The sequence below is a fragment of the Enterobacter cloacae complex sp. 385G4 genome (genome assembly GCF_057320665.1).
Map to the genome: position 1 here is coordinate 226,127 of NZ_JBXWDD010000004.1, position 56,504 is coordinate 282,630.

Here is a 56,504-nt window from a genome sequence, read left to right on the forward strand (position 1 = left end):
AGATTTTCGATCACCAGGCGCGTTTGCATTCGTTTGACCTGGCGATGCAGGTGAAAGAAGAATTGGTGGGGTAGTTTTTTGCCGGATGGCGGCTTCGCCTTATCCGGCCTACGCGATCCCTGTAGGCCCGGTAAGCGTAGCGCCACCGGGCAATGTGTTTACTGGTACACAGGCAACAGGTTAAAGCTCGACAGCACGTGAACCAGCGCGTTACCCACCCCAAATACCAGGATCAGCGCAATCATCGGTTTACCGCCCCAGACGCGGAATTTCGGGCTGCCGAAGCGTTTACGTGATTTACGTGCCAGCAGCGCCGGCACAATCGCCGCCCAGATGGTGGCCGCCAGCCCTGCATAGCCGATGGCGTACAGGAAACCGTTCGGCCACAGCAGACCGCCGACAATCGGCGGCAGGAAGGTCAGCAGCGCCGTCTTGAAACGCCCCATCGCAGAATCGTCAAAGCCAAACAGATCCGCCAGGTAGTCAAACAGGCCCAGCGTCACACCGAGGAATGAACTCGCCACCGCAAAGTTGGAGAAGACCACCAGCAGCAGATCCAGACTGCGGCTGTTCAGTACGCCGCTCAGCGCCTGCACCAGCACGTCAATGTTACCGCCCTTTTGCGCAATGCCGATAAACTCCGGGCGCGGGATGTTGCCCATTGTCCCCAGCAGCCAAATCACATACAGCCCAAGCGCCAGCAGCGTGCCGTAGACCAGGCACTTCACGATGGTGCGCGGATCCTTGCCGTAGTACTTCATCAGGCTCGGCACGTTGCCGTGGTAGCCGAACGACGCCAGACAGAACGGCAGGGTCATTAGCAGATACGGCGTGTAGGAGGTATTAACTTCCGCAACGTTAAACAGCGTGGCGGGCGTAACGTGGCCCAGCAGGCTGCCGAAGGTCAGGAAGAAGGTGATGACCTTCGCGCCCAGCACAATCGCCGTCATGCGGCTCACCGCTTTGGTGCTCATCCAGACGATAAACGCCACGCCCAGCGCAAAGCAAAGCCCGGCCAGACGCGCCGGAACGTTCAGCGACATCTCCGAAAAGGTGTGATGCAGAATCGAGCCGCTTGCTGAGATGTACGCGTAGGTCAGGATGTAGAGCACAAATGCGATGGAAAGGCCGTTCACCAGGTTCCAGCCTTTGCCCAGCAGATCTTTGGTGATGGTGTCGAAGCTGGAGCCAATGCGGTAGTTCAGGTTCGCTTCAAGGATCATCAGGCCGGAATGCAGCATGCAGAACCAGGTGAACACCAGCGCGGCCAGCGACCAGAAGAACCACGCACCGGACATGACCACGGGCAGGGAAAACATCCCGGCACCTATAATGGTTCCGCCGATGATCACTACGCCGCCAAGCAGCGAAGGTGACGTTTGGGTGGTGGTTAGTGTCGCCATACAGCCTTTTCTCCAGTTAATTATGCGGTTCTGCAGTTTAGTGCGATGCACTGTACCAGTACAAGAGTACAAAGGGAATAAAAAAAGCCCCGATAGCATGTATCGGGGCTGTATATTTTACTTTACGTCAGAAGCGAAAGGCTTACGCGTCACCAAAACGACGACGGCTGGTGCCTTCTTCACGACGTGGGCCACGGCTTTCGCGGCGCTCGCCGGAGAAACGACGACCTTCACCACCGCGACCTTCACTGCGACCGCCTTCACGACGCTCGCCGCCGAAACCGCGACCACCGCCACGACGTTCGCCACCGCGGTCAGGACGTGGCTGTGCATCGCCCAGCAGCTGCATGTTCATCGGCTTGTTCAGGATGCGGGTGCGAGTAAAGTGCTGCAGTACTTCGCCCGGCATGCCTTTTGGCAGTTCGATGGTAGAGTGGGATGCGAACAGCTTGATGTTACCAATGTAACGGCTGCTGATGTCGCCTTCGTTAGCAATCGCGCCAACGATGTGACGAACTTCAACACCATCATCACGGCCCACTTCAATGCGGTACAGTTCCATGTCGCCAGCGTCACGACGCTCACGACGTGGACGGTCTTCACCACCACGCTCTGGACGGTCGCCGCGTGGACCACGGTCGTTACGGTCGCCACGACGTTCGAAACGATCGTCACGGTCACGGAACTCACGCTTAGGACGCATCGGTGCATCTGGTGGCACGATCAGGCTACGTTCGCCCTGAGCCATTTTCAGCAGTGCTGCAGCCAGAGTTTCCATGTCCAGCTCTTCGCCTTCAGCGACAGGCTGGATCTGCGACAGCAGCGCGCGGTACTGATCCAGATCGCTGCTTTCCAGCTGCTGCTGTACTTTCGCGGCGAATTTTTCCAGACGGCGTTTGCCCAGCAGATCTGCGTTTGGCAGGTCAGCTTCTGGAATGGTCAGCTTCATGGTGCGTTCAATGTTACGCAGCAGACGACGCTCGCGGTTCTCAACGAACAGCAGCGCACGGCCCGCACGACCCGCACGACCGGTACGACCGATACGGTGAACGTAAGACTCAGAATCCATTGGGATGTCGTAGTTTACAACCAGGCTGATACGCTCAACGTCCAGACCACGTGCTGCCACGTCGGTTGCAATCAGGATATCCAGGCGACCATCTTTCAGACGCTCCAGAGTCTGCTCACGCAGGGCCTGGTTCATGTCGCCGTTCAGCGCTGCGCTGTTGTAGCCGTTACGCTCCAGCGCTTCAGCCACTTCCAGGGTCGCATTTTTGGTACGCACGAAGATAATCGCCGCATCAAAATCTTCCGCTTCCAGGAAACGGACCAGCGCTTCGTTTTTGCGCATGCCGTACACGGACCAGTAGCTCTGGCTGATGTCCGGGCGAGTGGTCACGCTGGACTGAATACGCACTTCCTGCGGCTCTTTCATGAAGCGGCGGGTAATGCGACGGATCGCTTCTGGCATGGTTGCAGAGAACAGGGCGGTCTGATGACCTTCCGGGATCTGCGCCATGATGGTTTCTACGTCTTCGATGAAGCCCATACGCAGCATTTCATCTGCTTCATCCAGTACCAGGCCGCTCAGTTTAGAGAGGTCCAGAGTACCGCGCTTCAGGTGATCCAGCAGACGGCCCGGCGTACCGACGACAATCTGTGGGCCCTGGCGCAGGGCGCGTAACTGCACGTCATAACGCTGGCCGCCGTAAAGGGCTACCACGTTTACGCCGCGCATATGTTTAGAGAATTCCGTCATTGCTTCAGCAACCTGAACAGCCAGTTCACGAGTTGGAGCCAGGACGAGGATCTGCGGTGCACGCAGGTCCGGATCGATGTTGTTCAGCAGCGGCAGCGAGAACGCTGCAGTTTTACCGCTACCAGTCTGGGCCATGCCCAGCACGTCACGACCTGAAAGCAGATGCGGGATACATTCTGCCTGGATCGGAGATGGTTTTTCGTAACCCAGATCGTTAAGGGCTTCAAGGATAGGAGCCTTCAGGCCCAGATCTGCAAAAGTGGTTTCGAATTCAGCCATGTAGTACGAGTGCCTCAATGTCAATGGCGGCCAGTCTACTTAGCTCATCGTGAAAATGATTAGCAATTTTCATTGAAAAGTGTGAACCGGCTCAAAGTAGGTGTATTGACGAACAACAACGCCCTCACCAGTGAAGGTGATGGCAATCAAAAGATTACGGGCTGATGTTTATGTCGTCAGCTATTGCTGGTCCGATTCTGCCAGGTCGTCTTGCTCCTGGCCCAAGAGCGATAATTCCAACAATGCATAACGGTGCTCAACGAAGTTATGTACGTTGTTAGCAACCGCTAATTTGAACAGTGCCGTAGCGCTGTCCATATCCCCCAGACTTAGGTAGTACTTACCTAAATAGAAGTTGGTTTCACTGAGATGCTCAGCGAGCGAGGTGTTATCCGTTGCGTCCGCCTTGAGGCGTTCCATCAGCGTTGCTTCGCTAATGTTGCCCAGGTAGAACTCGACAATGTTCCATCCCCACTGTTCCTTATCCGATTTCTCGAAGCGCTGTTGTAGTGCTTCTTTTGCCTGCTTCTCATCGAGCTTCCGCTCAACAATGTAAAGCCACAGGCTACGGAAAGGATCATTAGGATCGTCTTGATAAAACGCCAGCAGATCATCTTGCGCTAACTTATCACGACCGCCGTAATACAATGCGATACCGCGATTCAAGTGCGCGTAGTTGTAAGTTGGATCAAGCTCAAGTACAGAATCAAACGCTTCATAGGCAGCGTCAAAATTGCCTGCCTGCGTTAAATAAATGCCTAAGTAATTGAATACTTCAGGCATATCAGGTCGGATAGCCAGCGCTTGTGAAAAATCATTTCGCGCTAATGCCCTCAGACCGAGACTATCATACAACACTCCGCGCTCATATAAAAGCTGTGCGCGTTCGTCATCGGTTAAAGCCCGACTGGCAAGTATTTGTTCCATGCGTGCCAGAATCACTTCCTGCTGCAAAGTCGGTTGCAATGGCACTGCGAGGACTTCGCTCTTACGCCAGGCAGAGTTGCTGCATCCTGCCAGCGTTAAAGCTGTCGCAACGAAACACCAGCGCAAAAAAGGCTTCATTTCCCACTCCCGAAGACAACTATTGGATGAACGTCCTGTCCCCCGGCGGCTTAACAAGGCGTCCTGCCTGATAACAGGCCCTCCGCAAAGCGGAGGGCAAATGGCAACTTACTCGCCTTGCTGTTCAGCAGCCGGAGCTTCCGGTGCCGCAGCAGGTTGAGACTGCTCGGTTGCTTCTTTAATGCTCAGACGGATACGGCCCTGACGGTCAACTTCCAGAACCTTAACCGGCACTTCCTGACCCATCTGCAGGTAATCGGTCACTTTCTCAACGCGCTTGTCAGCGATCTGAGAGATGTGAACCAGACCTTCTTTACCGCCACCGATGGCAACGAACGCACCAAAGTCAACGATACGGGTCACTTTACCCGCGTAGACGCGGCCCACTTCGATTTCAGCAGTGATTTCTTCGATGCGACGGATAGCGAATTTCGCTTTCTCGCCGTCGGTTGCTGCGATCTTCACAGTACCGTCATCTTCGATTTCGATGGTGGTGCCAGTCTCTTCGGTCAGCGCGCGGATAACAGAACCGCCCTTACCGATAACATCTTTGATCTTGTCTGGATTGATCTTGATGGTGTGAATACGCGGAGCGAATTCAGAGATATCACCGCGTGGCGCGTTGATAGCCTGTTCCATCACGCCCAGGATGTGCAGACGCGCACCTTTAGCCTGGTTCAGAGCAACCTGCATGATCTCTTTGGTGATACCTTCAATTTTGATATCCATCTGCAGGGCAGAGATACCGTCGCGGGAACCCGCTACTTTGAAGTCCATATCGCCCAGGTGGTCTTCGTCACCCAGAATGTCAGACAGAACAACGAAGTTGTCGCCTTCTTTCACCAGACCCATTGCGATACCCGCAACGGCGGCTTTGATCGGCACGCCCGCATCCATCAGCGCCAGAGAGGCACCACATACGGAAGCCATGGAAGAAGAACCGTTAGATTCGGTGATTTCAGAAACCACACGAACGGTGTACGGGAATTTGTCAGCTTCCGGCATCACTGCCAGCACGCCGCGCTTCGCCAGACGACCGTGACCAATTTCACGACGCTTCGGTGAGCCAACCATACCGGTTTCGCCCACAGAGTACGGAGGGAAGTTGTAGTGGAACAGGAAGTTGTCAGTACGCTCGCCCATCAGTTCATCGATGATCTGCGCGTCACGTGCGGTACCCAGGGTTGCGGTAACCAGCGCCTGCGTTTCACCACGGGTGAACAGCGCAGAACCGTGAGTACGCGGCAGTACGCCAGTGCGTACGTCCAGACCACGAATCATGTCTTTTTCACGGCCATCGATACGCGGCTCGCCTGCCAGTACGCGGCTACGAACAACGTTTTTCTCGATAGCGTGCAGAATTTCGCCAATTTCGTTAGCGTCCAGCGTTTCGTCTTCGGCAACCAGGGTCGCGGTTACTTCAGATTTGATCGCGTCAACCTGAGCGTAACGCTCCTGTTTGTCGGTGATGCGGTAAGCGTCGCTCAGACGAGATTCTGCCAGTGCCGCAACGCGTGCGTTCAGCGCGTCGTTTGCTGCTTCTGGCTGCCAGTCCCAACGTGGCTTACCGGCTTCTTTCACCAGGTCGTTGATGTTCTGGATAACAATCTGCTGCTGCTCGTGACCGAACACCACAGCGCCCAGCATCTGGTCTTCGCTCAGCAGTTCAGCTTCGGATTCAACCATCAGCACAGCCGCTTCAGTACCGGCAACAACCAGGTCCAGCTTACTTTCTTTCAGCTCTTCCTGAGTTGGGTTCAGCACGTACTGGTCGTTGATGTAACCGACGCGCGCGGCACCGATTGGGCCATTGAATGGAATACCAGACAGTGACAGGGCAGCGGAGGCACCGATCATCGCAACGATGTCCGGGTTAACCTGTGGGTTAACGGAAACAACGGTCGCAATAACCTGCACTTCGTTAACGAAGCCTTCCGGGAACAGCGGACGAACCGGGCGGTCAATCAGACGCGCGATCAGGGTTTCGCCTTCGCTTGGACGGCCTTCACGACGGAAGAAGCCACCCGGGATTTTACCGGCAGCGTAGGTACGCTCCTGGTAGTTAACGGTCAGCGGGAAGAAGTCCTGACCTGGTTTAGCTTTTTTCTGGCCCACAACGGTAACGAATACCGCGGTGTCATCCATGCTTACCATAACGGCAGCAGTCGCCTGGCGTGCCATCATGCCGGTTTCCAGCGTGACGGTATGTTGACCATACTGGAATTTACGAACGATCGGATTCAGCAAAATTCTATCCTTTCTTAAATGTATGACAGCACACCGCCGGCGTGCTGTCGATTTAACCCGACCTTCTTCGCATCCTCGCGACTAATGACAACCGACACCCCCATGGGTGAAGCCTCTCATTAGCCGCGCGAACCTCTGCAATGAAGATCATTTATAGCAACAATACAATAGTTTCCATTGAATTGCTGCCGTCTGGTTGAAAAAAGGGGCCATCAGGCCCCCTTTTCTGAAACTCGCAAGACTTAGCGACGCAGACCCAGACGCTCGATCAGCGCGGTGTAGCGTGCAACATCTTTACGCTTCAGGTAGTCGAGCAGTTTACGACGCTGAGAAACCATGCGCAGCAGACCACGACGGCTGTGGTGATCTTTTTTGTGCTCTGCAAAGTGACCCTGCAGGTGGTTAATCTGTGCAGTCAGCAGTGCAACCTGAACTTCGGTAGAACCGCTGTCGTTAGTACCACGACCAAACTCAGAAACGATTTTAGCTTTAGCTTCAACGCTTAGAGACATTTTCAAACTCCAAAGTATAAAAAATGTAAGGGTGCCGATCTCTAATTCAGCGACCCCATGTACGCCCCGCAGATTGTTAAACAATTTACCGGGCGTTAAGCGGCGATATTCTACTCGTCTCCCCTGCTTATCGCAAGGTGAGGCGTAATCACCGTCACGCGTCGACCGGATATTCGACGACCAGACGACGCGGCGCAACGCGCCCTTCACCGTCCATTTCGCCCATACCGATGAATTTCCCTTCGTCACCTTCCGTCACGCGTACCAGTCCATCCAGCGGCGCATCCGCCGTACGAACCGGGTTTCCGTTCTTAAAGTAAACGGACGATGTTAAAGGAAGATTAACGATCGGGAAGTCCGCTGCCGGACTGTCCATTGGCATCAGCAGTGGATCCAGCAAATCTGCTGGTTCCACTCCCTGCGCTTGTGCCTGCTCAGCCAGCGCGCGCAGCTGCTCAAGCGTCACCATGCGTTCCACCGGATATTTACTGACCGCCAGACGACGCAGATAAATCACATGCGCGCCGCAGCCCAGCTTTTCACCCAGGTCGTCGATGATGGTGCGAATATAGGTCCCTTTCGAACAGTGGACTTCCAGCTCCAGTTCGTCACCTTCGTGGCGAATGAACAGCAGCTCATACACGGTTATCGGACGGGCTTCACGCGGGACCTCAATTCCCTGGCGCGCATATTCATAGAGCTTCTTGCCCTGATATTTCAGCGCCGAATACATCGACGGCACCTGCATCGTGTCCCCGCGGAAGCTCTCCAGGGCCGCATCAAGCTGTTCGGCGCTGAAGGTCACCGGGCGCTCTTCCACCACCTGACCATCCGCGTCGGAGGTATCCGTACGCTGGCCCAGCTTAGCGATAACGCGGTAGCGTTTATCGGAATCGAGCAGGTACTGGGAAAACTTTGTCGCTTCACCCAGGCAAATCGGCAGCATGCCGGTCGCCAGCGGATCCAGCGCGCCGGTGTGGCCCGCACGGTTAGCGTTATAAATACGCTTCACTTTTTGCAGCACGTCGTTGCTGGATGCACCCTGCGGTTTATCCAGCAGCAGCACGCCATGCACGTCGCGACCGCGACGACGAGGACGACTCATCAGTCCTCCTTGCTGTCGTCCGTCGGGTTAACACGACGTTCGTCGTCATGTTTCACCACGCTGGTCACCAGGTTGGACATGCGCATACCTTCGACCAGCGAGTTGTCGTAGAAGAAGGTCAGCTCGGGAACAATACGCAGGCGCATCGCTTTGCCGAGCAGAGAGCGGATGAAACCAGAGGCTTCCTGCAGTGCTTTAATGCCGTTCTTCACCGCCGCTTCGTCCTGATCGTTCAGGAAGGTCACGAACACTTTGGCATAGGCCAGGTCACGAGACATTTCCACGCCAGAGACGGTGGTCATCATACCGATACGCGGGTCTTTGATTTCGCGTTGCAGGATGAGAGCGATCTCTTTCTGCATCTCCTGCGCCACGCGCTGTGGGCGACCAAATTCTTTCGCCATAATAAATTCTCCAGACAAAAAAGGGGCTAAAAGCCCCTTTTAAAATTATTGCCGGGTGGCACGAGGCGATCCCGGCCTACATATGGACTTATCCCTAAGGATTAGTCGATGCTGCGTTGGATCTCGATGATTTCGAACACTTCGATCATATCGCCAACGCGAACGTCGTTGTAGTTCTTAACGCCGATACCACATTCCATGCCGTTACGGACTTCGTTAACGTCATCTTTGAAGCGGCGCAGGGATTCCAGCTCGCCTTCGTAGATAACCACGTTGTCACGCAGTACGCGGATTGGGTTGTGACGCTTGATGGTACCTTCGGTAACCATACAGCCCGCGATCGCACCGAATTTCGGTGATTTGAACACGTCACGCACTTCAGCCAGACCGATGATCTGCTGTTTCAGCTCAGGAGACAGCATACCGCTCATCGCGGCTTTCACTTCGTCGATCAGGTTATAGATGACGGAGTAGTAGCGCAGATCCAGGCTTTCCGCTTCGATCACGCGGCGAGCAGATGCATCAGCACGCACGTTGAAGCCAACCAGGATAGCGTTGGATGCCGCAGCCAGGGTTGCGTCGGTTTCGGTGATACCACCTACGCCAGAACCGATGATCTTCACTTTCACTTCGTCGGTAGACAGTTTCAGCAAGGAGTCGGAGATCGCTTCCACAGAACCCTGAACGTCCGCTTTCAGAACGACGTTCACTTCGTGAACTTCGCCTTCAGCCATGTTCGCAAACATGTTCTCAAGTTTAGATTTCTGCTGACGCGCCAGCTTAACTTCACGGAATTTGCCCTGACGATACAGTGCCACTTCACGCGCTTTCTTCTCGTCACGCACAACGGTCACTTCATCACCGGCAGCCGGAACACCGGACAGACCCAGGATTTCCACTGGAATGGACGGACCTGCTTCCAGCACTTCCTGACCCAGTTCGTTACGCATCGCACGAACGCGACCGTATTCGAAGCCACACAGAACGATGTCGCCCTTGTTCAGCGTACCTTCGCGAACCAGAACCGTTGCAACCGGACCACGACCTTTATCCAGGAAGGATTCGATTACCGCACCGCTCGCCATACCTTTACGAACGGCTTTCAGCTCCAGAACTTCGGCCTGAAGCAGGATAGCGTTCAGCAGGTCGTCGATACCAGTGCCCGCTTTTGCAGATACAGGGATGAACTGGGCTTCGCCGCCCCACTCTTCCGGCATAACGCCGTACTGAGACAGTTCGTTCTTCACGCGGTCCAGATCGGCTTCTGGCTTATCGATTTTGTTGACCGCAACAACCAGAGGCACCTGCGCCGCTTTCGCGTGCTGGATAGCTTCAATGGTCTGTGGCATAACGCCATCGTCTGCTGCAACAACCAGTACAACGATATCCGTAGCCTGAGCACCACGAGCACGCATTGAGGTGAACGCTGCGTGGCCTGGGGTATCCAGGAAGGTGATCATGCCGTTTTCGGTTTCTACGTGGTAAGCACCGATGTGCTGGGTAATACCACCCGCTTCGCCGGAGGCAACTTTCGTAGAACGAATGTAGTCGAGCAGAGAGGTTTTACCGTGGTCAACGTGACCCATGATGGTCACAACCGGTGCACGCGGTTCAGCCGCAGCGCCAGTGTCACGGTCGCTCATTACTGCTTCTTCCAGCTCGTTTTCACGACGCAGGATAACTTTGTGGCCCATCTCTTCGGCAACCAGCTGTGCGGTTTCCTGGTCGATAACCTGGTTGATGGTCGCCATTGCGCCCAGCTTCATCATCGCTTTGATGACCTGAGAGCCTTTAACCGCCATCTTGTTCGCCAGATCGCCAACGGTGATGGTTTCGCCAATCACGACGTCACGGTTAACCGCCTGAGCTGGCTTCTGGAAGCCCTGCTGCAGAGAAGAACCTTTACGCTTGCCGCCTTTACCACCGCGAACCGCTGCACGAGCTTCTTCGCGGTCAGCTTTAGATTCAGCGTGTTTGTTACCTTTCTTAGCCGGACGCGCGGCTTTTGCATTACGACCACGGCCACGGCCGCCTTCTACTTCACGGTCGTTATCATCTTCAGCCTGACGCGCATGCTGAGAAGTGGTCACGTGATAGTCGCTGGTGTCTTCAGTCGGTTCAGCGGTATTCACGCCATTCTTCTCGTTTTCTTCTGCCATACGGCGCGCTTCTTCAGCGACGCGGCGAGCTTCTTCTTCCAGCTTACGGCGGGCTTCTTCTTCCGCTTTACGCTTCAGCTCGGCAGCTTCATTTTCACGGCGGGCTTTTTCAGCCTGGGCGGTTTTGGTCATTTCGTCTGTCTGTTGATTGCTCACTTTGTCTTTTTCCGCAGCGTCACGCTTCACTTTATCACTGGCGTCGCGTTTCGCTTTTTCTGCGGCCTCACGTTCAGCTTTTAATTCTGCTTCACGTTTGGCGGCTGCTTCCGCCTCACGCTGAGCTTGTTCTTCCGCTTCACGCTGTGCCTGCTCTTCCGCGGCAAGGCGTTCTGCCTCTTGCGGATCACGTTTTACAAAGGTGCGCGTCTTGCGGACTTCAATTTGTACCGATTTGCTTTTGCCACCGGTACCAGGGATGTTTAACGTGCTGCGCGTTTTGCGCTGCAGCGTTAACTTGTCAGGCGTAGAACCGTGTTCGCGGTTCAGGTGCGTTAACAAGGTTTGTTTTTCTTGCGCGGTCACCGAGTCATCAGCGGACTTCGGGATCCCTGCATCAGCAAATTGCTGTACCAGGCGGTCCACGGAGGTCTGAATCTCAGCAGCCAGCGATTTTACAGTTACATCAGTCATGCTGTTCCTTCCTGCTACAGTTTATTACGCTTCGTCGCCGAACCAGCAAATATTACGTGCGGCCATGATGAGTTCGCCGGCTTTCTCGTCGGTTAAACCTTCGATATCGGCCAGGTCATCAACGCCTTGCTCAGCGAGATCTTCCAGCGTACAAACACCACGGGCAGCCAGCTTGAACGCAATCGCACGATCAAGACCTTCCAGATTCAGCAGGTCATCAGCCGGCTTCTTATCGCCAAGGCTTTCTTCCTGAGCCAGTGCCAGGGTGGTCAGTGCGTTTTTAGCGCGTTCACGCAGGGCTTCAACGGTTGGCTCATCCAGACCGTCAATTTCCAGCAGCTCTTTCATTGGCACATAGGCCAGTTCTTCCAGCGTAGAGAAACCTTCTTCGACCAGAACAGTGGCGAAGTCTTCGTCAATGTCGAGGTATTTGGTGAAGGTATCGATCGCCGCATGGGCTTCAGCCTGATGCTTAGCCTGCAGGTCATCAACGGTCATGACGTTGAGTTCCCAGCCGCTCAGCTGTGACGCCAGGCGTACGTTCTGACCGTTACGGCCAATCGCTTGCGCCAGGTTGCCCGCTTCAACAGCGATATCCATGGTGTGTTTGTCTTCGTCAACAACGATAGACGCGACATCAGCCGGAGCCATTGCGTTGATCACGAACTGCGCCGGGTTGTCGTCCCACAGAACGATATCAATACGCTCGCCGCCCAGTTCGGTAGAAACCGCCTGAACGCGCGCACCGCGCATACCGACGCAAGCACCGACCGGGTCGATACGCTTGTCGTTGGTTTTCACCGCAATTTTCGCACGAGAGCCTGGATCGCGAGCTGCTGCTTTGATCTCAATAACTTCTTCGCCGATTTCCGGCACTTCGATGCGGAACAGTTCAACCAGCATTTCTGGTTTAGAACGGGTCACGAACAGCTGTGCACCACGCGCTTCAGGGCGCACGGCGTACAGAACACCACGAATACGGTCGCCCGGGCGGAAGTTTTCACGCGGCAGCATGTCTTCACGCAGGATCACGGCTTCAGCGTTGCCCGGCATCCCTTCGGATTTAATTTCCAGAGAGATGTTGTCACGGTTCACTTTCTTCACCACGCCAGTGATGATTTCGCCTTCCTGATCGCGGAACTGATCGACAACCAGCGCGCGCTCGGCTTCGCGCACTTTCTGCACGATAACCTGCTTAGCGGTCTGGGTGGTGATACGGTCGAAGGTCACAGATTCAATCTGATCTTCAACGTAGTCACCCACGTTCAGACTTTCGTCTTCAAAACGTGCCGCTTCCAGGGTGATCTCTTTGGTCGGCTGGGTCACTTCTTCAACGATTACCCAACGACGGAATGTATCGAAGTCACCGCTTTTACGATCGATTTCTACGCGAACATCGATCTCTTGTTCGTATTTTTTCTTGGTTGCTGTAGCCAGTGCACTTTCCAGCGCTTCGAAAATTTTCTCACGCGGCAGTGATTTCTCGTTGGAGACGGCTTCAACAACAGCCAAAATTTCTTTGTTCATCGCGGGCTTTTCACCTCAATCCAGACTGTTAAAAGTGGGGAACCAGGTTCGCCTTCTGGATATTACTCAGCGCGAACACTTCATCTTTGCCTTCGACTGTTACCGTGATCATTTCACCATCAACGGCTTTGATAATTCCCTGCCATTTACGGCGGTTCTGTACGGCCATACGCAGAACGAGAGCCACTTCTTCACCGGTAAAGCGCACATAGTGCTCGGCCGTGAACATCGGGCGATCCAGGCCAGGTGAGGAAACTTCCAGGTTGTACGCAACGGTAATCGGGTCTTCAACATCAAGAACCGCACTCACCTGGTGGCTGACATCAGCACAATCATCAACATTGATGCCATCTTCACTATCAATATAGATGCGCAGCGTCGATGTACGGCCGCGAACGAATTCGATGCCGACCAGTTCGTAGCCCAGTGCTTCGACCGGTGCAGTAATCATCTCTGTTAATTTTTGCTCTAATGTGGACAAGCCCACCCCCAAGACATAAAAAAAGGGCGTAAAGCCCAGTTATTCTGTAGTCAGATAACAAAAAACCCCGATAAATCGGGGCTTTAGATAACTGAACCCTATAGCCACAACTGTGGCCTGGAGCACTCTCCGAAAGAATTTTTTCAAATCCAGCTACGAAGGCTCTAAGTCTTCACAGTATATTTGAAAAAGAACTTTATGGGAAAGTGGTTGCGGGGGCCGGATTTGAACCGACGACCTTCGGGTTATGAGCCCGACGAGCTACCAGGCTGCTCCACCCCGCGCCTGAAACGTGGCAAATTCTACGCGTTTTGGACAGAATTTGCAAATAATGCTGGGATTTGGTACCGAAGACGGGACGTAAAATCGGCGTTTAGTATATTGATAGTTGACCCCACCTGTCAACCCAGCTTCCGCCAGAGAGAACAGACCAAATTTTTTACAAAAAACGCATGAGTCTCTTCCGGTATTCGATAAAAGATGATTAAATGAATACTCACTTATTTTGCATAAAAATGCACAAGAGAGCGAAAGCGGTCTCTAATCAGTCAATCAAGCAGGGTTTTATTCTATGACGACGATTCTCAAGCATCTTCCGGTAGGACAACGTATTGGCATCGCTTTCTCAGGCGGCCTGGATACCAGCGCTGCACTGCTGTGGATGCGCCAGAAGGGAGCGGTTCCGTATGCATATACTGCGAACCTGGGTCAGCCGGATGAGGACGATTACGATGCTATTCCTCGTCGCGCTAAAGAGTATGGCGCAGAAAACGCGCGACTGATTGACTGCCGTAAGCAACTGGTTGCTGAAGGTATCGCCGCTATTCAGTGCGGTGCGTTCCATAACACCACGGGCGGCCTGACCTATTTCAACACCACCCCGCTGGGTCGTGCCGTCACCGGCACCATGCTGGTTGCCGCCATGAAAGAAGATGGCGTAAACATCTGGGGTGACGGCAGCACCTATAAAGGCAACGATATCGAACGTTTCTATCGTTATGGCCTGCTGACCAACGCGGAGCTGCAGATCTACAAGCCGTGGCTGGACACCGACTTCATCGACGAGCTGGGTGGTCGTCATGAGATGTCTGAGTTTATGATTGCCTGCGGCTTTGACTACAAAATGTCCGTTGAGAAAGCCTACTCTACCGACTCCAACATGCTGGGCGCGACGCACGAAGCGAAGGACCTGGAATTCCTGAACTCCAGCGTGAAGATCGTTAACCCGATCATGGGCGTGAAGTTCTGGGACGAGAGCGTGAAGATCCCGGCAGAAGAAGTGACCGTTCGTTTCGAACGTGGTCATCCGGTTGCCCTGAACGGCAAGACCTTCTCTGACGACGTTGAACTGATGCTGGAAGCAAACCGCATCGGCGGTCGTCACGGTCTGGGCATGAGCGATCAGATTGAAAACCGTATCATCGAAGCGAAAAGCCGCGGTATCTATGAAGCTCCGGGGATGGCGCTGCTGCACATCGCTTACGAGCGTCTGCTGACCGGTATTCACAACGAAGACACCATCGAGCAGTATCACTCTCATGGTCGTCAACTGGGCAAACTGCTGTATCAGGGTCGCTGGTTCGATCCGCAGGCGCTGATGCTGCGTGACGCGCTGCAGCGTTGGGTAGCGAGCGCGATCACCGGTGAAGTGACGCTGGAACTGCGTCGTGGTAACGACTACTCCATTCTTAACACCGTGTCGGACAACCTGACCTATAAAGCCGAGCGTCTGACCATGGAAAAAGGTGAGTCTGTGTTTTCTCCGGACGACCGTATTGGTCAGTTGACCATGCGTAACCTGGACATCACCGATACCCGTGAGAAACTGTTCAACTACGTTGAGAATGGTCTGCTCTCTGCGAATTCCGGTAACGGCCTGCCGCAGGTTGAAAACCTGGAGAATAACGATAAGAAGTAATCGCTGATGTAACATGCAAAAGGCGCCCAATGGGCGCCTTTTTTTTTGGTTTTTGTAGGGCGGGTAAGCGCAGCGCCACCCGCCATTTTGCCCGGTGGCGCTGCGCTTAACGGGCCTACGAAAGGCAAAAGCTACAGACGAAAAAAAAGACGTCTTGCGACGTCTTTCTTCTGGAATATTGGTACCGAGGATGGGACTCGAACCCACAAGCCCGTTAGGGCACTACCACCTCAAGGTAGCGTGTCTACCAATTCCACCACCTCGGTACGGAATACTTACTGCGGGATATCGCTGGTTGGCTTAGCCGGTGCAGCTGGCTGAGTCTGCTCAGTTTTGGCTGGCGCGCTCAGATTTTCCCACTCACTTCCTTTGCTGGTCTTGTTGCTGTTGATATTGCCCAGCACCAGACTGATGATGAAGAACAGCGTAGCCAGAATCGCCGTCGTGCGGGTCATGAAGTTCGCAGAACCACTTGAACCGAACAGCGTACCGGAAGCGCCTGCTCCGAAGGAGGCTCCCATATCAGCGCCTTTACCTTGCTGCAGCATAATCAGCGCTACGAGAGCGATGGCTACAATAAGGAAAATAACTAAAAGAGCTTCGTACATAATCAACCTGTTCCTTGCGGATTTGCCGCATACCAATGCTTCGACCAATTAGCAGGATTTTTGTTTCCCACTGAAGCGGGTGTGAATACTAACCAAAGCGAATCACCTTCGCAAGGGCATTTTCGACGCATTGTATCAACTGCGGAAAAAAACAGCAAAAAGCCATTAATTGCTTAAAACAAAGGCGGCAAACGCCGCCTTTTTAAACATTTAGCATGCAAGATTATGCAGCTTTTACGGCATCAGCAATACGGTGCGCAAATTCGGTGACCTGCGCTTCGTCTTCGCCTTCCACCATCACGCGGATCAGTGGTTCGGTACCGGACTTACGCAGCAGCACGCGTCCACGGCTGCCCAGCGCCGCTTCAACCTCAGCCATCACCGCTTTCACGTTGTCATTTTCCAGCGGATCGCCTTTACCCGCAGTGAAACGCACGTTCACCAGGATCTGCGGGAACATTTTCATCCCGCTGCACAGATCGTGCAGGCTCATATGGTTGCGCGCCATCGCGGCAACCACCTGAAGCGCGGCAACAATGCCGTCACCGGTAGTGGTTTTGTCGAGCAGGATCACGTGGCCGGAGTTCTCAGCACCAATGCGCCAGCCCTTCTCCTGGAGTTTTTCCAGCACGTAGCGGTCGCCCACTTTCGCGCGAACAAACGGAATACCGAGCTGTTTCAGCGCCAGCTCCAGACCCATGTTGCTCATCAACGTCCCAACCGCGCCGCCGCGCAGCTGCCCCTGGCGCAGGCCTTCACGGGCAATGATGTAGAGGATCTGATCGCCGTCGACTTTATTACCTTCGTGGTCAACCATGATCACGCGGTCACCGTCGCCGTCCAGGGCAATACCCAGATCGGCTTTTTCCGCCAGCACGCGCGCCTGCAGGGCGCGCACGTCCGTCGCCCCGACTTCTTCGTTAATATTCAGACCATCCGGCTCGCAGCCGATGGCGATCACTTTCGCACCCAGCTCGCGGAAGACATTCGGCGCGATGTGATAGGTCGCACCGTTCGCACAGTCCACCACAATTTTAAGATGCGCCAGGCTCAGCTCGTTCGGGAAGGTGCCTTTGCAGAATTCGATATAACGACCCGCCGCATCGACGATACGGTTCGCTTTACCCAGCTCGGCGGAATCAACACAGGTGATCTCTTTTTCCATTTCGGCTTCAATGGCCTCTTCCACTTCGTCCGGCAGCTTAGTGCCGTCAATGGAGAAGAACTTGATGCCGTTGTCGTAGAACGGGTTATGAGACGCCGAGATCACAATTCCCGCTTCCGCGCGGAAGGTGCGCGTAAGGTAGGCAACAGCAGGCGTTGGCATTGGGCCAGTAAAAGAGGCTGAAAGCCCTGCAGCCGCCAGACCCGCTTCCAACGCAGATTCCAGCATATAGCCCGAAATACGGGTATCTTTACCAATAATGATCTTACGTGAGCCATGACGCGCCAGCACCTTGCCGGCAGCCCAGCCGAGCTTCAGAACAAAATCAGGGGTAATTGGAGCATCGCCTACGCGCCCACGGATACCATCGGTACCAAAATACTTACGATTACTCATAGCGTTTGTTTTCCTTCGCTGCCAGTGTGGCTTCCACCACACGCATGGCTTCTACTGTTTCTTTGACGTCATGGACACGGATAATGTGCGCGCCTTGCATCGCCGCAATTACCGCGCAGGCCAGGCTGCCACTCAGGCGCTCGCTCGGTCCTACATTCAGCAATTGACCAATCATCGACTTTCTCGACATCCCCACCAGCAGCGGCAGACCAAAGTGATGAAATTCCGATAAGCGCGCAAGCAACGCATAATTGTGTGAGAGATTTTTACCGAAACCGAACCCCGGGTCGAGCAGCAATTTCTCTTTTGCGATACCTGCACGCTCACAGCGTTCAATATGCTCAATAAAGAAGCGATTCACGTCGGCAAAGACATCATCATACTTCGGCGCTTCCTGCATGGTTTTCGGTTGCCCCTGCATGTGCATCAGGCATACCGGCAGGCCGGTTTCTGCAGCGGCCTCGATCGCACCCGGTTCGGTCAGCGAGCGGATATCATTGATAATGTGAGCGCCCACTCTCGCCACTTCACGGATCACTTCTGGTTTGGACGTGTCGACGGAGATCCACACCTCGAAACGTTGCGCGATTGCCTCAACCACCGGCACCACGCGCGCCAGCTCTTCTTCCACCGAAACATCTGCCGCGCCGGGACGCGTCGATTCACCGCCCACATCAATGATGGTGGCACCCGCGTTGATCATTAGATTTGCGTGCTTAACCGCGTCGATAAGCGTGTTATGCGTGCCGCCGTCAGAGAAGGAGTCAGGGGTAACATTCAGGATCCCCATCACGTGCGGATGTGAAAGATCGAGATGCGTGTCCTGGGCGAAGAGTTTCATGGTTAAATCCCTGGTTTTAGTATGGTTTAACGGAAAAGAAAAACCCCGGAGCAAGCTCCAGGGTTTGGGGTACAGACAAACGCTTCAACAGCAGTGACTTACTTGTCGCCCAACTGCTCTGACATGGTGTTGCCCGGGTTTGGCGTACGCGGTTCATCGACCGGACGCGGCGCGCGCGGGGTACCATTGTTGTCAGAATTGTTGGAAGCGCCTGGGTCTTCCCAGCCAGCTGGCGGACGCACTTCGCGGCGAGCCATCAGGTCGTCAATCTGCGGTGCATCGATGGTCTCATATTTCATGAGCGCATCTTTCATCGAATGCAGAATGTCCATATTGTCGTTCAGGATCTGACGCGCGCGACCGTAGTTACGTTCAATCAGCGCTTTCACTTCCTGGTCGATGATACGTGCCGTCTCATCAGACATATGTTTTGCTTTCGCCACGGAGCGGCCCAGGAATACTTCACCCTCTTCCTCTGCATACAGCAGCGGACCGAGTTTGTCGGAGAAGCCCCACTGAGTGACCATGTTACGCGCCAGGTTTGTCGCCACTTTAATGTCGTTCGACGCACCGGTAGAAACGTGTTCTGGACCGTAGATGATCTCTTCTGCCAGACGACCGCCGTACAGGGTCGAAATCTGGCTTTCCAGCTTCTGACGGCTGGCGCTGATCGCGTCGCCCTCAGGCAGGAAGAAGGTCACACCCAGCGCACGGCCGCGCGGAATAATCGTTACCTTGTGTACCGGATCGTGTTCCGGCACCAGGCGACCGATAATCGCGTGACCCGCTTCGTGGTAAGCCGTGGACTCTTTCTGCGCTTCCGTCATCACCATGGAGCGACGTTCCGCACCCATCATGATTTTGTCTTTCGCTTTCTCGAACTCCACCATGGAGACCACGCGCTTGTTACCGCGAGCGGCAAACAGTGCAGCTTCGTTGACCAGGTTAGCCAGGTCCGCACCGGAGAAGCCCGGGGTACCGCGCGCAATGATTGCCGCGTCGATATCTGGCGCCAGCGGTACGCGACGCATGTGCACTTTCAGAATCTGTTCACGACCACGAACATCCGGCAGACCGACAACAACCTGACGGTCGAAACGGCCTGGACGCAGCAGCGCAGGGTCAAGTACGTCCGGACGGTTAGTCGCCGCGATAACGATAATACCTTCGTTACCTTCGAAGCCGTCCATCTCAACCAGCATCTGGTTCAGGGTCTGCTCACGCTCATCGTGACCACCGCCCAGGCCCGCGCCACGCTGGCGGCCTACGGCGTCGATTTCATCGATAAAGATGATGCACGGTGCTGCCTTCTTGGCCTGCTCGAACATGTCACGCACACGAGATGCACCGACACCCACGAACATTTCAACGAAGTCAGAACCTGAAATAGTAAAGAACGGCACCTTCGCTTCACCCGCGATGGCTTTCGCCAGCAGGGTTTTACCGGTACCCGGAGGGCCTACCATCAAGACGCCTTTCGGGATCTTACCGCCCAGTTTCTGGAAACGGCTCGGCTCGCGCAGGTATTCAACCAGTTCACCCACTTCTTCTTTTGCTTCGTCACAACCGGCGACGTCAGCAAACGTGGTCTTGATCTGGTCTTCCGTCAGCATACGCGCCTTGCTCTTACCGAACGACATGGCACCTTTGCCACCGCCGCCCTGCATCTGGCGCATAAAGAAGATCCAGACGCCGATAAGAAGTAGCATCGGGAACCAGGAAATGAAGATAGAAGCCAGCAGGCTTGGTTCTTCTGGCGGCTCGCCTACCACTTTGACGTTTTTGGTCAGAAGGTTATCAAGCAGCTTAGGATCGTTCACCGGGATGTAAGTCGTGTAACGGTTACTATCTTTCTTGGTAACGTTGATCTCACGTCCGTTGATACGCGCTTCGCGAACCTGGTCCTGATTGACCTCTTGCAGGAAGGTAGAATAATCCACCTTGCGGCCATTCGACTCGCTGGGCCCAAAGCTCTGGAATACTGACATCAGCACAACGGCAATGACCAGCCAGAGTATTAGGTTTTTCGCCATGTCACTCAAGGGATTAACCTCATATTACAACTGTGTTAAAAACAGCGTCAGGATACTCTATATCCAGTTTCATTCAAACTTTCGTCTGAAATCTCCCGGTTATCATTTTCGCCCGGTCGCTACAATATACACTTCACGGGAACGGGCCCGGGAAGAGTCCGGCTTACGAACTTTGACCTTCGCAAACAGGGAGCGAATTTCCTTAAGATACTCCTCGAAACCTTCGCCCTGAAACACCTTCACAACAAAACTACCACCAGGCGCTAGTACATCACGACACATTTCTAACGCTAGCTCCACCAGATACATGGCGCGGGGGATATCCACCGCCGGTGTTCCGCACATATTTGGTGCCATATCCGACATGACAACCTGGACCTTACTGTCACCAACACGATCAAGTAACGCTTTCAGCACTAATTCATCACGAAAGTCGCCCTGAAGGAAGTCGACACCAACGATGGGATCCATTGGTAAAAGATCGCACGCAATGATTCGGCCCGTTCCGCCGATCTGCGTTACCGCATACTGGGACCATCCGCCAGGTGCCGCACCGAGGTCGACAACCGTCATCCCCGGCTTAAAAAGTTTGTCACTTTGCTGTATTTCATCAAGTTTAAACCAGGCACGGGAACGTAACCCCTTTTTCTGTGCCTGTTGAACATATTTATCGCTAAAGTGTTCCTGAAGCCAGCGGCTGGAACTGGCAGAACGCTTTTTACCTGTCATTTAACATTTCCGTCCTGGTTCATCGTTGCTTGCCTGTGACGTAAATTTCTACGCAGCTATTTGGCGATATAAGGGAGATGGCGGTAGAATGAACCGTTTTCAATCCCAACGTAAGCAAAAATATACGATGAATCTGAGTACTAAACAAAAACAGCACCTTAAAGGTCTGGCACATCCGCTCAAGCCTGTAGTCATGCTTGGCAACAATGGTTTGACCGAAGGGGTGCTTGCCGAGATTGAACAAGCGCTGGAACACCACGAGCTGATCAAGGTGAAAATCGCCTCTGAAGACAGAGACACTAAAAACCTGATCGTGGAAGCCATCGTGCGCGAAACCGGCGCCTGTAATGTACAGGTCATCGGTAAAACGCTGGTGCTCTATCGCCCATCTAAAGAGCGTAAAATCTCGCTGCCACGCTAAGGATATCCTGAATCAATCACATTTTCTGTGTGAAACGAGGGATTTCTTTCAGCAGGCTCAGCAAAATGCCATGCTCCTTGAGTTGATAAAAGGCCGCTATGCGGCCTTTTTCTTTTCTTTACAATGTATCAACATCTTAGTAGAGAAGCGAATTACAGGTATTCAACCTTGATAATTTCGTATTCCACTTCACCGCCAGGGGTGCGGATGGTGACAACATCGTCCTGCTCTTTGCCAATCAGGCCGCGAGCAATGGGTGAGTTCACCGAAATCAGGTTCTGTTTGAAGTCTGCTTCATCATCGCCCACGATGCGATAGGTTTGCTCTTCATCGTTGTCGAGGTTCAGAACGCTGACGGTAGAACCAAAGATCACGCGACCGTTGTTAGGCATTTTGGTGATATCGATAACCTGCGCATTAGACAGTTTCGCTTCGATATCTTTAATGCGCCCTTCACAGAAACCCTGCTGCTCGCGCGCCGCATGGTATTCAGCATTCTCTTTCAGGTCGCCATGCTCACGGGCTTCCGCGATAGCGGCGATGATTTCAGGGCGACGCACGGATTTCAGGAAATCCAGCTCTTCGCGCAATTTTTCGGCACCACGTAAGGTCATCGGAATAGCTTGCATTTGTTATACCTCTTAAACATTCCTGTTGGGAGCAGTGTTCCCTGCTCCTGCCCCCCGAAGCGGGCAAGAAGCAAAAAGAAAACCGACCCGGGAGCGACGCCCCAGGTCAGCAGCAATTTTTCAATTTGATACGCATTTTACCGCGAAGTTCACTATGGGTCATCGTTTACTTTGCAGTGCCATGCACCGTAGTATGACGGTTTGTTTTCGGGTTGTTAGCGCGAGATTATGCGATTTTCCAGTTTTATCATCGGATTGACTACCAGTATAACGTTCACCGCCCAGGCCGCGAATGTTGATGAGTACATTAATCAGCTACCCGCAGGCGCGAACCTCGCCCTGATGGTGCAGAAGGTTGGCGCACAGGCTCCCGAGATTGACTATCACAGTCAACAGATGGCGCTGCCTGCCAGTACCCAGAAGGTGATCACTGCCCTCGCCGCCCTGCTCCAACTCGGGCCTGACTTCCGTTTTACCACCACGCTTGAAACCAAAGGTAACGTCGACGGTGGCGAACTGAAAGGCGATCTTATCGCCCGTTTCGGTGGCGATCCCACCTTTAAGCGCCAGGATATCCGCAACATGGTAGCGGTGTTGAAAAAATCCGGCGTGACAAAAATCGATGGCAACGTGCTGATCGATACCTCCATTTTTGCCAGCCACGATAAAGCACCAGGCTGGCCGTGGAACGACATGACGCAGTGCTTTAGCGCCCCGCCAGCCGCCGCGATTGTTGACCGCAACTGCTTCTCGATTTCCCTTTACAGCGCGCCCAAGCCGGATGATTTAGCGTTCATTCGCGTGGCATCTTACTATCCGGTGACCATGTTTAGCCAGGTGCGAACGCTGGCTAAAGGCTCCCCTGATGCCCAGTACTGCGAACTGGACGTGGTGCCTGGCGATCTTAACCGCTACACCCTCACCGGCTGCCTGACGCAGCGCGCCGATCCCCTGCCGCTGGCCTTCGCGATTCAGGATGGCGCAAGCTATGCGGGTGCGATTCTCAAGGATGAGCTGAAGCAGGCGGGAATAACCTACTCCGGCACGCTGCTACGCCAGACGCAGGTCAACCAGCCCGGAACGGTCATTGCCAGCAAACAGTCGCCACCGCTGCACGATTTGCTGCGAATTATGCTGAAAAAGTCTGACAACATGATTGCCGACACCGTGTTCCGCATGATTGGCCACGCGCGTTTCGGCGTGCCGGGAACCTGGCGCGCGGGCTCAGACGCTGTTCGTCAGATCCTGCGCCAGCAGGCGGGAATCGATCTGGGTAACACTATCGCCGTTGATGGTTCAGGATTATCGCGTCATAACCTGATTGCCCCGGCCACCATGATGCAGGTGCTTCAGTACATTGCACAACATGACACTGAGCTAAACTTTATCTCAATGCTGCCGCTTGCCGGACACGACGGTTCGCTGCAGTACCGCGCCGGGCTTCACGCGGCGGGTGTGGATGGCAAAGTCTCCGCGAAAACAGGTTCACTGCAGGGGGTGTATAACCTGGCAGGGTTCATCACGACCGCCAGCGGACAGCGCATGGCATTCGTGCAGTATCTTTCCGGCTATGCCGTCGAACCGACCGACCAGCGCAACCGCCGTATTCCACTGGTTCGCTTCGAAAGCAGGCTTTATAAAGACATCTACCAGAATAACTAGCGATGAAACTACTTATAGTTGAAGACGATCTGTTATTACAGGAAGGACTGGCTCTGGGACTCGCCAATGAAGGCTATGCCCTGGACTGTGCCGGCACCGCGGCAGAAGCAGATGCCCTGATCCAGAGCGGCGAATACAGCCTGGTGATCCTTGACCTGGGCTTGCCGGACAAAGACGGCGCGACGCTGCTTACCCAGTGGCGTCGCCGGGGCATCGCCAATCCGGTGTTAATCCTGACGGCACGCGACGCCATTGAAGATCGTATTACCGGCCTTGATGCTGGCGCCGATGATTACCTGGTGAAGCCCTTTGCGCTTGCAGAACTTCAGGCTCGGGTGCGAGCGTTAATACGCCGTTATCAGGGCCATAGTGATAACTTACTAACCGACGGGGACATTACCCTGAATCTGCAAACCCAGCAGGTATTGCGCCAGTCCCAGCCCGTTGAAGTCACACCAAAAGAGTTCGCCTTGCTGACGCGTCTGATCATGCGCAGCGGACAAACGGTACACAGAGAAACCCTTCAGCAGGATATCTATTCCTGGCAGGACGATCCGGGGTCAAATACCCTGGAAGTCCACATCCACAACCTGCGTCGTAAGCTCGGCAAAGACCGGATTAAAACCGTCCGCGGCGTTGGCTACCGCCTGGAGAGTCAGAAATGAACAGCATGCGTCGGCGATTAATGGTGTTGCTGGCGGTCATTCTGTTATTTTTCCAGCTGATAAGCGTCATTTGGTTGTGGCACGAAAGCCGCGAGCAGATTGGCTTTCTGGTGAACGAAACGCTGTCGGCAAAATCGCGTAACAACCACGTCGAGAAAGAGATCCGCGAAGCGATTGCCTCGCTGCTGGTTCCTTCTCTGGTGATGGTTGGGTTTACGTTGTTTTTCTCGTTCTGGGCGGTCACCTGGATAACCCGACCGCTGAACAAACTGCGCGTGAGCCTGGCTAACCGTTCGGCGGATAACCTAACCCCACTTCCTATGTATTCCGACATGGAAGAAATCGGCGCCGTTACCACCTCGCTCAATCAGCTACTCGCCAGGCTGGACAGTACCATTCAGCAGGAGCGTCTCTTCACGGCTGACGCCGCCCATGAACTGCGAACGCCTCTTGCCGGAATCAGGCTCCATCTGGAGCTCATGGCCCAGTCAGGCTCTACGCAGGCCACGACGCTCATCAGCCGTATTGACCAGCTAATGCACACCGTTGAGCAACTGCTGATGCTGGCCCGTGCAGGACAGGCAATGGCGAGCGGCCACTATGAAACCATCAACTGGACGGACACCATTATCACGCCTCTTGGTCTTGAGCATGAAGCCAAAGAGCATACGGTGATTTGGCCTGCTAAAAGCGCGCTCACGGTTCAGGGAGACGCGGTACTGCTGCGGCTGATGCTGCGCAACCTGCTGGAGAATGCCGGGCGCTACAGCCCGACAGGCACCACGATTACCGTGACGCTTACCGAGGTCGAAGGCGGTACGCAGCTCAGTGTTATCGATCAGGGGCCTGGTATTGACGAAGCGCATCGACAGTCGATCACGGAGCCGTTCCGTCGCCTCGATCAGCGTTACGGCGGCAGCGGCCTGGGCCTGAGTATCGTACAGCGCATCCTGCAACTTCATCACGGTAAGCTGATGCTGGAGAATGGTGCTGAAGGCGGCCTGATAGCAAGCTGCTGGCTGCCCTCAACGCTGGAATGAAAAAAGCCCCCTGATGGGGGCTTTGGACAGATATTAGTGCTTGTAGATGAACTCGACACCTTCTTCGTCGTCTTCATCCCAGTCATCGTCCCAGTCGTCTTCCTCTTCCGCTTCCAGCTCTTCGAGCTGCTGGCGGTGGTAGTCATCCCACATGAATTCGACTTTTTCTGGCTGTTTCGCTTCTTCAGCCTGAACGACAGGGTTCTCGATGATGAAGGTCATCACATCCCAGCAGAGATCTTTCACGCCAACCTGGCTTGCCGCGGAGATAAGGTAGTATTTATCTTCCCAGCCCATCGCTTCGGCAATCGCTTTGGCTTTCGCTTCGGCTTCTGCTTTATCCATCAGGTCGATCTTGTTGAAGACCAGCCAGCGTGGCTTACTCGCCAGTTTTTCGCTGTATTTTTCCAGCTCACCGATAATAATACGGGCGTTTTCAACCGGATCGGAACCGTCGATCGGATCGATGTCGATGAGGTGCAACAGTACGCGGCAACGCTCAAGGTGCTTCAGGAAGCGAATACCCAGGCCAGCCCCTTCCGCAGCGCCTTCAATCAGGCCCGGAATATCGGCGACCACAAAGCTCTTCTCGTTATCCATACGGACAACGCCGAGGCTTGGTACCAGCGTGGTAAACGGATAGTCCGCTACTTTTGGCTTGGCCGCAGAGACGGCGCGAATAAAGGTCGATTTACCTGCGTTTGGCATACCCAGCATGCCCACGTCAGCCAGCAGCATCAGTTCAAGTTGCAGGTCGCGCTTATCACCCGGGGTACCCATCGTTTTCTGACGCGGGGTACGGTTAACGGAAGATTTGAAACGGCTGTTACCCAGACCGTGCCAGCCGCCTTTCGCCACCATCAGGCGCTGACCGTGTTTGGTCATATCGCCCATGGTTTCACCGGTGCCCTGATCGATAACGCGCGTACCGACCGGAACCTTAATGGTCACGTCTTTACCGCGTTTACCGGTACAGTCACGGCTCTGGCCGTTCTGTCCGCGTTCTGCACGGAAGGATTTTTCAAAGCGGTAGTCGATCAGCGTGTTGAGGTTTTCATCCGCCTCCAGCCACACGTCACCACCATCGCCACCGTCACCGCCGTCAGGGCCGCCACGAGGAATATATTTTTCACGGCGGAAGCTTACACAACCGTTACCGCCATCACCTGCCACGACCAGAATCGTCGCTTCATCAACAAACTTCATTTTACTCTCCGTAACTCATTCGCCTGAGCGGGGGACTACTACGACCGCTTCATTTTTGCGCCAACGTCCCCAAAGACGATGACCAATGGCGGAATACATCGCGCCCGCAACCACGACAAACGCACCGAGATAGCCCAACAGGTTGAGCATCGGTCTGACGAAGACATCGGGCCAGGCCATTGATAACAAATCTGAAAATAACAGCGTAAACAGCGGGGTAAGCGTGATCAATGCGCTCACCTGTGCTGCCTGCCAGCGCGCCATCGCTTCCGCCAGCGCGCCATAACCGACCAGCGTGTTAAGCCCACAAAAAATGAGGCACGCCAGTTGCCAGTCGCTCAGCTGGGTAATGACGCCCGGCTTCGCTAACGGCAATAATGCCACTGTACACAAAGTGTACAGCAAAAAAAGGATCTGCTGTGAGGCCAGGCGACGCAATAACACCTTTTGCGCGACGCCATAGCTCACCCAGACCGTTGCTGCACCCACGCCGAAGATCACGCCCCAGGTGTAGTCCGTAAGCCGGGTAAAAATCTCGATCAGGCTGGTGTTGAAGAACATCACCAGGCCGCATAGCAGCATGCTTGCCCCGATAATCTGCGTCCCGCGCATCTTCTCTTTGAGGATGAACACGCTCGCGACCATCATGCCCACAGGCGAAAGCTGACCAATCACCTGAGACGCCGTAGGGCTCAAATACTGCAGGGAAGAGCTGAACAGGATAAAGTTACCGAACAGACCGCCCGTCGCAATGGCCAGCAACACCAGCCATCGAGGTTTGCGGAAGAGCCGTAGCGGTGGAAGCTTGCCTTTAACTGCAAGGATGGTCCCGAGACCAATGCTTGCCATCAGAAAGCGATAAAAGACCACCGTAGGCGGCTCCATCACTTCCAGTACCTGCTTCATTGCAATTGGCAGCGCACCCCAGCACATTGCGGTCGTGAGCGCCAAAAGAATACCAATGCCGGCCTGCTGCTTCATGCCCGTTTTCCCTACAGAAAATTTTCCGGGTTTCCAATGTAAAAAGCCCCGCAACACGTTGCGGGGCTTTAATCCGTTACCGGACCGAGAAAACCTTACTCAGCAACGATGCTGATGTATTTACGGTTGTTCGGGCCTTTAACTTCAAATTTCACTTTACCGTCTGCTTTAGCAAACAGAGTGTGGTCACGACCGCAACCTACGTTGTTGCCAGCGTGGAATTTGGTACCACGTTGACGAACGATGATGCTACCCGCCAGAACGGATTCGCCACCGAAACGCTTAACGCCCAGGCGTTTAGCTTCTGAATCGCGACCGTTACGTGTGGAGCCGCCAGCCTTTTTATGTGCCATTTAAATCTCTCCTCAGGTCTTAGGCGCTGATGCCAGTAATTTTCACATCAGTGAACCACTGACGGTGGCCCTGCTGCTTACGGTAGTGTTTACGACGACGAAACTTAACGATTTTAACTTTCTCGCCACGACCGTGTGCAACAACTTCAGCTTTGATAACGCCGCCATCAACGAAAGGAACGCCGATTTTGACTTCTTCACCGTTTGCGATCATCAGAACTTCTGCGAACTCAACAGATTCGCCAGTTGCGATGTCCAGCTTTTCCAGGCGAACGGTCTGACCTTCGCTTACTCGGTGTTGTTTACCACCACTTTGGAAAACCGCGTACATATAAACTCCGCTTCCGCGCACGTCCTCGTATGAATCAGAGTGCGCTATAAATATTCACAATAGGGCGCGAATATTACGCAAAACGCGAGCCTTTGACAAGTGCTACCGTCAATACATGAAGAAAAAAAACACAACACGTACGGTAACGTTTATCTGAGCCGTTTTTTCAGTACAATCAGCACTACTATTGATAAACCGAAACCCTTCGTTACCCCATTTAAGATGGGATCAACAGGATAAAAAGCCCGGCTTTTGCGATGAATTTAGAAAAAATCAACGAGTTAACCGCGCAAGATATGGCGGGTGTAAATGCAGCAATCCTGGAGCAACTCAACTCTGACGTTCAGCTGATCAATCAGTTGGGCTATTACATTGTCAGCGGCGGCGGTAAACGCATTCGCCCGATGATTGCCATTCTGGCTGCCAGAGCCGTTGGCTATCAGGGAAATGCCCACGTGACGATCGCCGCGCTGATCGAATTTATTCACACCGCGACGCTTCTGCATGACGATGTTGTGGATGAATCCGATATGCGTCGTGGCAAAGCCACGGCAAACGCTGCCTTCGGGAACGCCGCCAGCGTTCTGGTCGGGGACTTTATCTATACCCGCGCCTTCCAGATGATGACCAGCCTGGGCTCTCTGAAAGTGCTCGAGGTGATGTCCGAAGCCGTTAACGTCATCGCTGAAGGCGAAGTGCTGCAGCTGATGAACGTCAACGACCCGGACATCACTGAAGAAAACTACATGCGCGTTATCTACAGCAAAACAGCGCGCCTGTTTGAAGCGGCCGCCCAGTGTTCCGGCATCCTGGCTGGCTGTTCCGAGGCGCAGGAGAAAGGACTGCAGGATTATGGGCGCTATCTGGGTACCGCCTTCCAGCTGATTGATGATTTGCTGGACTACAGCGCGGACGGCGAAACGCTTGGCAAAAACGTTGGCGATGACCTGAACGAAGGCAAACCGACCCTGCCGCTGCTTCACGCGATGCGTAACGGAACGGCCGATCAGGCGAAAATGATCCGTGAGGCGATCGAACAGGGAAATGGCCGCCATCTTCTGGAACCTGTACTGGAAACGATGGCCATCTGCGGCTCGCTGGAATGGACGCGTCAGCGTGCTGAAGAAGAGGCTGACAAAGCCATCGAAGCTCTCCAGGTTATTCCAGACAGCCCATGGCGCGATGCTCTGATTGGTCTTGCCCATATCGCTGTTCAACGCGACCGTTAATCTTGCACCCACCTCCCCGTATCCATCGCGGGGAGGTTCAAAAACGCACCAGTAAATTCCGCATTCATGTAAATGAATCGGGTTAAAGCCCGCATGAATAAAGCCATGTCTTATTCTGAATATCCCTTCAAGTAACGCGAACTTTTTAGAACAAGAAGTCGAAATGAGTATAGTAAGCCAGTCGTTTCAGAAGAAACGGCGTAGGTGAATCCGAACTTAAGGACAGCGTTATGGATACGAAATTTATCGACTGGCATACGGCAGATATCATTGCGGCACTGCGCAAACGAGGTACGTCACTTGCAGCAGAGTCCCGCCGCCATGGTCTGAGTTCTTCCACCCTGGCCAACGCCCTGACCCGCCCCTGGCCAAAGGGAGAATTGATTATCGCGACGGCGCTGGAAACGCACCCGTGGGTGATCTGGCCTTCACGTTATCACGATCCTGTTACTCATGAATTTATCGACAGAACGCGCATGATGCGCCAGAGAAAAGCAAAAACAGAACCGCAGGGATAACGGTTTTTTGACAGGAATAGCAACCCCCCGGTCATTTCTGGCAGGGGGCTGCCGGAACGATTACTCGCCCTTCACACGCTCGATATTGGCACCCAGCGCGCGCAGTTTGTCTTCAATACGTTCATAGCCACGATCGATGTGATAAATACGATCCACCACCGTTGTGCCTTCCGCGATACAGCCCGCCAGCACCAGGCTTGCAGACGCACGCAGATCCGTTGCCATTACCTGAGCACCGGACAGTTTCTCAACGCCATGGCAAATCACGGTGTTACTTTCGATCTCAGCATGTGCACCCATACGGATCAGTTCCGGTACGTGCATAAAACGGTTCTCGAAAATCGTCTCGGTAATCACACCGGTTCCTTCGGCCACCAGGTTCAGCAGAGTGAACTGTGCCTGCATATCGGTCGGGAATGCCGGATGCGGAGCCGTACGCACGGTCACCGCTTTAGGACGCTTGCCGTGCATGTCGAGGCTGATCCAGTCTTCACCGGTTTCAACATCGGCACCCGCTTCACGCAGCTTCGCCAGAACGGCATCCAGAGTGTCTGGCTGTGCATTACGGCAGACAATCTTACCGCCAGAGATCGCCGCAGCCACCAGGAAGGTGCCGGTTTCGATACGGTCCGGCAGAACGCGATACACACCACCGCCCAGACGCTCAACGCCTTCAATGGTGATGCGGTCAGTACCCTGGCCGGAAATCTTCGCGCCCAGCGCCACGAGGAAATTGGCGGTATCCACGATCTCCGGTTCGCGCGCGGCGTTTTCGATGATGGTGGTACCTTCTGCCAGCGTTGCCGCAGACATGATGGTGACGGTAGCGCCTACGCTCACTTTGTCCATGACAATGTGCGCGCCTTTCAGACGACCGTTGACGGAGGCCTTAACGTAACCCTCTTCCAGCTTGATCTCTGCGCCCAGTTTCTCCAGGCCAAAAATATGCAGGTCAACCGGACGCGCGCCGATGGCGCAACCGCCCGGCAGCGAAACCTGACCCTGACCGAAACGTGCCACCAGCGGGCCAAGCGCCCAGATAGATGCACGCATGGTTTTAACCAGATCGTAAGGCGCAGAGAAGTTGTTCACGTTGCTGGCGTCGATCCAGACGGAACCGTTGCGCTCAACTTTAGTGCCCAACTGGGTGAGCAACTTCATGGTCGTGTCGATATCTTTCAGCTTCGGTACGTTCTGAATTTCTACCGGCTCTTCCGCGAGCAGCGCAGCAAAGAGGATTGGCAGCGCGGCGTTCTTCGCGCCAGAAATTGTGACTTCGCCCTGGAGACGCGTTGGCCCCTGTACACGAAATTTATCCATTGTGTGCTCTCTTATAAATTCAACCGTGCTGCGGGCCTGTCGCCCTCAGCTCAAAAACCGTTTAGTTTGCGATCGCGTGCCCACTCTTGCGGGGTGAACGCTTTAATCGACAGGGCGTGGATGCGGTTATCCGCAATATATTCCATCAGCGGCGCGTACACAGCCTGCTGCTTCTTCACACGGCTCATACCGTCGAACATCTCACCCACAGCAATAACCTGGAAGTGACTGCCATCGCCAGTGACGTGGGCTTCCTGAAGGGAGAGTGCATTCATCAGCACTGTCTGGATTTCATGATTTTCCATGGGCTCTTAATCATCTGATAGTGAAAACAAGCCCAACATCTTAGAGCAAAGTGGCGTCGTCTTAAACAAGCAAAAAGCCCCGACGATGAAACTGTCAGGGCTTTCGGAAGTAACGCACTGAAAATATTAACGAGGCAGTACGTCCTGAGGCAGATTGTAGAGTTGCGCAAGGGTAACGACATTGTCACTCGCGCCATGAAGCATGACGCTTGTTCCCTGCTTTTTGCCCACGGCAACCAAATGGGCGAGCAGCGCAACGCCTGCCGTATCCACCCGCGTGACGTCGGTTAAGTCGATAAGCGTCACGCCCTGCATCGCCTCATGGCGTTTATCCCACAGTGGGTTCAGCAGATCCTGGTCCAGCTCACCGGACAGCCTTAACGTCTCACCTTCACGCGACCAGCGGAGTTGCTGCGCCATTACTTCTTCTCGTCCAGGGTAATTTTCTGACGAGCAATGGACTGTAGCTGTGCGGTCAGGCCATCAATGCCCTTGGTGCGCAGCAGGTCGCTCCACTCGTTTTGTTTAGTGGTGATCATGCTCACCCCTTCGGCGATCATGTCATACGCCTGCCAGTGGCCGGTCTGGCTATTTTTACGCCACTGGAAATCCAGGCGCACCGGCGGACGGCCGTTAGGATCGATGATCGTTACGCGAATAGGCACGATGGTCGCATCACCCAGCGGCTGCTCCGGGGCGATCTGATAGGTCTGACCGTGGTACATCGCCAGCGCCTGACCATACGCCTGCTTCAGGTATTCACGGAATGCGGCAAAATAGGCCTCACGCTGCGCCGGGGTGGCGTCTTTGTAATAGCGGCCCAGCACCAGCGCTCCCGCATATTTGATCTGCACATACGGCAGCAGTTCCTGGTCAACCACGTCACGCAGATAGTCAGGATTCGCGCGAATTTTTGGCTGTTCGTTTTTGAGACGGTCGAAGGTTTTCTTCGCAGCTTCGTCCATCAGTTTGTACGGGTTGCTCTGATCCGCAGCATGTGCCGCAGTGAGAGGGGCAATGACCAGCATGGCAACCATTAACAGTCGTTTAAACATGAATGACTTCTCCTGAATTAATTCGCAGCACCAGGGGTCGGCGCAACGTTGGTATGGTCTTCACTCTGCGCAGGGGCATCGTCAGACTTTTTATCATCCCCTTTACTGTTGTAAAGGAACTGACCAATCATGTCCTCCAGCACCATCGCGGACTTCGTATCCTGGATAACGCTACCGTCTTTAAGGATAGTCGTTCCCAGCTCGGGATCTTCAAAGCCGACGTTAAGTGCCAGATATTGTTCACCCAGCAGGCCGGAAGTACGGATAGAAAGGGAGCTGGTGTCCGGAATGTGGTTGTAACGTTCTTCGATATCCATCGCAACGCGCGGCAGATACGTTTTCTCATCGAGCGTAATGTCAGATACGCGGCCGATCACCACACCGCCAATGCGGACCGGTGAACGCGCCTTCAGCCCGCCGATGTTATCGAACGTGGCATAGATGCGATACGTCGGCTCGGTGCGTACTGAGGTGATATCCGCCGCTCTCAGGCAGATAAACAGCGCCGCCAGCAGCGCCAGCAGCAGGAAAACGCCGACCCAAATTTCATTTTTTCTCGTTTGCATGAACTCAATTCCCAAACATCAGTGCGGTGAGCACAAAATCCAGGCCCAGTACGGCCAGCGACGAATGTACGACAGTACGTGTAGTTGCACGGCTAATGCCCGCCGACGTCGGGATGGCATCGTAACCATTGAACAATGCAATCCAGGTGACCGTAATGGCAAACACCACGCTTTTAATCAGGCAGTTAACCAGATCCATTCGCAGGTCGATGGCGTCCTGCATCGCAGACCAGAAGAAGCCGGCATCGATGCCTTTCCAGTTGACCCCAACCAGCGAACCGCCCCAGATCCCCACGGCGACAAACAGAATAGTCAGTAGCGGGAGCGAGATCACCCCCGCCCAGAAACGCGGCGAGATCACGCGACGCAGCGGATCGACCGCCATCATCTCCATGCTGGATAGCTGCTCGGTCGCACGCATCAGGCCAATCTCAGCCGTTAATGCCGACCCAGCGCGTCCGGCAAACAGCAGTGCCGCCACAACCGGACCCAATTCGCGCAGCAGCGAAAGCGCCACCAGCATTCCGAGGCTGGTTTCCGCACTGTAGGTTGTCAGAACAAGGTAGCCCTGCAGCCCCAGCACCATGCCGATAAACAGACCGGAAACAATAATGATGAGCATCGACAGCACGCCGACATTATAAAGCTGACGCACCAGCAGAGGGGCGTGCTTGCTAAACTCCGGCTTGCCGACCAGCGCGTTGAATAACATCAATCCGGCACGCCCGAACGTCCTGATGGTTTTTATGCCACGGTGTCCGAGAGCGGCCAACGCATTTAACAGCATGAGTGGCTTAACTCCCTATTCCCAGTAAATCGTCACGATAATCGCCCGCCGGGTAGCGGAACGGTACGGGTCCGTCAGCAATACCGTCGAGGAACTGCCGTACGCGTGGATCGCAATTTTCCTGCAGCGCCTGGGCGCTGCCGTGTGCAACGATCTTTTTGTCCGCCACGATATAGGCGTAATCGGCAATGCTCAACACTTCCGGTACATCGTGAGACACCACGATACAGGTGACGCCGAGCGCGCTGTTCAGTTCAGAGATGAGCTTTACCAGCACGCCCATCGTGATGGGATCCTGCCCGACGAACGGTTCGTCGAACATGATTAAATCGGGCTCTAATGCAATAGCTCGCGCCAGCGCGGCGCGGCGCGCCATCCCGCCGGACAGCTCCGAAGGCATTAGCTTCGCGGCTCCTCGCAACCCCACAGCTTCAAGCTTCATCATCACCGTGCTTTTCAGCAGCTCAGGCGGCAGGCTGGTATGCTCGCGCAGCGGATAGGCCACGTTATCAAAGACGTTCATGTCGGTGAACAACGCCCCCGACTGAAAGAGCATACTCATACGTTTGCGGACAGTATACAGGCGCGAGCGCGACATCTCCGGGACGTTTTCGCCATCGAAGAGGATTTCACCGCTATCCGGTGGGATCTGACCACCAATTAGGCGCAGGAGGGTCGTTTTACCGATCCCGGACGGCCCCATGATGGCGGTGATTTTGCCACGCGGTACGGTCAACGAAATATCATCGAATATCAGTCGATTGCCGCGAGAAAAACTCACACCGCGGACATCGACGATATTCGCCATCGTTTGGCTCATTTATAGTTCCTTTCTTACCTGCTCACGTTAAGACGTGCAGCCTGAATCAGCCCTTAACCCCGCATTTTTACAGAATATTAGCCGTTGAGGTTAGCGAAAGCTGGCATTTGTTTTACTTTTCCGGCGCATAAAGTCAAAATTAGGAATTCGTTACGCCTCAGACCGTATGCAGTCCAGCCATTCCCGCGCGATGGACCGACAAGTATACCTGAAGAAAGGACTTTTGATGCTTTTAGCAACAGCACTGTTAATCATTGGTTTACTGTTAGTGGTCTACAGTGCTGACCGTTTAGTCTTTGCTGCATCTATCCTGTGTCGCCTGACGGGTGTACCGCCTGTAGTCATCGGGATGACCGTGGTCAGCGTTGGCACGTCACTTCCTGAAATCATCGTCTCCGTCTCGGCGTCGCTGCATGGTCAGTTAGACCTGGCAATTGGCACCGCGATTGGCTCTAACATCGTCAATATATTACTGATTTTAGGCCTTGCGGCACTGCTCCATCCATTTCGCGTGCATTCTGATGTTCTGCGCCGTGAATTGCCGCTAATGTTAGTCGTAAGCCTGCTGGCAGGGTGCGTATTTTATGATGGCGTACTGAGCTATAGCGACGGCATTTTCCTGCTGGCGTTGGCCGTCATCTGGTTACTGTATAGTGTTAAAATTGCCCGCCAGGCGGAAAAACAGGGTCAGGATAGCCTGACGCGTGAACAGGTTGCCGAACTCCCGCGGGAAGGCACGCTGCCGGTCGCCCTCCTCTGGCTTGGCGTTGCGCTGATCATCATGCCGATGGCAACGCGCATGGTCGTGGATAACGCGACGGTACTGGCGAACTATTTCGCCATGAGCGAACTGACGATTGGCCTGACGGTTATTGCTATCGGCACCAGCCTGCCGGAGCTGGCCACCGCCATTGCGGGGGCACGTAAAGGGGAAGATGACATCGCCATTGGTAATATCATCGGCTCCAACATATTTAATATCGCGATTGTCATGGGCCTGCCGGCTCTGATTACGCCGGGGCCGTTTAATCCTCTGGCGTTTTCACGCGATTACGGGGTGATGTTGCTGGTCAGCGTGATATTTGCCCTGCTCTGCTGGCGGCGGCAACGCCAGATCGGCAAAGGCGCAGGCGCGCTGCTGACGGGTGGATTTATCGTATGGATGGCGATGCTGTACTGGCTCTCGCCTCTTCTCTCTGGGTAAACGGAAACGCATTATGTCGCAAATAGAATTGCAGCCGGGTTTTGACTTTCAGAAAGCAGGCAAAGAGGTTCTGGAGATTGAACGTGAAGGTCTGGCGCAGTTAGATCAGTACATTAATCAGGATTTTAGTCTGGCATGTGAGAAGATATTCTACTGTGCCGGGAAAGTCGTGGTGATGGGGATGGGCAAGTCCGGCCACATTGGGCGCAAAATGGCGGCAACGTTTGCCAGCACCGGAACCTCGTCCTTCTTTGTACACCCGGGGGAAGCCGCGCACGGCGACCTGGGGATGGTCACGCCGCAGGATGTCGTTATCGCGCTGTCCAACTCCGGTGAGTCCAATGAAATTCTGGCATTGATCCCCGTACTGAAGCGTCTGCAGGTGCCGCTGATTTGCATGACCAGCCGTCCGGAAAGTAGCATGGCGCGTGCGGCCGATATTCATCTGTGCGTTAAAGTACCGAAAGAGGCCTGCCCGCTCGGCCTGGCACCAACGTCCAGCACCACCGCCGCGCTGGTCATGGGCGATGCGCTTGCCGTCGCGCTGCTTGAAGCCCGCGGTTTTACGCCGGAAGATTTCGCGCTCTCCCATCCGGGCGGCGCGCTGGGGCGCAAGCTGCTGCTGCGGGTAAACGATATTATGCACACCGGGGATGAGATCCCTCACGTCAGCAAAGAAGCCTCCCTGCGTGATGCGCTGCTGGAAATCACCCGTAAGAATTTGGGTATGACGGTCGTGTGCGACGATCTGATGAAAATTCAGGGGATCTTCACCGATGGCGACCTGCGTCGCGTGTTCGACATGGGTGTAGATGTCCGCACGCTCGGCATTGCCGATGTGATGACGCCCGGCGGCATTCGCGTGCGTCCGGGAACGCTGGCCGTGGATGTGCTGAACCTGATGCAGTCCCGCCATATCACCTCCGTTATGGTTGCCGATGGCGACCAGTTGCTGGGTGTGGTACATATGCATGATCTGCTGCGCGCTGGCGTAGTGTAATAAAGGATAAGACAATGAGTAATGCGGGTGCATCCCTTGCAACCTGTTATGGTCCGGTCAGTACCCAGATGATGGCAAAGGCGGAAAATATTCGTCTGCTCATTCTGGATGTGGATGGCGTACTTTCCGATGGCCTGATTTACATGGGCAATAATGGTGAAGAGCTGAAAGCGTTTAACGTTCGCGACGGCTACGGTATCCGCTGTGCGCTCACCTCGGGTATCGAGGTTGCTATCATCACCGGACGAAAAGCTAAACTGGTAGAAGACCGCTGTGAAACCTTAGGCATTACCCATCTTTACCAGGGTCAATCCGATAAGATGGCAGCGTTCAATGATTTACTGGGTAAACTGGCTATCGCACCGGAAAACGTGGCCTACGTCGGGGACGACCTGATTGACTGGCCGGTGATGGCTGAAGTCGGTCTCAGCATCGCGGTTGCTGATGCTCATCCGCTGTTGATCCCGCGCGCTGACTACGTTACCCACATCAACGGTGGCCGGGGTGCCGTCCGTGAAGTCTGCGATCTGCTTCTGCTGGCGCAGGGCAAGCTTGATGAAGCCAAAGGGCAATCGATATGAGTAAAACCAGACGTTGGGTTATCATTCTGCTTTCGCTTGTCGCACTGGTATTGATTGGCGTGAACCTTGCCGATCGCGACGATACGCAAACGGAAGTCGTCAACAATAACGATCCAACCTATAAAAGCGATCACAGCGACACCGTGGTCTATAGCCCGGAAGGTGCGCTGAATTATCGCCTGATTGCCCAGCACGTTGAATACTTTTCCGATGACGGCGTTTCGTGGTTTACCCAACCTGTCATGACCACTTTCGATAAAGACAAAGTGCCGACGTGGTCAATTAAGTCAGATCGGGCCAAACTGACAAATGATCGTATGCTTTATCTGTATGGCCACGTTGAAGTCAACGCCCTGACCGCTGACTCGCAACTGCGAAAAATTACGACGGATAATGCCCAGATCAACCTGGTAACCCAGGACGTGACGTCGCAGGATCTGGTCACACTGTATGGCACAACATTTAATTCCAGCGGTTTAAGAATGCGCGGGAACTTACGCAGCAAGAACGCCGAGCTGATTGAAAAGGTTAGAACCTCCTATGAAATTCAAAACAAACAAACTCAGCCTTAAAGTAATTATCGCCAGCGCGATGCTGGCGGCCAGTCTCCCCGCGCTTGCTGTAACGGGCGATACCGACCAGCCGATCCATATCGAGTCTGACACCCAGTCTCTCGATATGCAGGGTAACGTCGTCACCTTCACGGGTAACGTCGTCATGACTCAGGGGACCATCAAAATTAACGCCGATAAAGTGGTCGTTACCCGTCCGGGCGGCGAGCAGGGCAAAGAGATCATTGATGGTTACGGCAACCCGGCCACCTTCTACCAGATGCAGGACAACGGCAAGCCGGTGAAGGGCCACGCCTCGCATATGCACTATGAGCTGGCGAAGGACCTGGTCATCCTGACCGGAAACGCGTATCTGGAACAGCTGGACAGCAATATTACCGGTGACCAGATTACCTATCTGGTGAAAGAGCAAAAAATGCAGGCCTCCAGCGAGAAAGGCAAACGCGTAACCACCGTGCTGGTTCCGTCGCAGCTGCAGGACAAAGGCAAGGGCCAGGCCCCGGCACAGAAGAAGAGTAACTAATTCGCTATGGCAACATTAACTGCAAAAAATCTCGCGAAGGCCTATAAGGGCCGCCGTGTCGTAGAAGATGTCAGTCTGACCGTCAACTCCGGCGAAATTGTGGGCCTGCTTGGCCCGAACGGTGCGGGTAAAACCACCACCTTCTACATGGTGGTGGGTATTGTGCCGCGCGATGCCGGCAACATTATTATTGACGATGAAGATATCAGCCTGCTGCCGCTGCACGCGCGCGCGCGCCGTGGCATCGGCTATCTGCCGCAGGAAGCCTCTATTTTCCGTCGTCTGAGCGTCTTTGATAACCTGATGGCGGTCCTGCAAATTCGCGACGACCTGACCAACGAACAGCGTCAGGATCGCGCCAACGAGCTGATGGAAGAGTTTCATATCGAACACCTGCGCGACAGCCTGGGCCAGGCCTTGTCCGGGGGGGAACGCCGTCGTGTTGAGATTGCGCGCGCGTTGGCCGCCAATCCGAAGTTTATCCTTCTGGATGAACCGTTTGCGGGCGTTGACCCGATCTCCGTTATCGACATTAAACGCATTATCGAGCATCTGCGTGACAGCGGACTTGGCGTGCTGATCACCGACCACAACGTTCGTGAAACGCTGGCGGTATGTGAACGCGCGTATATCGTGAGCCAGGGCAATCTGATCGCTCACGGTACGCCGCAGCAGATCCTCGAAGACGATCATGTTAAGCGCGTCTATCTTGGGGAAGACTTCAGACTCTGATAGGGTAGAGGTAACGTAACGCCGAACCGGAGAAAAATGCTCTGAACATGAAGCAAGGTTTGCAATTAAGGCTCAGCCAACAGCTGGCGATGACGCCGCAGTTACAGCAGGCAATTCGTCTGTTGCAACTGTCCACCTTAGAACTCCAGCAGGAGCTCCAGCAGGCGCTGGACAGCAATCCCCTGCTGGAGCAAGCCGATCTTCATGACGAGGTAGATACCCAGCAGTCACAGGACACAGAAGCGCTCGACACCGCGGATGCACTCGAACAAAAAGAGATGCCGGATGAGCTTCCGCTGGATGCCAGCTGGGATGAAATCTATACCGCCGGGACCCCTTCCGGCACGCGTGCAGACTACCAGGACGACGAGCTACCGGTCTACCAGGGCGAAACCACCCAGTCGCTGCAGGATTACCTGATGTGGCAGGTAGAGCTTACCCCCTTCTCCGATACCGACCGCGCTATTGCCACGTCGATTGTCGACGCCGTTGATGACACCGGTTATTTGACCGTCACGCTGGACGACATTCTGGAAAGCATGGGCGATGAAGAGATTGAGATTGAGGAGATTGAAGCGGTACTGAAACGCATTCAGCGCTTCGATCCGGTCGGGGTGGCCGCGAAGGACCTGCGCGACTGTCTGCTGATCCAGCTTTCTCAGTTCAGCAAAGAGACGCCGTGGCTCGACGAGGCTCGCTTAATCATCAGCGATCATCTGGATCTTCTGGCTAACCACGATTTCCGCACCCTGATGCGCGTGACGCGCCTGAAGGAAGAGGTGCTGAAAGAGGCGGTAAATCTGATCCAGTCCCTCGATCCGCGTCCCGGTCAGTCGATCCAGACCAGCGAACCCGAGTACGTTATCCCGGACGTGCTGGTCAGAAAACACAATGACCGCTGGGTCGTTGAACTGAACTCTGACAGCATCCCTCGCCTGCAAATCAACCAGCAGTACGCCTCCATGTGTACCAGCGCGCGCAACGACTCCGACAATCAATATATTCGCAGCAATCTTCAGGAAGCGCGATGGTTGATCAAGAGCCTGGAGAGCCGGAATGATACCCTGCTTCGCGTGAGCCGCTGCATCGTCGAACAGCAGCAGGCCTTCTTTGAGCAGGGCGAAGAGTATATGAAGCCGATGGTGCTGGCGGATATCGCCCAGGCCGTCGAGATGCATGAATCCACTATTTCCCGCGTTACTACGCAGAAGTATCTGCACAGTCCGCGCGGTATTTTTGAGCTTAAGTATTTCTTCTCCAGCCACGTGAACACCGAGGGTGGCGGCGAAGCCTCCTCAACGGCGATTCGCGCCCTGGTGAAGAAGTTGATCGCCGCGGAGAATCCCGCGAAGCCACTAAGTGACAGTAAGTTGACCACCATGCTGTCCGATCAGGGTATTATGGTGGCACGTCGTACTGTTGCGAAGTATCGAGAGTCTTTATCCATTCCGCCGTCTAACCAGCGTAAACAACTGGTCTGACACAACCGATAAGGAAGACACTATGCAGCTCAATATCACAGGACATAACGTCGAGATTACTGAGGCTTTACGTGACTTCGTGAACGCTAAGTTCGCGAAACTCGAGCAGTATTTCGAAAGGATCAATCAGGTCTACGTTGTGTTAAAAGTGGAGAAAGTGACTCATATCTCGGATGCAACCCTGCATGTTAACGGGGGTGAACTCCATGCCAGTGCGGAAGGGCAAGACATGTACGCGGCTATCGACGGCTTGATTGACAAGCTTGCGCGACAGCTCAATAAACATAAAGATAAACTGAAACAACACTAATTGTCCGGGCAGTTAACGGGTGCAGGACGGCCTGTTGTGAAACACAACGGGCCATTTGTACAGTTAGCGCTTAGGTGAAATTATGATGAACAACGATTCCGCTCTTCAACTGAGCAATGTCCTTAACCAGGAATGTACCCGCAGTGCCGTTCACTGCCAGAGCAAAAAACGTGCGCTGGAGATCATCAGTGAATTGGCTGCAAAACAGCTGGGCCTGCCGCCGCAGGTGGTGTTCGAAGCCATTCTGACCCGTGAAAAGATGGGCAGTACCGGTATCGGCAACGGCATCGCGATCCCACACGGCAAGCTGGAAGAGGACACCCTGCGTGCCGTCGGTGTGTTTGTGCAACTGGAAACCCCAATCGCTTTTGACGCCATTGATAACCAGCCCGTCGATCTCCTCTTCGCGCTGTTGGTGCCTGCCGACCAGACCAAGACCCACCTGCATACGCTTTCGCTGGTTGCTAAACGTCTGGCGGATAAAACCATCTGCCGTCGACTGCGCTCGGCCCAAAGTGATGAAGAGCTTTATCAAATTATCACTGAAGCAGAAGGCAATCAGGATGACGCATAACCAGGTGATGGCCTTCACATCTGTTGTCCTGAGGAGAAACGGAACATGGTGCTGATGATTGTCAGCGGTCGTTCAGGGTCGGGGAAATCCGTTGCCCTGCGCGCGCTGGAAGACATGGGTTTTTACTGCGTCGATAACCTGCCGGTCGTGTTATTGCCCGATCTGGCACGCACGTTAGCGGAGAGACAAACCTCCGCCGCCGTCAGTATCGACGTTCGTAACATGCCGGAATCGCCAGAGATCTTCGAACAGGCAATGAGTAACCTGCCTGACGCGTTCTCGCCTCAGCTGCTGTTCCTTGATGCCGACCGCAATACCCTGATCCGCCGCTACAGCGACACCCGTCGTCTGCACCCGCTTTCCAGCAAGAATCTTTCGCTGGAGAGCGCCATCGACGAAGAGAGCGATCTGCTTGAGCCGCTGCGCTCTCGTGCCGATCTGATTGTCGACACCTCAGAGATGTCCGTTCACGAGCTGGCGGAAATGCTGCGAACCCGGCTGCTGGGCAAACGCGAGCGCGAGCTGACGATGGTGTTCGAATCTTTCGGCTTTAAGCACGGTATTCCGATTGATGCGGACTATGTTTTCGACGTGCGCTTCCTGCCGAACCCGCACTGGGATCCCAAACTGCGTCCAATGACCGGTCTGGATAAGCCCGTGGCGGCGTTCCTCGACCGACACACAGAAGTTCACAATTTTATCTACCAGACGCGAAGCTACCTTGAGCTATGGTTACCTATGCTGGAGACAAACAATCGTAGCTACCTGACGGTGGCGATTGGCTGTACTGGCGGTAAACATCGTTCGGTCTACATCGCCGAACAGCTGGCCGACTATTTCCGCTCGCGCGGTAAGAACGTTCAGTCCCGTCATCGCACGCTGGAAAAACGTAAAACATGACCGTAAAACAAACCGTTGAGATCACCAATAAGCTGGGCATGCATGCACGCCCGGCGATGAAGCTGTTTGAGCTGATGCAGGGTTTCGATGCAGAAGTGCTGCTGCGTAATGACGAAGGCACCGAAGCGGAAGCCAACAGCGTGATTGCGCTGCTGATGCTGGACTCCGCCAAAGGGCGTCAGATTGAGGTTGAAGCCACCGGTCCTCAGGAAGAGGAAGCTCTGGCGGCGGTAGTTGCGCTGTTTAACGCCGGGTTCGACGAAGATTAGGCCTGCTATTCTGGCGGGTGGCGCTGCGCTTACCCGCCCTACATTAACGCATTTCTCTCCATAAACCCTTCCCCACCCAGCTGGCGCATCTGGCGCATGATCCACGCCTGACGGCTTCGCACGTACCCTGACGGGGCGCTGGCCTTGAAGCGGACAGGATTAGGCAGAACAGCCGCGAGCAGCGCCGCCTCCGACATGCTCAGCCTGCTGGCAGGTTTATTAAAATAGCGTTGTGATGCAGCTTCGACACCAAATACCCCGTCGCCGAACTCGGCGATATTAAGGTAAACGGTCAGAATACGCTTTTTGCTCCAGACCGTTTCCATTCCCAGGGTCAGACCCGCTTCCAGCCCTTTTCGCACCCAGCTTCGCCCATCCCACAGGAACAGGTTTTTAGCCGTCTGCTGCGACAGCGTTGACGCACCGCGCACGCGGTTTTCGTGACGTTCGTTATGGGCCAGCGCCTTTTCAATCGCAGCCACATCGAACCCCCAGTGCTCCGGGAATTTTTGATCTTCCGCCGCGATAACCGCCAGCCCCATGAACGGAGAAATTTCATCCATGCTCACCCAGTCAGAATGGGCAACATAGCCGAAATCACCGGAGAACCACGCGCTAAGCTGGCGCTCAACCATGACCGCTGAAAACGGTACCGGCAAAATGCTGAACACGGCCAGCCCGCCTCCCCAGAACACCGCCAGGACGAGTACGATGCGGAAAAGAAGGCGTTTCACCCATGCGCCTGCGGAAAACTGACGTCTCATTCCGTCAGCACCAGCACCCGGGCGACCAGCTTTTCAATGCCCACGGCGGCTTCCGCAATATTCTTCGCCAGCATATACGCGGGCGTGGTGACAACTTTGTTGTCCTCATCCACCACAATGTCATCGACCGGGCACGGAACGTGTTCGCCCCCCATATCCTCGACGACCTCTGCGGTATCAATATCGGTTCCGATCGTCAGCCGTAACGGAAAATCGAAAATATTTGGCAGCATGGCCGGTGCAATACAGATAAAGCCCAGCGGCTTGCCGGCGGCATGCATCGCCAGCGTCAGCGCTTTGAGATCAGGGTCCACCGTGCATGCGGCACCTTCGGCTGCAAAGGTGCTGAGATTTTTCGCGGCGCCGAAGCCGCCCGGCACAATGAGCGCATCCAGTTCAGCGGCATCTGCCTTCGCCAGCGGATGAATCTCTCCCCGGGCAATACGCGCGGCTTCAATCAGCACGTTACGCGTTTCGGCCATCGGCTCGCCGGTCAGATGGTTAATCACATCCGACTGATTTTTGTCGGGTGCAAAACAGATTACCTCTGCTCCCTGTTTTGTCAGGGCCAGCAGCGTGATTACGGCTTCATGTATTTCTGAACCATCAAAAACACCGCATCCGCTCAGGACAACACCAATTTTTTTCATCTTGACGATCCTTCTTTGCAACTCGCTGAAGCACATTAATAATTTTGATTAAAACGCTATGCTTCACACATTTCACTGATTCATGTAACAAACCATTTAAGATTTGCTATCTTATCTGCGTGCGGCCTAAATTTTTACGGCGGCGCCCATTAGAAAATTACTTTAAAAAACAGGCGCAGCCACGATTTCCCTGGTGTTGGCGCAGTATTCGCGCACCCCGGTCTAGCCGGGGTCATTTTTTTCTGGCATCCACCCAGGCTTTAAGCACCGCAACATCGTTCTGCCACTCTTGTTTCATCTCTTCAACCCAATCACCAACGTTATCTTCCCAGGCTGGTAAATCAGGCGACTGAATCTGTTGACCCAGCTGCTGCAGATGGCGTAACCCGACCGAGCCGGCTGCGCCTTTGATTTTATGCCCTTCTTCCACGATGCCCTTCTGGTCACGCGCCGTCAGGTTTGACTCCAGCACGCTCAGATAACCCGGCATCATTTTTTCAAACACCGCCAGGCCGTCGGTAATCAGTTTCGGGCCGACCAGATCGATATACTGCTCCAGCATCGCGGTATCGAGTATCGTTTGGGCTTTTGCGCTATCAACAGACGTCATGGTGCTCTCCTCTTCATCGTGGGTATCCCAGAACTTCTTGATCATGGCGGTCAGAGCAGGCACCGCCAGAGGCTTGCTGAGTACATCGTCCATACCGGCGTCGAGATACTCTTTTTTATCTTTCAGCACGTTCGCCGTCAGCGCCACCAGCGGCGGCAGTTCATCAGCCGCGTACTGACGCGTCAGTTCACGCGAGATATCCAGCCCGGTCATATCCGGCAACTGGATATCCAGCAGAACGAGGTCATATTCACCCGGTGTAAACATCTCCAGCGCGGCTTTACCGGTCATCGCGACATCCACGCTGTTGCCCAGTTTTTCCAGCACCGAGCGCGCTACAATCACGTTAAGCTCAATATCCTCAACAAGCAGGACGTGCAGCGCAGGCAGCGGCATATCGTCGTTTTCAAAGGTATCCTCTACCTCTTCCGCCACCGCCGGCGCATGCACCGTCAGCGTGAAGGTTGACCCTTTGCCCGCCTGGCTGGCAACGGTGATGTCACCACCCATGCTCTTCGCCAGCCGCTTAGACACCGCCAGGCCGATTCCGGTACCAGTGGCCGGTTTTCCACCGTTGCTGTCCTTCACCTGGTAGTACATCGCGAAAATCTTGTCCTGCTCCTCCTGCGGAATACCAATCCCGGAGTCCTCCACCTCGAAGTGCAGCATGTCCCCGTCGTCATAGCGAATACGCACCGCCACCTGCCCCTTCTGGGTAAATTTCACCGCGTTGCTGATGAGGTTCCACAGGATCTGACGCAGCCGCGTGCCGTCGGTAATCACTTTATGCGGCAGCGGCAGGGTGGGCTCCATGACAAAATTCAGCCCCTTCTGCTGGGCCTGCAGACCAGACAAGTTTTCCAGATCGGCAAGGAAGCTGGTGAAATCAACCGGCTGGTTATCAAGCTGAACCTTTCGGCGCTCCATCTTATCCATGTCAATAATATCGTTGAAGATATTACCCAGCGTGACCGCCGAGACGTGAATCGTTTTGAGGTATTTTTCCTGCTCCGCGGTCAGGTCGGTATCCAGCAGAATGCGGCTCAGCCCCACAATGCCGTTAAGCGGCGTACGAAGCTCATGGCTGATGGTGGAGATGAAGGTGGTCTTGTCGCGGCTGGCGCGCTCCAGCGCATCCTGATAGCGCTTACGCTCGGTAATATCACGGCCGAAGCCCATCAGGCCGTGGCGCTTCCCGACGCGGTCATAGTACGGCACCTTACGGATCTCAAAGCAGGCTTTGCGCCCGTCCGGGTAATCCAGCCACTGTTCGTAGGTCAGCGAGACGTTATGGCGGAACACTTTTTCGTCCGTCTCCATGACCTTGGCGGCCGCCTCTTCGGAGTAAACGTCCTGCGGCTTGAGGTGAATCAGCTGCTTCTCGCTTTTCCCGGTCAGGAGCTCCATCGCCCGGTTACAGCCGGAAAACTCTTTATCTTCGTTACGGTAGAATACCAGATCCGGCGAAGCGTCCAGGAACGAACGCAGGAAGGAGGATTGCTGCTCAAGCTGGATCTGCGTCACCTCGCGCTCTTTCATTTCGATTTTCAGCTGTTCCAGCGTGGCCTGACGCTCTGCCTCCGCCTTCTCACGATCTGAAATTTCCTGATTCAACTGAGCAATGTTGTCTTTAAGCTGAACGTTGAGCTTCAGGTCGCGCTCGCGCATCTCCTCCAGCTTATCGACCAGTTTTGATAAGCGCTGACGGGACTCCTCCAGCTGTTCGACCACCACGGAAAGGAAATAAACCGCCCAGGGGGTAATGAGCAGGCCGAAGAAGATAGAGCGGATAACGTCGATACTCTCGACCTGACCATGCAGAACCATCGTAACGGCCATCTGCACGACAATCGCCAGAACGACCAGCGCCAGCGCCAGCAGCATGGAGAAACGCACCAGCCCAAGCTTCATCATCAGGTCGACGTAGTACTGGGCTAGCATTCGAATTTGCTTCATAGAGGATCCCTTCACGACTTTATCGCTCAATAATACTCAAATTCGAGGCGGGACGTTGAAGGTTGTGAGAAAAAGTGCGGGGTGAAACAGGAGATTAGGCCTCGCCTCCGGTTCACCGGAAGCGAGGAGAGGTCAATCAGGAGCGTTTCAACAGCAGCCAGAGGCTGATCAGGAAGAAGCTGGCGCTCGGCAGCAGCGCACCGATAATCGGCGGGATGCCATAAACCAGCGTCAGCGGACCGAAGATCTGATCGAGTACATAGAAGACAAAGCCGAAGCTAATACCGGTCACGACGCGCACGCCCATCGGCACGCTACGCAGCGGGCCGAAGATAAACGACAGCGCCATCAGCATCATCACCGCCACGGACATCGGCTGGAAGATTTTGCTCCACATGTTGAGCTGATAGCGTCCGGCATCCTGCCCGCTCGACTTCAGGTACTTCACATAGTTGTGCAAGCCGCTGATAGAGAGCGCGTCAGGATCCAGCGCAACAACCCCGAGCTTATCCGGCGTGAGGTTGGTCTTCCAGGTGCCGGTCACCGTCTGTGACCCGGTAATCTGTTTTGGATCGGTCAGGTCAGATTCATCAACCTGCGACAAACGCCACTGCTTATGTTCAGCGTCAAACTTCGCGGAAGAGGCGTGTCGGACAGACTCCAGACGGCGCTGGTCGTTGAACGCGTAGATGCTCACCCCGCCCAGTTCATCATTACCCTTTACCCGTTCGATGTAGACGAAGTTTTTCCCGTCTTTCGCCCATAAACCTTGCTGAGTCGAGAGCAGTGAACCACCGTACATTGCCTGAGCACGATAGTTACGCGCCATCTGCTCGCCCTGCGGTGCCACCCACTCGCCAATCGCCATGGTCAACAGCACCAGCGGGATTGCGGTTTTCATTACCGACAGCGCAACCTGCATACGGGTAAAGCCTGAGGCCTGCATCACCACCAGCTCGCTGCGCTGAGCCAGCATCCCCAGCCCCAGCAGCGCGCCCAGCAGAGCCGCCATCGGGAAGAAGATCTGCACATCTTTTGGCACGCTGAGCAGGGTGTACATCCCCGCCCCCATCGCGTCATAGCTGCCCTGCCCGGCTTTTTTCAGCTGATCGACAAATTTGATAATGCCGGAGAGCGACACCAGCATGAACAACGTCATCATGATGGTGGTGAAAATGGTTTTACCGATATAGCGATCAAGAACGCCAAACGCCTGCATTAGATGGCTCCTTTACGCGAGAATCGGGCACGTATGCGGCGCACAGGCACCGTATCCCACAGGTTTAATCCCAGCGCCAGTAAGATGTACAGGCTGTTAACGAACCACGTCCAGACCATCGGATCCAGCTTACCCTTCGCGCCGTTAGAGCGAATCGAGGTTTGCAGCAGGAAGTAGATCAGGTAAAGCAGCATCGCTGGCAGCATAGAGAGCACGCGGCCCTGGCGCGGGTTCACCACGCTCAGCGGCACGACAATCAGTGCCATCATAAACACGGTGAATACGAGCGTAATACGCCAGTGGAACTCAGCCCGCGCTCTGTCGGTATCGGTATTCCACAGCGTGCGCATATCCATTTGCTCGGTATCCGTCGGATCGAGCGCCACCGCCTGATGACCAATAATGGCCTGATAGTTCTGGAAATCCGTAATACGGAAGTCACGCAGCATCGCGGTGCCTTCGAAACGGGTGCCTTTATTCAGCGTGACGACCTGAGAACCGTCTTTGCGCTGAGAAAGCTGGCCAGAATCGGCAACCACCACGGACGGACGCGCGTTACCTTTAGGACGCAGCTGCGCCAGAAATACATCGTTGAATTTACTGCCGTCAACGCTCTCAATAAACAGCACGGAGTTTCCGTCAGTCGCCTGCTGGAACTGCCCCTGCGCGAGCGCCGCCAAGCCGGGGTTTGCTTTCGCCTCGGCCAGCACTTCGTCCTGATGACGGGAAGACATAGGGCCCGCCCACATCACATTCACCGCCGCAACAATGCCCGTGAACAGCGCCAGTATCATCGCCGCTTTCACCAGTACGGCTTTACTCAGGCCGCAGGCATGCATCACCGTAATTTCACTCTCGGTGTACAGCTTACCGAGGGTCATCAGCAGGCCGAGGAATAGACTCAGCGGTAGAATAAGCTGCGCCATTTCCGGGATCCCCAGCCCAAGCAGGGAAAGCACCAGATTCGTTGGAATTTCGCCGTCAACGGCCGCACCGAGGATCTTAACCAGCTTCTGACAGAAAAAAATCAGCAGCAGGATGAAGAGGATCGCCAGTTGGCTTTTGAGCGTCTCCCGCACCAGATATCTTATGATTATCACTTTAAATACGCCCGTAAAAACCCGTCTCTTTGCTGGAAAATCGCTTGTTTCATGGCTTAAACGTCATTTATTCTCTTGAGTCGTCGAAATCGTCGCTAAGATTAAAACATCCGGCGGATTCACGCTTCAGGACTTTTTCTGACGTGTCGAAACCGTAGTAACGTAAGATTAACACGAAGTCACCACAACAGCGGACATGAGTTACGAAAGGTTTCAATTCTATCCGTAGCAGCCGCCGTTGTCTTTAAGATTCAGGAGCGTAGTGCATGGAGTTCAGTGTAAAAAGCGGTAGCCCGGAGAAACAGCGGAGTGCCTGCATCGTTGTGGGCGTCTTTGAACCGCGCCGACTCTCCCCGATCGCCGAGCAACTCGATAAAATCAGTGACGGCTATATCAGCGCCCTGCTGCGCCGTGGCGAACTGGAAGGCAAACCTGGGCAGACGCTGTTACTGCACCATGTTCCGAACGTCCTGTCAGAGCGTATTCTGCTGATTGGCTGCGGCAAAGAGCGCGAGCTGGATGAACGTCAGTATAAGCAGGTTATTCAGAAAACCATTAATACGCTGAATGACACCGGTTCAATGGAAGCCGTCTGCTTCCTGACCGAGCTGCACGTCAAAGGCCGTAACACCTACTGGAAAGTGCGTCAGGCCGTCGAAACGGCAAAAGAGAGCCTTTACAGCTTCGATCAGCTTAAGACCAACAAAAGCGAGCCGCGTCGCCCGCTGCGCAAAATGGTCTTTAACGTGCCAACCCGTCGCGAACTGACCAGCGGCGAGCGCGCCATCCAGCATGGTCTGGCGATTGCCGCCGGTATTAAAGCGGCAAAAGATCTCGGCAACATGCCGCCAAACATCTGTAACGCCGCCTACCTCGCCTCTCAGGCGCGCCAGCTGGCTGACTCCTACAGCAAAAACGTCATCACCCGCGTCATCGGCGAACAGCAGATGAAAGAGCTGGGGATGCACTCTTATCTGGCGGTGGGTAACGGCTCGCAGAACGAATCCCTGATGTCGGTCATCGAATACAAAGGCAATCCGTCTGAAGACGCGCGTCCGATCGTGCTCGTCGGTAAAGGGCTGACCTTTGACTCCGGCGGTATCTCCATCAAGCCTTCAGAAGGCATGGACGAGATGAAGTACGACATGTGCGGCGCGGCGGCGGTTTACGGCGTCATGCGCATGGTTGCGGAGCTTCAGCTGCCCATCAACGTAATCGGCGTGCTGGCAGGCTGCGAAAACATGCCTGGCGGTCGCGCGTATCGTCCGGGAGACGTCCTGACCACCATGTCCGGCCAGACCGTTGAAGTGCTGAATACCGACGCCGAAGGCCGTCTGGTACTCTGTGACGTGTTGACCTACGTTGAGCGCTTCGAGCCAGAAGCGGTTATCGACGTGGCCACCCTGACCGGTGCCTGCGTGATTGCCCTGGGCCATCACATCACCGGCCTGATGTCGAACCACAACCCGCTGGCGCACGAGCTTATCGGCGCGTCCGAGCAGGCCGGTGACCGCGCATGGCGTCTGCCGCTGGGTGACGAGTATCAGGAACAGCTGGAGTCTAACTTTGCGGACATGGCTAACATTGGTGGTCGTCCTGGCGGGGCTATCACCGCAGGCTGCTTCCTGGCGCGCTTTACCCGCAAGTACAACTGGGCGCACCTGGATATCGCGGGGACCGCATGGCGCTCCGGTAAAGCCAAAGGCGCTACCGGACGTCCGGTGGCCCTGCTGTCGCAGTTCCTGCTTAATCGTGCGGGTTTTAACGGCGACGAGTGATGTAATGTGCCGGGTGGCGGCTTCGCCTTACCCGGCCTACACGCCACTCAACCGTAGGCCGGGTAAGCGAAGCGCCACCCGGCTTTGCATTTAAATCCACGACAAGAAGCCCCATATATGAAGAATGCAACGTTCTACCTTCTGGACAACGACACCCATCAGGATGGCCTCAGCGCCGTTGAACAGCTGGTGTGTGAAATTGCCGCAGAACGTTGGCGCGCAGGTAAACGCGTACTGATTGCCTGTGAAGATGAGCAGCAGGCGATTCGCCTGGATGAAGCGCTATGGGCGCGCCCGCCGGAAAGTTTTGTTCCGCATAACCTGTCGGGCGAAGGTCCACGCGGCGGGGCACCGGTCGAAATTGCCTGGCCGCAAAAGCGCAACAGCAGCGCGCGCGATATTCTCATTAGCCTGCGGACAGACTTTGCAGATTTTGCCACCGCTTTCACAGAAGTGGTAGACTTTGTCCCTTACGAAGAATCCTTGAAACAACTGGCGCGCGAACGCTATAAAGCGTACCGCCTGGCCGGTTTTAACCTGAATACGGCAACCTGGAAATAATGGAAAAGACATATAACCCACGCGATATCGAACAGCCGCTTTACGAGCACTGGGAACAGCAGGGCTATTTCAAGCCTAACGGCGACGAAAGCAAAGAGTCCTTCTGCATCATGATCCCGCCGCCGAACGTCACCGGCAGTTTGCATATGGGGCATGCTTTCCAGCAGACCATCATGGACACCATGATCCGCTACCAGCGCATGCAGGGCAAAAACACCCTGTGGCAGGCGGGGACTGACCACGCGGGTATCGCGACCCAAATGGTGGTTGAGCGTAAAATTGCCGCTGAAGAAGGTAAAACTCGTCACGACTACGGTCGCGATGCGTTCATCGACAAAATCTGGCAGTGGAAGGCAGAATCCGGCGGCACCATTACCCGTCAGATGCGCCGTCTCGGCAACTCCGTGGACTGGGAGCGCGAGCGCTTCACCATGGACGCAGGCCTGTCCAACGCCGTAAAAGAAGTGTTCGTCCGTCTGTACAAAGAAGACCTGATTTACCGCGGCAAACGCCTGGTAAACTGGGACCCGAAACTGCGCACCGCAATTTCTGACCTGGAAGTGGAAAACCGCGAGTCCAAAGGCTCCATGTGGCACATCCGCTATCCGCTGGCCGATGGCGCAAAAACCGCAGACGGTAAAGATTACCTGGTGGTGGCGACCACCCGTCCGGAAACCCTGCTGGGCGATACCGGCGTGGCCGTTAACCCGGAAGATCCGCGCTATAAAGATCTGATCGGCAAATTTGTGGTGCTGCCGCTGGTGAACCGCCGCATTCCGATTGTGGGCGACGAACACGCCGACATGGAAAAAGGCACCGGCTGCGTGAAAATCACCCCGGCGCACGACTTCAACGACTATGAAGTGGGTCGTCGTCACGCCCTGCCAATGATCAACATTCTGACCTTCGACGGCGATATCCGCGAAAGCGCAGAGGTGTACGACACCAAAGGCAACGAATCCGACGTTTACTCCAGCGAGATCCCGGCTGAGTTCCAGAAGCTGGAGCGCTTTGCCGCACGTAAAGCCATCGTAGCCGCCGTTGATGCCCTCGGCCTGCTGGAAGAGATTAAGCCTCACGATCTGACCGTGCCGTACGGCGACCGTGGCGGCGTGGTTATTGAGCCAATGCTGACCGACCAGTGGTACGTCCGTGCCGACGTGCTGGCGAAACCGGCTGTGGAAGCGGTTGAGAACGGCAGCATTCAGTTCGTGCCGAAGCAGTACGAAAACATGTACTTCTCCTGGATGCGCGACATTCAGGACTGGTGTATCTCCCGTCAGCTGTGGTGGGGTCACCGCATCCCGGCATGGTACGACAACGAAGGCAACGTCTACGTTGGCCGTAGCGAAGACGAAGTGCGCCAGGAAAATAACCTGAGCGCTGACGTGGCCCTGCGCCAGGATGAAGACGTTCTGGATACCTGGTTCTCCTCCGCGCTGTGGACCTTCTCTACCCTCGGCTGGCCGGAAAACACCGACGCGCTGCGTCAGTTCCACCCTACCAGCGTAATGGTGTCCGGCTTCGACATCATCTTCTTCTGGATTGCCCGCATGATCATGATGACCATGCACTTCATCAAAGATGAAGACGGCAAGCCGCAGGTTCCGTTCCATACCGTCTACATGACCGGCCTTATCCGCGACGACGAGGGGCAGAAGATGTCCAAGTCCAAGGGCAACGTGATTGACCCGCTGGACATGGTTGACGGGATCTCCCTGGAAGACCTGCTGGAAAAACGTACCGGCAACATGATGCAGCCGCAGCTGGCTGAGAAAATCCGCAAGCGTACCGAGAAGCAGTTCCCGAACGGGATCGAATCTCACGGTACCGACGCCCTGCGCTTCACCCTGGCGGCGCTGGCCTCTACCGGCCGCGACATCAACTGGGACATGAAGCGTCTGGAAGGTTACCGTAACTTCTGTAACAAGCTGTGGAACGCCAGCCGCTTCGTGCTGATGAACACCGAAGATCAGGATTGCGGCTTCAACGGCGGCGAGATGACCCTGTCTCTGGCGGACCGCTGGATCCTGGCGGAATTTAACCAGACGGTGAAAGCCTTCCGCGAGGCGCTGGACAGCTACCGCTTTGATATCGCGGCGGGCATTCTGTATGAATTCACCTGGAACCAGTTCTGTGACTGGTATCTGGAGCTGGCGAAGCCGGTCATGAACGGCGGTTCTGAAGCGGAGCTGCGCGGCACGCGCAACACGCTGATTACCGTCCTGGAAGGACTGCTGCGCCTGGCGCATCCGGTTATTCCATTCATCACCGAGACCATCTGGCAGCGCGTGAAGGTCATTGCGGGCATCAACGCCGATACCATCATGCTGCAACCGTTCCCGGAATTCGATGCGGCTAAGGTTGATGAAGCCGCGTCTGCGGATACCGAGTGGCTGAAGCAGGCGATCGTTGCGGTACGTAACATCCGTGCCGAAATGAACATCGCCCCGGGTAAACCACTGGAGCTGCTGCTGCGCGGCTGCAGCGACGCTGCCGTTCGTCGCGTCACCGAGAACAACACCTTCCTGAAAACCATGGCGCGTCTGGAAAGCATCACCGTGCTGCCTGCCGATGACAAAGGTCCGGTTTCCGTGACTAAAATCATCGACGGTGCGGAGCTGCTGATCCCGATGGCGGGCCTGGTCGACAAAGACGCAGAGCTGGCGCGTCTGGCGAAAGAAGTGGCGAAAGTCGACGTGGAAATTGGCAAAATCGAAAGCAAGCTGGCGAACGAAGGCTTTGTTGCCCGCGCGCCGGAAGCGGTCATTGCCAAAGAGCGTGAGCGTCTGGTTGCCTTCGCCGATGCGAAGACCAAACTGATCGAGCAGCAGGCCGTTATCGCGGCCCTGTAATGCTTTTACCCCTTACGCTTCAGGGCGTAAGGGGTAACCTTCCTGAAAACTCCTCGCTTGCACTCCCTTTTCTGCAGTGCTATTAACAGCAACTGTGTGTCAATTTTTGTAATGAGTAATGCTATGAGCGTGATTACCCCCGTCGCGACGACGATGCGTCGGATCACTGAGCAGGACAATCCGGCTATCGCCGCCGTTATCCGCACCGTTTCTGCAGAGTTTGGGCTGACGGCGGATAAAGGTTACACCGTTGCCGACCCGAATCTTGACGAACTGTTTAAGCTGTACAGCCAGCCGGGCCACGCCTACTGGGTCATTGAGCAGGACGGCCAGGTTGTGGGCGGCGGCGGTGTTGCACCGCTGAGCTGCAGCGAGCCGGATATCTGTGAGCTGCAGAAAATGTATTTCCTGCCGTCGGTTCGTGGACAGGGTCTGGCGAAGAAGCTGGCGCTGGTCGCCCTGGAGCACGCGCGCAATCAGGGTTTTAAACGCTGCTACCTCGAAACCACCGCCTTCCTCAAAGAGGCCATCGGCCTGTATGAACATCTGGGCTTTGAGCATATCGATGCGCCGCTGGGCTGCACGGGCCACGTCGACTGCGAAGTCAGAATGCTGAAAAGTCTGTAAGTTTCGTTCCTGCCCCCTTCTGTTAAGCGGCTGTAAACTGAATGCTCTACACTCTCAGTTCACACCACAACGGGGGAAACACGATGTCGAAGATAAAAAGCTACGCCGCACCGCAGGCGGGTGCAGAACTTGAGCTGTACGAGTACGATGCGGGCGAACTAAAAGCAGAAGACGTCGAAGTACAGGTTGATTACTGCGGGGTCTGCCACTCAGATCTCTCGATGATCGACAACGAATGGGGCTTCTCCAGCTATCCGCTGGTTGCCGGGCACGAAGTGATTGGCCGCGTCGTCGCGCTCGGCAGCGCCGCGCAGGACAAAGGGCTGAAGGTTGGCCAGCGCGTGGGCATTGGCTGGACAGCACGCAGCTGCGGCCACTGCGACGCCTGTATCAGCGGCAACCAGATCAACTGCCTTGAAGGCGCAGTGCCCACCATCCTGAACAAGGGCGGTTTCGCCGATAAGCTGCGCGCCGACTGGCAATGGGTCATCCCGCTGCCGGACAGCATTGATATTGAATCTGCTGGTCCACTGCTGTGCGGCGGGATCACCGTCTTTAAACCGCTGCTGATGCACCACGTCACCGCCACCAGCCGCGTGGGCGTGATCGGTATCGGCGGTCTGGGCCACATCGCCATCAAGCTGCTGCATGCGATGGGCTGTGAAGTGACGGCGTTTAGCTCGAACCCGGCGAAGGAGAAAGAAGTGCTGGCAATGGGCGCGGACAAAGTCGTGAATAGCCGCGATCCGGACGCGCTGAACGCGCTGGCTGGGCAGTTTGACCTGATCATCAACACCGTGAACGTCGATCTCAACTGGCAGCCGTACTTTGAAGCGCTGGCCTACGGCGGTAACTTCCACACCGTGGGTGCGGTGATGAAGCCGCTGCCGGTTCCGGCCTTTACCCTGATCGGCGGGGATCGCAGCGTGTCAGGCTCCGCGACCGGTACGCCATACGAGCTGCGCAAGCTGATGAAGTTAGCCGGCCGCACCAAAGTGACACCGACCACCGAGCTGTATCCAATGTCGAAAATTAACGAAGCCATCCAGCACGTGCGCGACGGCAAAGCCCGTTATCGCGTGGTGTTGA

58 protein-coding genes and 2 tRNA genes (2 of these 60 running past the window's edge) are annotated in these 56,504 nt (G+C 54.9%); 24 read left to right on the forward strand and 36 right to left on the reverse strand.

What is annotated here, in order from left to right; all coding sequences use genetic code 11:
- Positions 1-74: the end of a luciferase-like monooxygenase gene (locus AC2FAJ_RS13940; protein ID WP_163332883.1), read on the forward strand. It extends 934 nt beyond the left edge of the window; only the last 74 of its 1,008 coding nucleotides appear in the window; its start codon lies off the left edge, out of view; its stop codon occupies positions 72-74.
- Positions 75-158: 84 nt separating this feature from the next.
- Here AC2FAJ_RS13940 and mtr read toward each other — a convergent pair whose 3' ends face one another.
- From mtr to AC2FAJ_RS14000, 12 genes are all read right to left on the reverse strand, one after another.
- The gene (mtr, locus tag AC2FAJ_RS13945; RefSeq protein WP_028014544.1) at positions 159-1,403 is read right to left on the reverse strand and encodes a tryptophan permease; all 1,245 of its coding nucleotides are present in this window, start codon (positions 1,401-1,403) and stop codon (positions 159-161) included.
- Between the two features lie 142 nt (positions 1,404-1,545).
- Complete coding sequence (locus AC2FAJ_RS13950; RefSeq protein WP_041907893.1) at positions 1,546-3,441, reverse strand: DEAD/DEAH family ATP-dependent RNA helicase; 1,896 nt, start codon at positions 3,439-3,441, stop codon at positions 1,546-1,548.
- Positions 3,434-3,514: a protein YrbN gene (gene yrbN / locus AC2FAJ_RS13955; protein ID WP_100122156.1), complete on the reverse strand. Its 81-nt coding sequence runs from the start codon at positions 3,512-3,514 to the stop codon at positions 3,434-3,436. Before yrbN ends, AC2FAJ_RS13950 begins: the two co-directional genes overlap by 8 nt.
- Positions 3,515-3,621: 107 nt before the next feature.
- Entirely contained in the window at positions 3,622-4,506 is an 885-nt protein-coding gene (gene nlpI, locus AC2FAJ_RS13960) for a lipoprotein NlpI (protein ID WP_028014546.1), read from the reverse strand.
- Between the two features lie 108 nt (positions 4,507-4,614).
- Positions 4,615-6,753, reverse strand: coding sequence for a polyribonucleotide nucleotidyltransferase (pnp, locus tag AC2FAJ_RS13965; protein ID WP_028014547.1), 2,139 nt, complete (start codon positions 6,751-6,753; stop codon positions 4,615-4,617).
- Positions 6,754-6,995: 242 nt separating this feature from the next.
- Complete coding sequence (gene rpsO, locus AC2FAJ_RS13970; RefSeq protein ID WP_003861789.1) at positions 6,996-7,265, reverse strand: 30S ribosomal protein S15; 270 nt, start codon at positions 7,263-7,265, stop codon at positions 6,996-6,998.
- Positions 7,266-7,419: 154 nt separating this feature from the next.
- Positions 7,420-8,370, reverse strand: a complete 951-nt coding sequence (gene truB, locus AC2FAJ_RS13975; protein ID WP_266178962.1) for a tRNA pseudouridine(55) synthase TruB — start codon at positions 8,368-8,370, stop codon at positions 7,420-7,422.
- A complete protein-coding gene (rbfA, locus tag AC2FAJ_RS13980; protein ID WP_041907887.1) occupies positions 8,370-8,774 on the reverse strand; it encodes a 30S ribosome-binding factor RbfA in 405 nt (134 codons plus the stop codon). Before rbfA ends, truB begins: the two co-directional genes overlap by 1 nt.
- Before the next feature lie 101 nt (positions 8,775-8,875).
- Entirely contained in the window at positions 8,876-11,563 is a 2,688-nt protein-coding gene (infB, locus tag AC2FAJ_RS13985; RefSeq protein ID WP_041907885.1) for a translation initiation factor IF-2, read from the reverse strand.
- Between the two features lie 24 nt (positions 11,564-11,587).
- Positions 11,588-13,090 carry a transcription termination factor NusA gene (gene nusA / locus AC2FAJ_RS13990; protein ID WP_014885374.1) on the reverse strand — a complete coding sequence of 501 codons (1,503 nt, stop codon included), beginning with the start codon at positions 13,088-13,090 and terminating at the stop codon, positions 11,588-11,590.
- Between the two features lie 28 nt (positions 13,091-13,118).
- A complete protein-coding gene (gene rimP / locus AC2FAJ_RS13995; RefSeq protein ID WP_014833432.1) occupies positions 13,119-13,571 on the reverse strand; it encodes a ribosome maturation factor RimP in 453 nt (150 codons plus the stop codon).
- Positions 13,572-13,778: 207 nt separating this feature from the next.
- Positions 13,779-13,855: transfer RNA gene (locus tag AC2FAJ_RS14000), tRNA-Met, on the reverse strand.
- Positions 13,856-14,142: 287 nt separating this feature from the next.
- Between AC2FAJ_RS14000 and argG the strand changes: the two genes are divergently transcribed.
- Positions 14,143-15,489: an argininosuccinate synthase gene (gene argG / locus AC2FAJ_RS14005; protein WP_045630724.1), complete on the forward strand. Its 1,347-nt coding sequence runs from the start codon at positions 14,143-14,145 to the stop codon at positions 15,487-15,489.
- 179 nt (positions 15,490-15,668) lie between these two features.
- Here the strand turns inward: argG and AC2FAJ_RS14010 are convergent.
- From AC2FAJ_RS14010 to rlmE, 6 genes are all read right to left on the reverse strand, one after another.
- Positions 15,669-15,755: transfer RNA gene (locus AC2FAJ_RS14010), tRNA-Leu, on the reverse strand.
- A 9-nt stretch (positions 15,756-15,764) separates the two neighbouring features.
- A complete protein-coding gene (gene secG / locus AC2FAJ_RS14015; protein WP_003861803.1) occupies positions 15,765-16,097 on the reverse strand; it encodes a preprotein translocase subunit SecG in 333 nt (110 codons plus the stop codon).
- Positions 16,098-16,320: 223 nt separating this feature from the next.
- The gene (glmM, locus tag AC2FAJ_RS14020; protein WP_041907881.1) at positions 16,321-17,658 is read right to left on the reverse strand and encodes a phosphoglucosamine mutase; all 1,338 of its coding nucleotides are present in this window, start codon (positions 17,656-17,658) and stop codon (positions 16,321-16,323) included.
- The gene (folP, locus tag AC2FAJ_RS14025; protein WP_045630725.1) at positions 17,651-18,499 is read right to left on the reverse strand and encodes a dihydropteroate synthase; all 849 of its coding nucleotides are present in this window, start codon (positions 18,497-18,499) and stop codon (positions 17,651-17,653) included. Before folP ends, glmM begins: the two co-directional genes overlap by 8 nt.
- Before the next feature lie 98 nt (positions 18,500-18,597).
- Positions 18,598-20,532: an ATP-dependent zinc metalloprotease FtsH gene (ftsH, locus tag AC2FAJ_RS14030; protein WP_013098921.1), complete on the reverse strand. Its 1,935-nt coding sequence runs from the start codon at positions 20,530-20,532 to the stop codon at positions 18,598-18,600.
- A 102-nt stretch (positions 20,533-20,634) separates the two neighbouring features.
- The gene (gene rlmE, locus AC2FAJ_RS14035) at positions 20,635-21,261 is read right to left on the reverse strand and encodes a 23S rRNA (uridine(2552)-2'-O)-methyltransferase RlmE (RefSeq protein WP_003861812.1); all 627 of its coding nucleotides are present in this window, start codon (positions 21,259-21,261) and stop codon (positions 20,635-20,637) included.
- 127 nt (positions 21,262-21,388) lie between these two features.
- Between rlmE and yhbY the strand changes: the two genes are divergently transcribed.
- Positions 21,389-21,682 (forward strand): ribosome assembly RNA-binding protein YhbY, encoded by a 294-nt coding sequence (yhbY, locus tag AC2FAJ_RS14040; RefSeq protein WP_003861814.1) that lies wholly within the window; start codon positions 21,389-21,391, stop codon positions 21,680-21,682.
- A 152-nt stretch (positions 21,683-21,834) separates the two neighbouring features.
- On the opposite strand, the gene greA is transcribed toward yhbY, so the two are convergent.
- Positions 21,835-22,311 (reverse strand): transcription elongation factor GreA, encoded by a 477-nt coding sequence (gene greA, locus AC2FAJ_RS14045; protein ID WP_006812122.1) that lies wholly within the window; start codon positions 22,309-22,311, stop codon positions 21,835-21,837.
- A 228-nt stretch (positions 22,312-22,539) separates the two neighbouring features.
- On the opposite strand from greA, the gene dacB reads away from it, so the two are divergent.
- The 3 genes from dacB to pmrB are packed head-to-tail and all read left to right on the forward strand — an operon-like array spanning position 22,540 to position 25,678.
- Complete coding sequence (gene dacB / locus AC2FAJ_RS14050; protein ID WP_028014554.1) at positions 22,540-23,973, forward strand: serine-type D-Ala-D-Ala carboxypeptidase; 1,434 nt, start codon at positions 22,540-22,542, stop codon at positions 23,971-23,973.
- A gap of 2 nt (positions 23,974-23,975) precedes the next feature.
- Entirely contained in the window at positions 23,976-24,638 is a 663-nt protein-coding gene (gene pmrA / locus AC2FAJ_RS14055) for a two-component system response regulator PmrA (protein WP_028014555.1), read from the forward strand.
- Positions 24,635-25,678, forward strand: coding sequence for a two-component system sensor histidine kinase PmrB (pmrB, locus tag AC2FAJ_RS14060; RefSeq protein WP_041907874.1), 1,044 nt, complete (start codon positions 24,635-24,637; stop codon positions 25,676-25,678). The genes pmrA and pmrB overlap by 4 nt, the downstream gene beginning before the upstream one ends.
- 33 nt (positions 25,679-25,711) lie before the next feature.
- Here pmrB and cgtA read toward each other — a convergent pair whose 3' ends face one another.
- The 4 genes from cgtA to rplU form a co-directional block, all read right to left on the reverse strand.
- A complete protein-coding gene (cgtA, locus tag AC2FAJ_RS14065; RefSeq protein WP_014885381.1) occupies positions 25,712-26,884 on the reverse strand; it encodes an Obg family GTPase CgtA in 1,173 nt (390 codons plus the stop codon).
- 15 nt (positions 26,885-26,899) lie between these two features.
- A complete protein-coding gene (locus AC2FAJ_RS14070; protein ID WP_028014557.1) occupies positions 26,900-27,865 on the reverse strand; it encodes a DMT family transporter in 966 nt (321 codons plus the stop codon).
- 95 nt (positions 27,866-27,960) lie between these two features.
- A complete protein-coding gene (gene rpmA, locus AC2FAJ_RS14075) occupies positions 27,961-28,218 on the reverse strand; it encodes a 50S ribosomal protein L27 (RefSeq protein ID WP_004385076.1) in 258 nt (85 codons plus the stop codon).
- A gap of 19 nt (positions 28,219-28,237) precedes the next feature.
- Entirely contained in the window at positions 28,238-28,549 is a 312-nt protein-coding gene (rplU, locus tag AC2FAJ_RS14080) for a 50S ribosomal protein L21 (RefSeq protein ID WP_003025032.1), read from the reverse strand.
- Positions 28,550-28,806: 257 nt separating this feature from the next.
- Here rplU and ispB point away from each other — a divergent pair, with 257 nt between their 5' ends.
- Entirely contained in the window at positions 28,807-29,778 is a 972-nt protein-coding gene (gene ispB / locus AC2FAJ_RS14085) for an octaprenyl diphosphate synthase (protein WP_028014558.1), read from the forward strand.
- A 230-nt stretch (positions 29,779-30,008) separates the two neighbouring features.
- The gene (gene sfsB / locus AC2FAJ_RS14090) at positions 30,009-30,296 is read left to right on the forward strand and encodes a DNA-binding transcriptional regulator SfsB (protein ID WP_028014559.1); all 288 of its coding nucleotides are present in this window, start codon (positions 30,009-30,011) and stop codon (positions 30,294-30,296) included.
- 60 nt (positions 30,297-30,356) lie between these two features.
- Here sfsB and murA read toward each other — a convergent pair whose 3' ends face one another.
- From murA to mlaF, 7 genes are all read right to left on the reverse strand, one after another.
- The gene (gene murA, locus AC2FAJ_RS14095; RefSeq protein ID WP_028014560.1) at positions 30,357-31,616 is read right to left on the reverse strand and encodes a UDP-N-acetylglucosamine 1-carboxyvinyltransferase; all 1,260 of its coding nucleotides are present in this window, start codon (positions 31,614-31,616) and stop codon (positions 30,357-30,359) included.
- Positions 31,617-31,666: 50 nt separating this feature from the next.
- Positions 31,667-31,921 (reverse strand): BolA family iron metabolism protein IbaG, encoded by a 255-nt coding sequence (gene ibaG, locus AC2FAJ_RS14100; protein ID WP_008501458.1) that lies wholly within the window; start codon positions 31,919-31,921, stop codon positions 31,667-31,669.
- A 126-nt stretch (positions 31,922-32,047) separates the two neighbouring features.
- The gene (mlaB, locus tag AC2FAJ_RS14105) at positions 32,048-32,341 is read right to left on the reverse strand and encodes a lipid asymmetry maintenance protein MlaB (RefSeq protein ID WP_060572039.1); all 294 of its coding nucleotides are present in this window, start codon (positions 32,339-32,341) and stop codon (positions 32,048-32,050) included.
- A complete protein-coding gene (gene mlaC / locus AC2FAJ_RS14110) occupies positions 32,341-32,976 on the reverse strand; it encodes a phospholipid-binding protein MlaC (RefSeq protein ID WP_028014562.1) in 636 nt (211 codons plus the stop codon). Before mlaC ends, mlaB begins: the two co-directional genes overlap by 1 nt.
- 17 nt (positions 32,977-32,993) lie before the next feature.
- Positions 32,994-33,542, reverse strand: coding sequence for an outer membrane lipid asymmetry maintenance protein MlaD (mlaD, locus tag AC2FAJ_RS14115; RefSeq protein WP_041911946.1), 549 nt, complete (start codon positions 33,540-33,542; stop codon positions 32,994-32,996).
- Positions 33,543-33,546: 4 nt separating this feature from the next.
- On the reverse strand, positions 33,547-34,329 hold the full coding sequence (mlaE, locus tag AC2FAJ_RS14120; protein WP_045630729.1) for a lipid asymmetry maintenance ABC transporter permease subunit MlaE: 783 nt from the start codon (positions 34,327-34,329) through the stop codon (positions 33,547-33,549).
- 7 nt (positions 34,330-34,336) lie between these two features.
- Complete coding sequence (gene mlaF, locus AC2FAJ_RS14125; RefSeq protein ID WP_028014565.1) at positions 34,337-35,149, reverse strand: phospholipid ABC transporter ATP-binding protein MlaF; 813 nt, start codon at positions 35,147-35,149, stop codon at positions 34,337-34,339.
- A gap of 226 nt (positions 35,150-35,375) precedes the next feature.
- Here mlaF and AC2FAJ_RS14130 point away from each other — a divergent pair, with 226 nt between their 5' ends.
- From AC2FAJ_RS14130 to npr, 11 genes are all read left to right on the forward strand, one after another.
- Entirely contained in the window at positions 35,376-36,353 is a 978-nt protein-coding gene (locus AC2FAJ_RS14130; protein WP_028014566.1) for a calcium/sodium antiporter, read from the forward strand.
- A gap of 13 nt (positions 36,354-36,366) precedes the next feature.
- Complete coding sequence (kdsD, locus tag AC2FAJ_RS14135) at positions 36,367-37,353, forward strand: arabinose-5-phosphate isomerase KdsD (RefSeq protein ID WP_028014567.1); 987 nt, start codon at positions 36,367-36,369, stop codon at positions 37,351-37,353.
- 14 nt (positions 37,354-37,367) lie between these two features.
- Positions 37,368-37,934, forward strand: coding sequence for a 3-deoxy-manno-octulosonate-8-phosphatase KdsC (gene kdsC, locus AC2FAJ_RS14140; RefSeq protein ID WP_025756695.1), 567 nt, complete (start codon positions 37,368-37,370; stop codon positions 37,932-37,934).
- The gene (gene lptC / locus AC2FAJ_RS14145) at positions 37,931-38,506 is read left to right on the forward strand and encodes an LPS export ABC transporter periplasmic protein LptC (RefSeq protein WP_028014568.1); all 576 of its coding nucleotides are present in this window, start codon (positions 37,931-37,933) and stop codon (positions 38,504-38,506) included. The genes kdsC and lptC overlap by 4 nt, the downstream gene beginning before the upstream one ends.
- A complete protein-coding gene (gene lptA / locus AC2FAJ_RS14150; RefSeq protein WP_028014569.1) occupies positions 38,475-39,029 on the forward strand; it encodes a lipopolysaccharide ABC transporter substrate-binding protein LptA in 555 nt (184 codons plus the stop codon). The genes lptC and lptA overlap by 32 nt, the downstream gene beginning before the upstream one ends.
- A 6-nt stretch (positions 39,030-39,035) precedes the next feature.
- Positions 39,036-39,761 (forward strand): LPS export ABC transporter ATP-binding protein, encoded by a 726-nt coding sequence (lptB, locus tag AC2FAJ_RS14155; protein WP_028014570.1) that lies wholly within the window; start codon positions 39,036-39,038, stop codon positions 39,759-39,761.
- A 47-nt stretch (positions 39,762-39,808) separates the two neighbouring features.
- Positions 39,809-41,242, forward strand: coding sequence for an RNA polymerase factor sigma-54 (rpoN, locus tag AC2FAJ_RS14160; RefSeq protein ID WP_028014571.1), 1,434 nt, complete (start codon positions 39,809-39,811; stop codon positions 41,240-41,242).
- 22 nt (positions 41,243-41,264) lie between these two features.
- The gene (hpf, locus tag AC2FAJ_RS14165) at positions 41,265-41,552 is read left to right on the forward strand and encodes a ribosome hibernation promoting factor (RefSeq protein ID WP_014171818.1); all 288 of its coding nucleotides are present in this window, start codon (positions 41,265-41,267) and stop codon (positions 41,550-41,552) included.
- An 82-nt stretch (positions 41,553-41,634) separates the two neighbouring features.
- The gene (gene ptsN, locus AC2FAJ_RS14170; RefSeq protein ID WP_008501443.1) at positions 41,635-42,126 is read left to right on the forward strand and encodes a PTS IIA-like nitrogen regulatory protein PtsN; all 492 of its coding nucleotides are present in this window, start codon (positions 41,635-41,637) and stop codon (positions 42,124-42,126) included.
- A gap of 45 nt (positions 42,127-42,171) precedes the next feature.
- A complete protein-coding gene (rapZ, locus tag AC2FAJ_RS14175) occupies positions 42,172-43,026 on the forward strand; it encodes an RNase adapter RapZ (protein ID WP_014885397.1) in 855 nt (284 codons plus the stop codon).
- Positions 43,023-43,295: a PTS phosphocarrier protein NPr gene (gene npr, locus AC2FAJ_RS14180; RefSeq protein WP_025756690.1), complete on the forward strand. Its 273-nt coding sequence runs from the start codon at positions 43,023-43,025 to the stop codon at positions 43,293-43,295. Before rapZ ends, npr begins: the two co-directional genes overlap by 4 nt.
- Before the next feature lie 38 nt (positions 43,296-43,333).
- On the opposite strand, the gene mtgA is transcribed toward npr, so the two are convergent.
- From mtgA to AC2FAJ_RS14210, 6 genes are all read right to left on the reverse strand, one after another.
- The gene (gene mtgA / locus AC2FAJ_RS14185; RefSeq protein ID WP_028014572.1) at positions 43,334-44,059 is read right to left on the reverse strand and encodes a monofunctional biosynthetic peptidoglycan transglycosylase; all 726 of its coding nucleotides are present in this window, start codon (positions 44,057-44,059) and stop codon (positions 43,334-43,336) included.
- Positions 44,056-44,709 carry an isoprenoid biosynthesis glyoxalase ElbB gene (gene elbB, locus AC2FAJ_RS14190; RefSeq protein WP_047364720.1) on the reverse strand — a complete coding sequence of 218 codons (654 nt, stop codon included), beginning with the start codon at positions 44,707-44,709 and terminating at the stop codon, positions 44,056-44,058. Before elbB ends, mtgA begins: the two co-directional genes overlap by 4 nt.
- A 232-nt stretch (positions 44,710-44,941) precedes the next feature.
- Positions 44,942-47,275 carry an aerobic respiration two-component sensor histidine kinase ArcB gene (gene arcB / locus AC2FAJ_RS14195; protein WP_028014574.1) on the reverse strand — a complete coding sequence of 778 codons (2,334 nt, stop codon included), beginning with the start codon at positions 47,273-47,275 and terminating at the stop codon, positions 44,942-44,944.
- A gap of 136 nt (positions 47,276-47,411) precedes the next feature.
- Entirely contained in the window at positions 47,412-48,494 is a 1,083-nt protein-coding gene (gene lptG / locus AC2FAJ_RS14200) for an LPS export ABC transporter permease LptG (RefSeq protein WP_028014575.1), read from the reverse strand.
- Positions 48,494-49,594 (reverse strand): LPS export ABC transporter permease LptF, encoded by a 1,101-nt coding sequence (gene lptF / locus AC2FAJ_RS14205; protein WP_048999210.1) that lies wholly within the window; start codon positions 49,592-49,594, stop codon positions 48,494-48,496. Before lptF ends, lptG begins: the two co-directional genes overlap by 1 nt.
- Before the next feature lie 63 nt (positions 49,595-49,657).
- A complete protein-coding gene (locus AC2FAJ_RS14210; RefSeq protein WP_213743486.1) occupies positions 49,658-49,717 on the reverse strand; it encodes a hypothetical protein in 60 nt (19 codons plus the stop codon).
- A 143-nt stretch (positions 49,718-49,860) separates the two neighbouring features.
- Here AC2FAJ_RS14210 and pepA point away from each other — a divergent pair, with 143 nt between their 5' ends.
- The 5 genes from pepA to ahr all read left to right on the forward strand — a co-directional run.
- Positions 49,861-51,372 carry a leucyl aminopeptidase gene (pepA, locus tag AC2FAJ_RS14215; RefSeq protein ID WP_028014577.1) on the forward strand — a complete coding sequence of 504 codons (1,512 nt, stop codon included), beginning with the start codon at positions 49,861-49,863 and terminating at the stop codon, positions 51,370-51,372.
- A 117-nt stretch (positions 51,373-51,489) separates the two neighbouring features.
- Complete coding sequence (holC, locus tag AC2FAJ_RS14220) at positions 51,490-51,933, forward strand: DNA polymerase III subunit chi (RefSeq protein ID WP_003861884.1); 444 nt, start codon at positions 51,490-51,492, stop codon at positions 51,931-51,933.
- Positions 51,933-54,788, forward strand: coding sequence for a valine--tRNA ligase (locus tag AC2FAJ_RS14225; protein WP_041907862.1), 2,856 nt, complete (start codon positions 51,933-51,935; stop codon positions 54,786-54,788). The genes holC and AC2FAJ_RS14225 overlap by 1 nt, the downstream gene beginning before the upstream one ends.
- A gap of 123 nt (positions 54,789-54,911) precedes the next feature.
- Positions 54,912-55,415, forward strand: coding sequence for a GNAT family N-acetyltransferase (locus AC2FAJ_RS14230; RefSeq protein WP_028014579.1), 504 nt, complete (start codon positions 54,912-54,914; stop codon positions 55,413-55,415).
- Positions 55,416-55,498: 83 nt separating this feature from the next.
- A protein-coding gene (ahr, locus tag AC2FAJ_RS14235; RefSeq protein WP_060572038.1) for an NADPH-dependent aldehyde reductase Ahr crosses the window boundary here: on the forward strand, positions 55,499-56,504 show its 5' portion. It continues 14 nt past the right edge of the window; the window shows 1,006 of its 1,020 coding nt (coding positions 1-1,006); its start codon is at positions 55,499-55,501; its stop codon lies off the right edge, out of view.

What these genes read in the sequence shown, in the direction of transcription:
- mtr (WP_028014544.1), bottom strand. Translation starts at nt 1,403, where the DNA reads ATGGCGACACTAACCACCACCCAAACGTCACCTTCGCTGCTTGGCGGC.
- AC2FAJ_RS13950 (WP_041907893.1), bottom strand. Translation starts at nt 3,441, where the DNA reads ATGGCTGAATTCGAAACCACTTTTGCAGATCTGGGCCTGAAGGCTCCT.
- yrbN (WP_100122156.1), bottom strand. Translation starts at nt 3,514, where the DNA reads ATGAAAATTGCTAATCATTTTCACGATGAGCTAAGTAGACTGGCCGCC.
- nlpI (WP_028014546.1), bottom strand. Translation starts at nt 4,506, where the DNA reads ATGAAGCCTTTTTTGCGCTGGTGTTTCGTTGCGACAGCTTTAACGCTG.
- rpsO (WP_003861789.1), bottom strand. Translation starts at nt 7,265, where the DNA reads ATGTCTCTAAGCGTTGAAGCTAAAGCTAAAATCGTTTCTGAGTTTGGT.
- truB (WP_266178962.1), bottom strand. Translation starts at nt 8,370, where the DNA reads ATGAGTCGTCCTCGTCGTCGCGGTCGCGACGTGCATGGCGTGCTGCTG.
- rbfA (WP_041907887.1), bottom strand. Translation starts at nt 8,774, where the DNA reads ATGGCGAAAGAATTTGGTCGCCCACAGCGCGTGGCGCAGGAGATGCAG.
- infB (WP_041907885.1), bottom strand. Translation starts at nt 11,563, where the DNA reads ATGACTGATGTAACTGTAAAATCGCTGGCTGCTGAGATTCAGACCTCC.
- nusA (WP_014885374.1), bottom strand. Translation starts at nt 13,090, where the DNA reads ATGAACAAAGAAATTTTGGCTGTTGTTGAAGCCGTCTCCAACGAGAAA.
- argG (WP_045630724.1), top strand. Translation starts at nt 14,143, where the DNA reads ATGACGACGATTCTCAAGCATCTTCCGGTAGGACAACGTATTGGCATC.
- secG (WP_003861803.1), bottom strand. Translation starts at nt 16,097, where the DNA reads ATGTACGAAGCTCTTTTAGTTATTTTCCTTATTGTAGCCATCGCTCTC.
- glmM (WP_041907881.1), bottom strand. Translation starts at nt 17,658, where the DNA reads ATGAGTAATCGTAAGTATTTTGGTACCGATGGTATCCGTGGGCGCGTA.
- folP (WP_045630725.1), bottom strand. Translation starts at nt 18,499, where the DNA reads ATGAAACTCTTCGCCCAGGACACGCATCTCGATCTTTCACATCCGCAC.
- ftsH (WP_013098921.1), bottom strand. Translation starts at nt 20,532, where the DNA reads ATGGCGAAAAACCTAATACTCTGGCTGGTCATTGCCGTTGTGCTGATG.
- rlmE (WP_003861812.1), bottom strand. Translation starts at nt 21,261, where the DNA reads ATGACAGGTAAAAAGCGTTCTGCCAGTTCCAGCCGCTGGCTTCAGGAA.
- yhbY (WP_003861814.1), top strand. Translation starts at nt 21,389, where the DNA reads ATGAATCTGAGTACTAAACAAAAACAGCACCTTAAAGGTCTGGCACAT.
- greA (WP_006812122.1), bottom strand. Translation starts at nt 22,311, where the DNA reads ATGCAAGCTATTCCGATGACCTTACGTGGTGCCGAAAAATTGCGCGAA.
- dacB (WP_028014554.1), top strand. Translation starts at nt 22,540, where the DNA reads ATGCGATTTTCCAGTTTTATCATCGGATTGACTACCAGTATAACGTTC.
- pmrA (WP_028014555.1), top strand. Translation starts at nt 23,976, where the DNA reads ATGAAACTACTTATAGTTGAAGACGATCTGTTATTACAGGAAGGACTG.
- pmrB (WP_041907874.1), top strand. Translation starts at nt 24,635, where the DNA reads ATGAACAGCATGCGTCGGCGATTAATGGTGTTGCTGGCGGTCATTCTG.
- cgtA (WP_014885381.1), bottom strand. Translation starts at nt 26,884, where the DNA reads ATGAAGTTTGTTGATGAAGCGACGATTCTGGTCGTGGCAGGTGATGGC.
- AC2FAJ_RS14070 (WP_028014557.1), bottom strand. Translation starts at nt 27,865, where the DNA reads ATGAAGCAGCAGGCCGGCATTGGTATTCTTTTGGCGCTCACGACCGCA.
- rpmA (WP_004385076.1), bottom strand. Translation starts at nt 28,218, where the DNA reads ATGGCACATAAAAAGGCTGGCGGCTCCACACGTAACGGTCGCGATTCA.
- rplU (WP_003025032.1), bottom strand. Translation starts at nt 28,549, where the DNA reads ATGTACGCGGTTTTCCAAAGTGGTGGTAAACAACACCGAGTAAGCGAA.
- ispB (WP_028014558.1), top strand. Translation starts at nt 28,807, where the DNA reads ATGAATTTAGAAAAAATCAACGAGTTAACCGCGCAAGATATGGCGGGT.
- sfsB (WP_028014559.1), top strand. Translation starts at nt 30,009, where the DNA reads ATGGATACGAAATTTATCGACTGGCATACGGCAGATATCATTGCGGCA.
- murA (WP_028014560.1), bottom strand. Translation starts at nt 31,616, where the DNA reads ATGGATAAATTTCGTGTACAGGGGCCAACGCGTCTCCAGGGCGAAGTC.
- ibaG (WP_008501458.1), bottom strand. Translation starts at nt 31,921, where the DNA reads ATGGAAAATCATGAAATCCAGACAGTGCTGATGAATGCACTCTCCCTT.
- mlaB (WP_060572039.1), bottom strand. Translation starts at nt 32,341, where the DNA reads ATGGCGCAGCAACTCCGCTGGTCGCGTGAAGGTGAGACGTTAAGGCTG.
- mlaC (WP_028014562.1), bottom strand. Translation starts at nt 32,976, where the DNA reads ATGTTTAAACGACTGTTAATGGTTGCCATGCTGGTCATTGCCCCTCTC.
- mlaD (WP_041911946.1), bottom strand. Translation starts at nt 33,542, where the DNA reads ATGCAAACGAGAAAAAATGAAATTTGGGTCGGCGTTTTCCTGCTGCTG.
- mlaE (WP_045630729.1), bottom strand. Translation starts at nt 34,329, where the DNA reads ATGCTGTTAAATGCGTTGGCCGCTCTCGGACACCGTGGCATAAAAACC.
- mlaF (WP_028014565.1), bottom strand. Translation starts at nt 35,149, where the DNA reads ATGAGCCAAACGATGGCGAATATCGTCGATGTCCGCGGTGTGAGTTTT.
- AC2FAJ_RS14130 (WP_028014566.1), top strand. Translation starts at nt 35,376, where the DNA reads ATGCTTTTAGCAACAGCACTGTTAATCATTGGTTTACTGTTAGTGGTC.
- kdsD (WP_028014567.1), top strand. Translation starts at nt 36,367, where the DNA reads ATGTCGCAAATAGAATTGCAGCCGGGTTTTGACTTTCAGAAAGCAGGC.
- kdsC (WP_025756695.1), top strand. Translation starts at nt 37,368, where the DNA reads ATGAGTAATGCGGGTGCATCCCTTGCAACCTGTTATGGTCCGGTCAGT.
- lptC (WP_028014568.1), top strand. Translation starts at nt 37,931, where the DNA reads ATGAGTAAAACCAGACGTTGGGTTATCATTCTGCTTTCGCTTGTCGCA.
- lptA (WP_028014569.1), top strand. Translation starts at nt 38,475, where the DNA reads ATGAAATTCAAAACAAACAAACTCAGCCTTAAAGTAATTATCGCCAGC.
- lptB (WP_028014570.1), top strand. Translation starts at nt 39,036, where the DNA reads ATGGCAACATTAACTGCAAAAAATCTCGCGAAGGCCTATAAGGGCCGC.
- rpoN (WP_028014571.1), top strand. Translation starts at nt 39,809, where the DNA reads ATGAAGCAAGGTTTGCAATTAAGGCTCAGCCAACAGCTGGCGATGACG.
- hpf (WP_014171818.1), top strand. Translation starts at nt 41,265, where the DNA reads ATGCAGCTCAATATCACAGGACATAACGTCGAGATTACTGAGGCTTTA.
- ptsN (WP_008501443.1), top strand. Translation starts at nt 41,635, where the DNA reads ATGATGAACAACGATTCCGCTCTTCAACTGAGCAATGTCCTTAACCAG.
- rapZ (WP_014885397.1), top strand. Translation starts at nt 42,172, where the DNA reads ATGGTGCTGATGATTGTCAGCGGTCGTTCAGGGTCGGGGAAATCCGTT.
- npr (WP_025756690.1), top strand. Translation starts at nt 43,023, where the DNA reads ATGACCGTAAAACAAACCGTTGAGATCACCAATAAGCTGGGCATGCAT.
- mtgA (WP_028014572.1), bottom strand. Translation starts at nt 44,059, where the DNA reads ATGAGACGTCAGTTTTCCGCAGGCGCATGGGTGAAACGCCTTCTTTTC.
- elbB (WP_047364720.1), bottom strand. Translation starts at nt 44,709, where the DNA reads ATGAAAAAAATTGGTGTTGTCCTGAGCGGATGCGGTGTTTTTGATGGT.
- arcB (WP_028014574.1), bottom strand. Translation starts at nt 47,275, where the DNA reads ATGAAGCAAATTCGAATGCTAGCCCAGTACTACGTCGACCTGATGATG.
- lptG (WP_028014575.1), bottom strand. Translation starts at nt 48,494, where the DNA reads ATGCAGGCGTTTGGCGTTCTTGATCGCTATATCGGTAAAACCATTTTC.
- pepA (WP_028014577.1), top strand. Translation starts at nt 49,861, where the DNA reads ATGGAGTTCAGTGTAAAAAGCGGTAGCCCGGAGAAACAGCGGAGTGCC.
- holC (WP_003861884.1), top strand. Translation starts at nt 51,490, where the DNA reads ATGAAGAATGCAACGTTCTACCTTCTGGACAACGACACCCATCAGGAT.
- AC2FAJ_RS14225 (WP_041907862.1), top strand. Translation starts at nt 51,933, where the DNA reads ATGGAAAAGACATATAACCCACGCGATATCGAACAGCCGCTTTACGAG.
- AC2FAJ_RS14230 (WP_028014579.1), top strand. Translation starts at nt 54,912, where the DNA reads ATGAGCGTGATTACCCCCGTCGCGACGACGATGCGTCGGATCACTGAG.